Here is a 55,434-nt window from a genome sequence, read left to right as displayed (position 1 = left end):
CATTCCGCCACAAACCCGCTGCTTGAAGGCCGCGTCCACGTCGACGCGCCACATCACGTACTTCACGCTGCTGACCACAGGCGCCAGCCCCTGCAGCGGCGGATAGACCGGGTTGTCGGCCGCAGTGCCCCACACCCAGAAACGCGCCCCTTGCGCCGCCTGGCACAGACGCGCGGTGAATTCCGCCGGACTGAGCAATACCTCCTCGCCCGTCTCGGGATCGAACTGCGCGGCGTCGTACAGCTCCTTGCGCCAGTTGTCGCGCACGGGAACCTCCGGATTGCGCCAGTCGTCCACCACCCACGCAGGACGCGCCGCCCTTGCGTAAAGCGCCAGATCGAAGGGATAGGTGTGCAGCGAGACGAACGTGTCGTCCGGCCGCGCCTGTTCCCGCACTACCTTGGCCAGCGGCCCCGCGCTGCCGCGCACGTTGTTCGCCGCGATGCCCACCGCGATGACGCAGATGCCCGCCGCCAGGACCGCACTCAGGCGCACCAGGCGCGTGGCGCCTTCGGCATCGGCGCGCCGGGCGCCCTGGATCACTTCAGCCAGCAGAAAAGCCAGCGGCGCCAACGCAGGCAGGACATAGCCCACGAGCTTGGAATCCGGCAGTGAAAAAAACACGAGCACGACGGCAAACCACGCCAAGCCCAGGCGCCGCAGGCTGCGCGAAGGACCTTCCCAGAACGCCTTGCGCAATATGCCGCCGCCCCACAGCGACCAGGGCAGGCTGAGCCCGGCGATCACCGGCAGATAGAACCAGAACGGCTGGGCATTGTTGAAGCCGCTGGCCGCGAATCGCTGGAAATGCTGATAAACGAAGAAGTAGTCGTAAAAACCGGGATAGCGCAGCTGCATCAGCACGAACCACGGCGCCGCCACGGCGATGAACGCCAGCAGCGCGGGCGGCCAGCACAGCGCGGCCAGGCCGCGCCAGCGCCGTTCCCACAGCAGCCAGATCAGCAGGATGGCGCCCGGCAGCGCCAGGCCGATCAGGCCCTTGGCCAATACCGCCAACGCCGCCAGCACAGCGGCGGCCACCGACATCGCGCGCCAGGCCTGCCCGCGCTCGACGCGCAGCGCCGTGTCCACGGCGGCCAGCACGCACAGCGTGATCAAGCCGGCAACCAGCATGTCCAGATTCGCGAACTGCGCACCGCCATAGAAGAACGGCATGGTGGCAAGGACCAGCACCGTGAGCGCGGCGGTCGCGGTATCGCGGTAGCGCCGCACGAAGCAGTACAGGGCCGCCACGGCGCCCCACGCGGCCAGCCAGGAAGGCACCCGCGCCGCCCAGGGATGCAGGCCGAACACCGAGAAGGACAGCTCGGTCAGCCAGTAATACAGCGGCGGCTTGTGGAAGTACGGCATGCCGTCCAGCAAGGGCACCGCGTGCGAGCCGCTGCGCAGCATGTCCCAGGCCACGCCGGCATAGCGCCCTTCATCGGGCAGGGTCAGGGGCCTGATCCAGGCCAGGAAGGCAAGCCACGCACCTATCGCAAGCAGGAAGCGTCCTGCGGGCGGGGTCCAGTCTGAACGCCGCCAGAAAGTCGTGGCGGACATGTCAGCCCAGGCCTTTGTCCGGCCGGGAAGCCCGACCCTGGCGGCGGCGCACGACGAACAGCGGCCGCCCCTTCACTTCATCGAAGATCCGGGACACGTACTCCCCCACCACGCCCAGCGAAACCAGGTTCACGCCGGCAAAGAACAGCACTGCCGTCACGATCGTCGTCCAGCCGGAGACCTCGTTGCCGAAGAACAGGTATTCGCCGACCAGATAGGCCGCATAGCCCAGCGCCAGCATGGCGAACGCCACGCCGACCAGGCTGACCAGGCGCAGCGGCCAGGTGGTGAACGCGGTCAGGCCGTCCAGCGCCAGCCGGAACAGGCGCATGCTGCCAAAGCGGCTATTGCCGTGCATGCGCTCCTCGGGGGTATAGGCCAGGGCCTCGCCCTTGAAGCCGACCCAGGCATACAGGCCCTTCATGAAGCGGGTACGTTCGGGCAGCGCGATCAGCGCGTCCACCACGCTGCGGTCCATCAGGCGGAAATCGCCGGCGTGCGCCGGCACGTCCACGCCGCGCGCCCCGCTCAGCAGCTTATAGAACCAGCGCGCACCCGCGCGCTTGGCCCAGGACTCATCGCTACGGGTTTCGCGCACGGCGTAGACCATTTCGGCACCGGCAGCCCAACGCGCGAGCATCTGCTCGATCAGCGCGGGGGGGTGTTGCAGATCGGCGTCCAGGCAGATCACGGCGTTGCCGGTGGCGGCTTCCAGGCCGGCGCTGATCGCGGCTTCCTTGCCGAAATTGCGCGACAGCTGCACGTAGCGAAAGCCGTCATGTTCGGCCCATTCGGCCATCAGCGCTTCCGTGCCGTCCGTACTGCCGTCATCGGCCACGATGATTTCCCAACTGGTGCACAAGGCTTGCAGACGATTGCGCAGCAAGGGCAGCAACACCCGCAGGTTCTCGCATTCGTTCAGGCAAGGGATGACGCAAGTCACGCAAGTGTCATACGGTACGGGCGCTTGGGCAGCCGGCCACACCGCTTCCAGGGGAAACGATTTGGTCAATACTTGCGGGGCGACGGGTTCGGACCGGAACTGGATGTGCATGGCTCTAGACTCGGAATGCAGGACTATGGCGAGCAGTATGCGCAGCGGGTCGTTGAATTTTCATCAAATGCCGCGCGGCCTGACAAGCCGGTAGTCCAGGGCGAATTCTAGGGAGCCTCCCCCTGAAAACAATAAAGTCCCGTGAACCTGTGTCCCCAATTTGTGAAGGCCTGTAAAGCCGGGAACCACGCGCGGATCGGTAAAATGCGCTCGAGTTTTTGTTTTCGCAGGTAGTCATGCAATATCAAGTCCGGTCCATGCGGGCCAGCGACGTGGACGCCATCCTGGCTCTCCAGACCCTGGCCTACCCCGGTTTCCTGCTGGAAAGCGCCGGTTTCTTCCAGAACCGCCTGGCGCTCGCCCCCTCGCACTGCTGGGTCGCGCAGGCCAGCCGCGACGGGCTGCTGGGTTACCTGATTTCCTATCCCTGGGATGCGGGGCTGCCGCCCGCGCTCGATGTCGCGCTGCCGGCGCTGCCGGCCGGCGCCGACCACTGGTTCCTGCATGACTGCGCGGTAGCGCCGTCGGCGCAGGGACTGGGCGTGGGCCAGGCGCTGTTGCGCGCCGCGGCGGCCAAGGCGCACGCAGGCGGGTTGCGCCGCGCGAGCCTGGTGTCCCTGGAATCCGCCGTGGGCTATTGGCAGCGCCACGGCTATCTGCCGGTCAGCGCAGACAGCGCCGACCTGGCCGAAAAACTGGCCGGCTACGGGCCGCGCGCGCAATACATGTCGCGCGCATTTCCGCTCTAGCCGCCCCGGCCGCAACTGCCGCGGCCTACCGCCCGCCCGGCCCCGCGCCGCGCGCCGCCTCCCCCTGCCCCCATGTACACCGCCCGCGCGGCGGACGTAACATAAGCCTCAGTCCGTGTGAGGCGGCAGGGTTCAAACAGCCAGAAAGTTCACCGTGCCCTGACAGGGTGCAAAGGTACCTATGATCTCGCTTACGCCCGTTCAATCACTGCTGGCATGCTGCCTCGTCCTGGTCATCGGACGCGTGCTCACCACCCGGATCGGCGTCCTCGCCCGCTACAGCATTCCCGACCCCATCGTGGGCGGCCTGCTGTTCGCCGTGCTGGCCTACTTGCTGTCCACCTGGGGCGGCGTGTCCGTCTCGCTGGAAACCAGCATCAAGCCGACCTTGTTGCTGCTGTTCTTCGGCAGCATCGGCCTGACCGCCAACCTGAAGCTGCTAGCCAAGGGCGGCCCCAGGCTGATCGCCTTCCTGCTGGCCCTGATCCCGTTCCTGGTGCTGCAAAACGCCGTGGGGCTGGGCATGGCCTGGCTGCTGGACATGCATCCGCTGATGGGCCTCCTGGGCGGCACCATCACGCTGGTGGGCGGGCATGGCACGGGCGCGGCCTACGCCACGCGCTTCGCCGACTTCAACAACATCCAGGACGTGATGGCGCTGGCAATGACCGCCGCCACCCTGGGGCTGGTGCTGGGCGGCGTGGTGGGCGGGCCGGTGGCCGAATGGCTGATGCGGCGGCACAAGCTGGCCGGCAGCCTGGACCACGTGCCCGGCGATGGCCATGAGCCTGCGGACCTGATGGAAAACGCGCCCGCGTCCTCCGCCGGCTCCTACATCGTGTCCCTGACCGCCGCGCTGGTCTGCCTGGTGGTCGGCGGCTACCTGGCCGCGCTGGTCGAGGACGCCCCGGTCAGCCTGCCCAACTTCCTGTGGTGCCTGGCAACGGGCGTGCTCATTCGCAACGGCGGCGAAAAGCTGGGCCTGAAGCTGGACGATCGCGCCACCGAGATCATCGGCACCATCTCCCTGTCGCTCTTCCTGGGCATGACCATGATGACGCTGGACCTGTCCAGCGTGGCGCGCCTGGCGGGCCCGCTGGCGCTGATGCTGGCGGTGCAGACCCTGGTGTGCGCGCTGTATGCCGCGTGGGTGGTGTTCCGCATGCTCAAGCGCGACTACGAGGCGGCCATCATGTCGGCCGCGTTCTGCGGCTTCGCGCTGGGCGCGACGGCCACCGCCATCGCCAACATGCAGGCGCTGACGCGGCGACACGGCCCGGCGCCGGAAGCGTTCATCGTCGTGCCGGTCACCGGCGCCTTCCTGGTCGACATCCTGAACGTGATCGTGCTGACCTCGCTGATCTCCTTGCCATTCGTGGGAGGGATGTGACCATGTTCAAACGTCTCATCATTCTGAGCCTCTGCCTGGTGCTGGCGGCCTGCGGCCGCGCGCCGGATACCGACGTGCTGCGCGCCGACGTCGAACGCAGCCTGGCGACCGCGTACGGCGCGGACCTGTTCCGCATCGCCGAGCTCAAGCGCATGGGCTCGGCCTCGGACAGCAGCGCCCCGGCGGGTGAAACCCGCCGCGTGGTCTATTACGACGTCGAACTGGATCTGGCGCGCAACATCACCCTGGGCGCCTGGGACCAGCCCGGCGCCGCCGCGCTGGTCACGCTGCTGGGCGCAGGCCCGCGCAGCATCAGCGGCGTGAAATCCGGCGGCAACCAGGCCGGCGACCGCATCGTCGCGCATGCCAGCGCCATCTACCGCCAGGAGGGCGACGACTGGAAGCTCGTCACGCCCGCCGGTTTCAAAGCGGCAGAGGCGCCCAACCTGGACACTGGCGCGCCGCCGCCCGTCACGCGCCAACTGCTGGACACGCTGGACCAGATTACCCATTCGGTCTCCTACAGCGCCTCCAGCACCGCGCAGCACGTGGTGCAGCAGGAACTGGAGCGCTCGGTGGCGCGCATCAACGGCCGCCTGGCCCGCATGCAACAGGGCTACCCGCTGGCCGGCGGCCCGGACCGCGGCGAATACGTGGCGTTCGCGCGCGCCCTGAGCGACGTGGCGCGCAAGCAGCAGATCCGGGTCTCGCCGCTGATCACGGGCGGCGGCGCCGAGAACATCGCGCTGCTGCGCAGCGGCGACGCGGTGGTGGGGCTGGCCCAGGCCGACACGGCGCGGCTCGCCTACGACGGCAAGGGGCCGTTCGCGGGCCAGGGTCCGTTCACCGGCCTGCGCGCCTTGGGCAGCCTGTATCCGGAACTGGTCCACATCGTGGTGCGCGACGATGCCTCCCTGCGCGGCGTGCGCGACCTCAAGGGCAAGACCATCGCCCTCGGGCCGGAAGGCTCGGCGGTGCGCGCCACGCTGGAAACGGTGCTGGCCGCCCACGGCCTGCAGGCCGGCCGCGACTACACCGTGGCCGACACGCCGTTCACCGAATCGCTGCCGGCCTTGAACTCCGGCGCGGTCGACGCCGCCGCCCAGGTCATAGGCGTGCCGGCCACGCCCCTGCGCGACGCCTTGACCCAGGCGCGCCTGAAGCTGCTGCCGCTGGACCCCGCCGCCATCAAGACGCTGACGGCGGCGGAAGACAACGCGCTGATGCCGCTGGACATCGCTGCCGGCACCTATCCCAACCAGCTGGAGCCGATCCCCACCGTGGGCATGGCGGCGCTGCTGCTCACCACCGCCGACCTGACCCGCGACGAGGCCCTGGTGATCGTGCGCGCGGTCTACGTGACCGGGCAGGACCTGCTGGCCGCCGGATCGGCCCAGGGCGCGCAGGTGGGCCTGGCGACCGCCCGCCGCGGGCTGACCGTGCCGCTGCACGACGGCGCCCAGGAAGGGCTGGCCAAGCTCGAGCAAGGCAAACCGCACTGAAGCCGGTTGCGCTTATGATTGCGCTCCCTACCAGGAATTCCCATGAATAAATTCGATCTGCAGAAAAACCAGGCCCTGAAGCTGGCCGGCCAACTCAAGCAAGCGGCCACGCCGGACCGCTTCGGCGCCGCCTCGCAAGCGCCCGACCGCCGCGAACAGCGCAAGCTCGACCAGGCCGCCGGCCTGGTGCCGTTCCCCTTGAAGCTGTCGCAGGCCCACGCCGACAAGCTGCGCGCCCTGGCGGCCGAGCGCGGCGTGTCCACCAACGACATCGTGGCCGAAGTGCTGCAAAACGCGCTGGACAAGTAAGCGCATGCACATCTGGGTCGATGCGGACGCCTGCCCCGCGGTCATCAAGGACATCCTGTTCCGCGCCGCCCAGCGCTGGCAGGTGCCGCTGACGCTAGTGGCCAACCAGATGCTTTACACCCCGCCCTCGCCGTTGATCCGCGCGGTGCAGGTGCCGCGCGGCTTCGATGTCGCCGACGCCCACATCGCCGAACGCGCGGCCAAGGACGACCTGGTAATCACCGGCGACATCCCGCTGGCCGCTCAAGTCCTGGAAAAAGGCGCGATGGCCCTGAATCCGCGCGGCGAGCGCTACTCGCCGGAAACCATCCGGGAACGGCTGGCGTTGCGGGACATGATGGAAGAATTGCGGGCCAGCGGCGTGGATACCGGCGGCCCGGCTTCGTTCAGCCAGGCCGACCGCAAGGCTTTCGCCAATCAGCTGGACAGCCTGCTGGCGCGCGCGGCGCGCAATGCGCAGAAGAACTGAACCGCGGCAGGCGGTCAGTAGAAGGTGATGTAGGCCTTGTAGATGATCGTGCCCAGGGCCGTGATCAGGCCTATGCCCATCAGCCCCATGCCGAGATTGCGGTCGCGCAGCCCGAAGCCGATCAGCATGAGCGCCACCCCGGCGCCGATGATGATCAACATGGTAGTGGTGTGCTCGGACATGACCTTCTCCTGTTCGCCTACGCCTGGCCCCACGGGCCAAAGCCATTGTTATCAATGATAGTCAGGCTTGCATGCGACGCGGCTCAATCGACGAGAGTCCGCTTGCGTCAAATCAAGCTAAGCGTAATGAAAGGGACGGTTCAGCGCAATGGCTTGCGCGCCATATGCAAAGCGCCCGGATTCGAAGGCGTGCTCAATGTTCTGATCCCGCAAAACAAAAAAGCCAACCTCGCGGTTGGCTTTGTTTGCGTTGCGTCTTTTTTTTGACCTTGGTACGCCGACAACGATAAGCCTGGGGCTTACGTCATCTTCCAAGGGTCTTTGGTGGGTAGTACTGGGTTCGAACCAGTGACCCCTGCCGTGTGAAGGCAGTGCTCTACCACTGAGCTAACCACCCCGAAAGAGGCGAAATATTAGCACGTTTTTTTGAACGTGTGCAAGTCGCCTCGAAAAAACTTTAAGCGGCCGCCACCGGCGCGTCGATCTTGCGCCAAGTGCACTCCCCGCCCACGGACTTGTCCAGGGCGGCGAGATAGGTTTCATGCTCGGCCAGTTCCGCCTCGCTGGCCTTGATCACGGGCAGGCCCGACGCGTCGAAGCGGGCCAGCTCGACGCCATTGCCGCCAGCGCTGGCGCCGTCGTCCACGTCGATCAGCAGCGCATCCTGGCCGCGGGTCATGGCCAGCCAGACTTCCGCCAGGAGCTGCGAGTCCAGCAATGCGCCGTGCAGCGTGCGGTGGGCGTTGGAGATGCCAAAGCGGTCGCACAGCGCGTCCAGCGAATTGCGCTTGCCGGGGAACAGCGAACGCGCGTGCAGCAGCGAGTCGGTGACCGTCTCGCAGTAGTCGGTGACCGGGCCGCGCCCGGTCTTGGCGAGTTCGGCGTTGAAGAACTTGACGTCGAACGCCGCGTTGTGCGCGATCAGCTCGGCGCCCTGGATGAACTTGACGAATTCGTCCGCCACATCGGCGAAGCGCGGCTTGTCGGACAGGAATTCCGTGGTCAGGCCGTGCACCGCCAAGGCCTCGGGGTCGCTGTCGCGGTCCGGGTTCAGGTAGATGTGCAGGTTGTTGCCGGTGCTCATCCGGTTGACCATTTCCACGCAGCCGATCTCGACGATGCGATGGCCCTGGGCAGGGTCCAGTCCGGTGGTTTCAGTGTCAAAGATGATCTGGCGCATAACTTATTCCGACGCTTGGGCGGGCGAGGCGGGCTGCGCGCGCGGCGCCGGAGCGGGGTCCGGGTGATGCGCTGCGCTGCCGGCCTGGCCGGGTTTCTTGCGTGCGGTGGCGATCAAGGTATAGGCCACCGGCACGACGAACAAGGTCAGTAGTGTACCCAGCATCAGCCCGCCCACCAGAACCCAGCCGATCTGCTGGCGCGATTCCGCCCCCGCGCCGGTGGACAGCGCCAGCGGCACGGTGCCCAGCACCATGGCGCCCGTGGTCATCAGGATGGGCCGCAGGCGCAGCACGCTGGCCTCGATGACGGCATCGAACAATTCCTTGCCCTCGTCGCGCAGCTGGTTGGTGAATTCGACGATCAGGATGCCGTGCTTGGTGATCAGCCCCACCAGCGTGATCAGGCCGATCTGGCTGTAGATGGACAGTGTGCCGCCGGTCAACCACAGCGCCAGCAGCGCGCCGGTCATGGACAGCGGCACCGACAGCATGATGATGAAGGGATTGCGCCAGCTTTCGAACTGCGCGGCCAACACCAGGTAGATGAAGGCCAGCGCCATGGCGAACACCAGGTAGATGCTGCCGGAGGAATCGCGGAACTCGCGCGACTGGCCGTCCAGGTCGGTCACGATGGTGTTGGGCAGCACATCGCGCGCCACCTGGTGCATGTGCGCCAGGACCTCGCCCAGCGCGTAGCCCGGCGCCACGGCGCCGTCGATCTTCACGGCGCGCAGGCGGTTGAAGTGGTTCAGCGACTGCGGCGACACGCCTTCGTGCACGCCCAGCAGGTTGTCCAGCTGCACCATGCTGCCGTCGCGCGCCCGCACGTAGATGCCCGAGATATCGGTGGGATTGGCGCGGTCGCGCGGCGTCACCTGCACGATCACGTCGTACTGTTCGCCTTCGTCCTTGTAGCGGGTGACCTGGCGGCCACCCAGCATGGACTCCAGGGTGCGGCCCACTGTGTCCACGTTGGCGCCCACGTCGGCCATCTTGTCGCGGTCCACCCGCACCCGCAGTTCCGGCGTGTTCAGGCGCAGGTCGGTATCCAGGTTGATCAGGCCCGGGTACTTGCGCAATTCGGTCAGGAACACCTCGGTCAGGCGCGACAGCTCGGCGTAGGACGCCTGGCTCATGATGATGAATTCCACCGGCTTGGAGCGGGCCGACTGGCCCAGCGACGGCGGATTGGTCGGGAACGCCCGCACCCCGGGCAGCGAGGCGAACTGCGGCTGCAGCTGCTGGGTAATGGCCTGCTGCTTGCGGCTGCGTTCTTCCCAGGGCTTCAGGCGCAGGATGGCGGTGCCGTCCGTCACGGTGGGAAAGCCCACGGTCACCTGGCTGCCGCTGGCCTCGGGGATGTCGGAATAGAACTTCTCGATGCCCAGCATGCTTTCCAGCGTGTAGTTCAGCGTCGCCCCTTCCGGCGAGCTGACGATGCCGAACACCACGCCGCGGTCCTCGATGGGCGCCAGCTCGCTCTTGACCACCTTGAACAGCACCCCGCTCGCGGCCGCGACCGCCACGCCTATCGCCACCACCAGCCAGCGGTGGCGCAGCGACGCCCCCAGCGCGCGCCGGTAGCCGTTGCTCATGCCGTTGAGCCAGCCTTCGATCAGGTTGTACCAGCGGCTATGGCTGCTCTGGTGGCGCAGCAGCACCGAGCACATCATGGGCGTAAGCGTCAGCGCCACAAAGCCCGACACCAGCACCGCGCCAGCCAGCGCCAACGCGAATTCGATGAACAGCCGCCCGGTGCGGCCGGTGGCGAAGGCCAGCGGCGCGTACACGGTGACCAGGGTCATGGTCATGGCGACCACCGCGAAGCCGATCTCGCGCGAACCGCGCAGCGCGGCCTCCTTGCGCGGCATGCCCTCTTCGATGTGGCGGAAGATGTTCTCCAGCACCACGATCGCGTCGTCCACCACCAGGCCGATGGCCAGCACCATGGCCAGCAGCGTCAGCGTGTTGATGGAAAAGCCGAACAGGTACATCAACGCGCAGGCGCCCACCAGCGACACCGGGATGGTGACGATGGGGATGATGCTGGCGCGCAGGTTGCGCAGGAAGAAGAAAATCACCAGCACCACCAGCACGATGGCTTCGCCGATGGTGTGGAACACGGAATCGATGGAGCGTTCGATGAACACCGACGAGTCGTAGGCGATGTTCAGCTTCATGCCGGCCGGCAGGTTCTCGTTCAGGCGCGCCACTTCCTCGCGCGCGGCCTTGGACAGTTCCAGCGGGTTGGCGGTGGACTGGCGCGTCACGCCGATGTTGATGGCGGGCTTGCCGTTGAAGCGCGACAGCACGCGGTCGCTGGCGGCGGCGATCTCCACGTTGGACACGTCGCGCAGGCGGACCGGATAGCCTTTGACGTTGGCGACGATCACGTTCTCGAATTGCGCCGGCGTCTGCAGGTCGGTGGAAGACACCACCGAGAACTCGCGCGCGCGCGATTCGATGCGGCCGGCCGGGATCTCGACGTTCTGGCTGCGCAGCGCGGCCTCCACGTCCTGCACGGTCAGGCCGTAGGCGGCCAGCTTGTCGCGGTCCACGTAGATGCGCATGGACGGCAGGCGCTCGCCGAAGACGCGCACCTCGGCCGCGCCGGGCAGCACCGACAGACGGGTCTTGATGTAGCGGTTGATGTAGTCCGAGGTCTGGATCGCCGAGTACGAGCCGGACTCGACCGCGATGTAGATAATGGGCTGGGAATCGGCCTCGACCTTGCCGATGATGGGTTCGTCGATCTCGTCTGGCAGGAAGCGGCGGGCGCGCGAGACCTTGTCGCGGACTTCCGCGGCTGCGGCGTCCGGATTGCGCGACAGGTTGAACTTGATGTTGATCAGGCTGCGTTCCGAGCGGCTGCGCGAGGTCATCACGTCCACGCCCTCGATGCCGGCCAGCTGGTCTTCCAGCGGCTTGGTCACCTGCGACTCGATCACCTCGGGCGAGGCGCCCTTGTAGGTGGTGTCCACCGAGACGATGGGCTCGTCGATCTTCGGATATTCGCGCACGGTCAGGCGCGAATACGAAATCAGGCCGATCAGCACGATGATCAGCGACAGGACCGATGCGAACACCGGCCGCTTGATGCAGGTTTCCGAGATACGCATTGCGCTACCGCCAAAAATGGAAAAAGGCCGGCGTCACGCGCCGTTGCCCAGAACGGTCACCGCGGCGCCGTCCGTCACCCGCTGCAAGCCCGACACCACCAGTTGGTCGCCCGCCGCCACCCCGGTCAGGATCTCGACGCGGCCTTCGCGGCGCTCGCCGATGGTGACCTCGCGCCGCTCGGCCACGCCGTTCTTGACCCGGTAGACGTACTGCGTCGCGCCCGAGGGCGACAGCGCGGCTTCCGGCGCGACCAGCGCCTTGTCCTGGCTGAACTGCAACTGCACGCGGGCGAACATGCCCGGGCGCAGCACCGCATCCTTGTTGGCGACCGTGGCGCGCAGCAGGATGGAGCGTCCGCCCGCGTCGACCAGCGGGCTGACCGCGTAGACCACACCCTGGCGCTCCTGGCCGGGCAGCGCGTCCATGCGCAGCGTCAGCGGCTGGCCCACGCCCACCTTGCTCAAATACATTTCGGGCACGCGGAAGTCCACCTTGAGCGGGTCGATCGCCTCCAGCGGGGCCAGGTCCTGGCCCTGGTTGACGTAGTCGCCCACCGACACGCTGCGCAAGCCCGCAATGCCGCCGAACGGCGCCGAGATCGTCATCTTGTCCAGCCGCGCCTGCGCCAGCGCCACCGCGGCTTCCTGCACCTTCAGGGTGCTGGCGGATTCGTCGCGCGCCTGTTGGCTGACGAAGCCCTTGCCCTGCAGCTCCACCGAGCGCCGGTAGTGGCTTTGCGCCAAGGTCAGGTTGGCGCGCGCCTGGGCCAGTTCGGCGCGCGGCACGGAATCGTCCAGGCGGATCAGCACGTCGCCGCGCTTGACCGGCTGGCCTTCCTTGAAATCGATGGACTGGATGCGGCCCGCGACCTCCGGCCGCAGCACCACGGACTCGTCGGAGCGCAGGCTGCCCACGGCCGAAATGCCGCGCGCGAAAGGAATCTCTTCGACGGCGGCCACCTCGACCCGGACCGGCGCGGCGCGCGTGACCAGGGGCGCTTGAACGGCGCCGGGCTGCGGACTGACGGTTCCATAGGCAAGCCAGCGCGGCACAAAAATGCCGAGCGCGGCCCCCGCGGCCAACCCTGCCGCTACGGCGGCGAGCAGTACTGCTTTTTTCATGCGCGAATGTGGCGGTATTGCGGCGCGGGCCTGGCATGCCCCCACGCGGACTGCGCCGCAGGAACTGGAATGAGGGTTGGCACTTTAGCACCCGGATTTACATACTGGAACAATCCTGAAGCCGGATGAAAGAACTAAATCCGCCCCTGAGGGCGGATTTGAGGGTATATCCCGATGCCCTCAGCCCCGCTTGGCCGATTCCACGCCCATATTGGCCAATTGGTCGGCCCGTTCGTTGCCGGGATCGCCGGCGTGTCCACGGACCCAGCGCCAGGACACCGCATGCCGCTGCACCTGCTCGTCCAGCAATTGCCACAGCTCGACGTTCTTGACGGGCTTCTTGTCGGCCGTCATCCAGCCGCGCCGCTTCCAGTTGGCCAGCCATTCGGTCATGCCCTTCATCACGTACTGGGAGTCCGTGTGGATCGTGACCGCGCATGGGCGCTTGAGCGCGCGCAGGCCCTGGATGACCGCCAGCAGCTCCATCCGGTTGTTGGTGGTCTGGAGTTCCCCGCCGTGCAGCGTCTTTTCGTGGCTGCCGGCGCGCATCAGCACGCCCCAGCCGCCCGGACCGGGATTGCCCTTGCAGGCGCCGTCGGTCCACATTTCCACTTTCTGCTCGTTCGCTTTGTCGTCCTGCATGGTGCTGCCTGGTATTCCTTGCTAAAAAATTGGCCCCGCGGCGCGGGGCCTTGCCTTCAAGAGCCGTCGTCCGCGTGACGGTTGACCACCACCGACGCGGCGCGGGCGCGCTTGGGCTTGGCCTTCTTCCAGGCCGGGCCAATGATACGCATGCCGGCCACCCGCTTGACCGCCGACACCAGATAGACCGCGCCGCCCACGCTCCACCAGCGCGCGCCCGCGGATTCCAGGAAGGACCAGCGCTGCAGCCATTTTTCGCTGCGGCAGGCCGGCGCGTAGCAGCCGAACTGGCTGGCCTCGACCTCCAGCGACAGCAGCTTGAACCAGTCCTTCAGGCGCGGCAAGGACACCTGGGACGAGGGTGGCTGCGGCAGCCAGGGTTCCATGCCGGGCATGCGGGTGCGCGCGCCCCACATGCTCCAGGGATTGAAGCCCGAGATCACCACCCGCCCTTCCGGCACCAGCACGCGTTCGACCTCGCGCAGCACGTTGTGCGGCTCTTGCGCGCATTCGAAGGCATGCGGCAGGATCAGCAGGTCCACGCTCTGGGATTCGAACGGCAGGGCCTCGGGCTCGGCCAGCACCACCCGCGACTGCCAGGCGGCCGCGCTCTCGGCGGACGGGGTCTCGGTGCCCACATAGCCTTTGAACGGCATGCGGTTGGCGCGCAGCAGATTCATGTCCGCCAGGCCCACTTGCCAGGCGTAATATCCGAACACGTCCGCGACAGCCGCGTCGAACTGCGCCCGCTCCCAGGCCAGGACGTATTGCCCCGGCGGCGTCTGGAACCATTCGGCCAGTTCTACAATCGGCGGAGTATCTTCTGCCACGTTCTATTCCTTCGAATCCCATGCAAGCCTTGACCGCCCCCACAGGCGGCCGCGATCGCAACGCCGCGGTCTTGCCTCTACCCGCCTTCAACGACAACTACATCTGGGCCATCGTCCGCGGCGGCGACGCCGCCGTGGTCGATCCCGGCGACGCCGGCCCGGTGCTGCAATGGCTGGCCCAGAACGGCTTGAGACTGCGCGCCATTCTACTCACGCACCATCACGGCGACCACGTGGGCGGCGTACCGGAATTGTCCCGCATCGAGGGCATCACCGTATACGGCCCCGCGCATGAACAGCTGCCGCGCTGCGACGTGCGCCTGGCGGAGGGCGACCGCGTGGCGATCCCGGAACTGGACCTGGACCTGGCCGTGCTGGACGTGCCCGGACACACCGCCGGCCACATCGCCTACTACGGCCGCGCGGCCGGCCGGGAGCCGGTTCTGTTCTGTGGCGACACCCTGTTTGCCGGCGGCTGCGGCCGTCTTTTCGAAGGCACTCCGGCGCAAATGCATGATTCTTTAGGGAAATTTGCTGTTTTACCGCCAGATACACAGGTTTTTTGCGCACACGAGTACACTCTAGCGAACTTGCGCTGGGCCTTGGCAGTCGATCCGGCCAACCGCAGCCTGCAACAGTGGCACCAGCAGGCCCAGCAATTACGAGCAGTAGGTCTTCCCACGCTTCCGTCCACCATTGGGCAGGAACGCGCGGCCAATCCGTTTTTGCGCACGCAAGAAGTTGAGGTCGTCCACGCCGCAGAGCGCTGGGCCGGCCGCAGCCACGCTACGCCGGTAGAGGTCTTTGCCTCCCTTCGTGAATGGAAGAACGATTTCAAGTGACAACCTGATGAATCTATCCCGACTCCTTCTGCCGCTCATGCTGGCAGTCCTCGCCGGTTGCGCAGGAACCAAAGCCCCCGATAGCAAGAACCTCACCACCAATTCCCAAGGGCGATATATCGCCCGCGACACGTCCCGGACGGTGGATCTGACCAACCCGCCCGCCGACGCCTGGGACCGCATCCGCCGCGGTTTCGCCATTCCCAACCTGAACACCGAGCTCTCGCAGCAGTGGACCGACTATTACGCGTCCCACCCCGAGTCGGTGCAGCGCATGGCGGAACGGGCCGGCAAGTACCTGTATTTCATCGTCGACGAGATCAACCGCCGCGGCCTGCCGACCGAGCTGGCGCTGCTGCCCTTCGTCGAAAGCGCCTACAACCCGACCGCGCTGTCGCGCGCCCAGGCTTCGGGCCTGTGGCAGTTCGTGCCGGCCACCGGCCAGCACTTCAACCTGAAGCAGGACTGGTGGCGCGACGAGCGCCGCGCCCCCATCGCCTCGACCAACGCGGCGCTGGACTACCTGGAAAAGCTGTTTGAAATGCAGGGCGACTGGTACCTGGCGCTGGCCTCGTACAACTGGGGCGAAGGCTCGGTGCAGCGCGCCATGGCCAAGAACGAAGCGGCCGGCCAGGGCACGGACTACCTGTCCCTGAACATGCCCGACGAGACCCGCAACTACGTGCCCAAGCTGCAGGCCATCAAGAACATCATCGCCGATCCGCAGCGCTATGCGGTGGCCCTGCCCCCGGTGGGCAACACGCCCTACTTCGTGACGGTGCAGAAGAACAGCGACATCGACCTGGAAATCGCCGCCAAGCTGGCCGAAATGCCGCTAGACGAATTCAAGGCGCTGAATCCCTCGTTCAACCGCCCCGTGATCCGCGGCGACCACGGCCCCACCCTGCTGCTGCCGGCCGACCGCGTCGAGATCTTCAACGCCAATCTGACCAACTACAAGGGCGACCTCAGCGCCTGGAAGATCTACCATTCGCGCCGCGGCGAATCCTACGCCTCGATCGCCAAGCGTTTCGGCGTGAGCGAAGCCACGCTGCGCCAGACCAACGACATCGGTTCGCGCCAGAAATCCGCTTCCGGCCAATCCCTGCTGGTGCCTGGCGACCCCGGCACGGGCGGCGTGCAACTGGCCTCGCTGGCCACGCCGGTGGGCGCCCTGGACTCAGCGCCGTCGGACAACAAGGCCGCCGCCCCGCGCGGCCGCAGCGCCCAGGCGCCGGCCGCGCGCGTGGCCAGCGCCCGTCCCAATGTGCGTACCCACAAGGTGCGCCAGGGCGACACGCTGTTCTCGCTGGCCAAGCAGTACGGCACCTCGGTGGATGCGCTGCGCGCGCTCAACAACATCAAGGGCAGCGCCCTGAAGGTCGGCTCGCAGCTGCGCGTGCCGGGCACCAACGCCCGCGGCTGATCGGCGCTTGCATAAAAAAGGCGCGTCCCGCGGGACGCGCCTTTTTTTATCCGCCCGCCGCCCGCTACCGCGGCTGCGCCACGAACTGCGTGCTCCATTGCGCCAGCTGACCCGCCGTGACGCCCACGCCGCCGCACAGGATGACCGCCACCGAGCGGGCGTTCTTCAGGAATTCCGAACCGCCGTCCAACGCCGCCACCGAGGCGCCGCAGGCGGGCTCGACCAGGATGCGGTGCTCCAGCAGCACGTCCTCGCAGGCCGCCACCGCGGCGGCATCGGACACCACCACGCTCTCGATGGAGTGCTCCTTCGCCAGGTCCAGCGCGCGGTCGCAGACCTGCCGCGCACCCAATGAGGTCGCAATGGACCGGATCTCGGGCAACAGCACCGGCGCCCCCGCATGCAGGGCCTGGGCATACGAATCCGCGCCGGCCGTTTCGGCCGCGATCACCGGGACCTCGGCCCAGCCATTGCGCCGCAAGCCCTCGACCACGCCGCACAGCAGGCCGCCGCCGCCGACCGAGCAGATGACCGCATCCGGCCTGCCGCCCTGCCGGGCCAGCTCGTCGATCATGGTCGCGTGCCCTTCCCACAGCAAGGGGTCGTCGAAGGGATGCAGGAATGCGTCCGCCTCGGTCATGAGCTCCAGCGCGCGGGCGTTGGCCTCCATCCAGGAGGCGCCGTGCACGATGACTTCCGCCCCTTCGGAACGGATCAGGCTCTTGGCGCGCTCCGAGGTCGTGGCCGGCACCACCACCGTCACCGGCGTGGCCAGCATGCGGCCGGCGTAGGCCACGGCATAGCCGGCATTGCCGCCGGACGAGGAAATGAAGCGCCGGGCGCCGCGGGATTTGTAGATCTGGCAGGCATGACCTATGCCGCGGGCCTTGAACGAGCCGCTGGGCTGCAGCGCCTCCATCTTCAGGCGCACGTCCTTGCCGCTGCGCAGGGAAAAGGCGCGGGATGCGAGCGCCGGGGTTTCGATATGGATTGCCATGTTCTGTGTTCTGAAAAAGTGAATCTGGACGCGGCCTCAGGCCGCGCTGGCCACCACGCAGCAGACATTGCCGGGCACGACGATGCCGGGATGCCGCTTGGCGAAGACGACGCCGCTGGCGCCGTAAAGCAGTTCGACCGGCGCGCGCCGCGGGTCGAAGGTCTGGTGGATGCGGCCCGCGGGCTGGCCGGCTTCGACCGCCTCGCCATAGCGATGATAGGCCTCGAACACGCCCCGTTCCGAAGCGATGACGTAGGACTTGGCGCCGGTGACCTTGAACAGGGGCGCGGGCTGCGCCGCGAGCGGCTGGGCGCTGGCTTGGTCCAGCGCGCCCCAATGCGCCAGCACGCGCAGCGCGCCGGCGCGGCATAGCGCGAGCGCGCTGTCCGTCACGGTGCCGCGCCCCGCCATCTCGGTGCTGACGCAGGTAAGCCCGGCAGCCACCGCCGTGGCGACGCTGGTGCGCGTGTCGCCCAGCGTATCCAGCAGCACGTTGAACGGCGCGCCGAAGGCCATCACGGCATCGATATTGCGCTGGGTCTGCGCCGCATCCTGCGAAGGTTGGACCAGGGCGCTGGGAATGATGTCCAGGGACGAACCGCCCGAATGCAGGCTCAGGAACGCGTCGCCGCGCGAGAACAGCTCGTCGCTGACGTAGGCGGCGATCTGTTCCGTGATGCTGCCCGCATGGTCGCCGGGAAAGCTGCGGTTCAGGTTCTTGCCATCCAGCGGCGAGGTGCGCAGGCCGGCTTCAGCCGCCGGCGCGTTGAGCGAGGGCATCACGATCAGGCGGCCCCGGACGCGTTCCAGCGGCAGGTCGCGGATGAATTCGCCCAGCACGATCTGGCCTTCGTACTCGTCGCCATGGTTGCCGCCTTCCAGGATGACGGTGGGGCCTTCGCCGTTCGCCAGCACCGCCATGGGTATGCGCACCGTGCCCCAGGCGTCGTCGTGGGGCGACTGCGGGATATGCAGGAAGCCCGCCTGGCGCCCGGGCGCATCGAGGTCGATGTCGGTGAACGCCGTCGCGCACTGCGGGTTGCGCGCCGGCAGGTGCGCGACCCGCCGGTCACGCAATAACGGCGACTCGCGGAATGTCGGTTTCGTCATAGACCTTTTGGGTATACGTTATGGGGTTCAATCGTAAAAATATAGGTATTTGATGCTGCGGCAACAAATACTTTTGGTGCGTATTACGTATGCCTGGGAGGCATGGCATGGAATTGAGGCAGTTGCGCTATTTCGAGGCGGTGTGCGCGGCCGGCAGCGTGGCGGGCGCGGCCAAGGCCTTGCATATCGCCCAGCCCGCCCTGTCGCGCCAGATGATGGCGCTGGAAGATGAGTTCGGCGCGCAGTTGCTGGTGCGGCTGCCGCGCGGCGTGGCGCTCACGCGTGCCGGCGAGGCCCTGCTCGCCCAAGCCAGGCTGATGCTGGAGGGCGCCGCGGCCCTGCGGGCACAGGTGGCGCTGGCGGCAAACGGCAAGGCGGGCTCGCTGAAGATCGGCGTCATGCCCGGCTACAGTTGGCTGCCCGGCCTGGGGCAAGCGATCGCGGCCCTGTCGCGCGCCTCGCCCGATACCGATGTGCAGCTGGAATCCGGCCTCTCGGCCTGGCAGCTGGATGCGATCAAGCGCCACGAGCTGGACGCGGGCGTGGTCGCCTGGCGCTCTCCACTCGATGGCGAAGTGCAAGGAATGAAGATCTATGAAGACCGCATGGTCCTGGCCATGCCCGCGGCGGTGGCGCGCAGCGTCGGCAGGATCCGCGCGCTCAAGGACCTGGCAGGCCAGAAATTCATCCTGTTCCCGCGCGCCGGGTCGCCCTCGCACTATGACGCGCTGGTCCGCATCCTGAAGGCCGCCGGCATTCCGCTGACGCGCCCGGCCGCCGTGGCGACCGATCTTCCCACCATCCTGGGCCTGGTGTCGGCGGGACTGGGCTGCGCCATCATTCCCGCTTCGTTCCGGCAGCATGGCCCGGCCGGCGTGGTCTTCAAGGAAATCGGCGGCATAGACCTGACATTCGATCTGGAGCTGGTCTGGCGCGCGGACCAGCGTGATCCCCTGCTCGCCAGCTTCGTGGGCCTGTTCCCGCCGCCCGGAAAGCCGGCCTGAGGCGCGATCCGGCCCGGTTGGCCCTCAGGGATTTTCATATCGCGAAATCGCGCAAACTCCTTAAAATAGGCGGATTCCAGAGGGAAAAAATCAAAGGATAGAAATATGGGCTTTCTCGCCGGCAAGCGCATCCTGGTCACCGGGGTGCTTTCCAACCGATCCATCGCCTACGGCATTGCGCGCGCCTGTCACCAGCAAGGCGCCGAACTGGCGTTCACCTACGTGGGAGACCGCTTCAAGGACCGCGTGGGCGAATTCGCCGCTGAATTCGGCAGCAAGATCGTGCTGCCTTGCGATGTGGCCGAAGACAGCCAGATCGAAGGCGCCTTCGCCGAACTCGGCCAGCACTGGGACGGCCTGGACGGCCTGGTGCACTCCATCGGTTTCGCGCCGCGCGAAGCCATCGCCGGCAACTTCCTCGACGGCCTGTCGCGTGAAGGTTTCCGCATCGCGCATGACATCTCGGCCTATAGCTTCGCCGCCATGGCCAAGGCCGCACTGCCCCTGATGGAAGGCCGCAACGGCTCCGTGCTGACGCTGACCTACCTGGGCGCCGAACGCGTGGTCCCGAACTACAACACCATGGGCCTGGCCAAGGCCTCGCTGGAAGCCAGCGTGCGCTACCTGGCGACCGCGCTGGGCCCGCGCGGCATCCGCGCCAACGGCATTTCCGCCGGCCCCATCAAGACGCTGGCCGCCAGCGGCATCAAGGACTTCTCGGCCATCCTGAAGTTCGTGGAAGCCCAGGCCCCGCTGCGCCGCAACGTCACCATCGAAGACGTGGGCAACGTCGCCGCCTTCATGCTGTCGGACCTGGCCGCCGGCGTGACGGGCGAGATCACCCACGTGGACGCCGGTTTCTCGACCATCGTCCCGGGCATGGAAGACTAAGTCCGCGCACGGCCGGGACCCAAGGGTCCCGGCCATGGCGGCCTGCTTGTTCAGGCCGCCTGCACCACCACGGTGGACACTTGCACGTCCACCGCCGTCATCAGCTTGTGCACCGGGCACTTCTCGGCCACTGCCAGCAGCTCGTCGATCTGCGCATCCGACAACGGGCCATTCAGCGTCAGCTTGGCCGTCAGGCGGTAGATTCCCTTGCGTTCCTCGCCGGCATCGCGCACCACTTCCACCCCCACCGATTCCAGCGGCAAGCCCTTGCGCTGCGCGTAGACCATCAAGGTCATGGCCTTGCAGCCGCCCAGCGCGGTATCGAAGTAGTCGTGCGGATCGGGGCCGGCGCCCTGCGGCTGGGGCATGTCCAGCGGCAGATCGTGGCCTTCGGCCGTGGCGGTGAATTGCAGCGTGTTGGGCGCATTCTGGCGCACGCGGATGCTCATGGGTCCTGTCTCCTGGTAACGGGTCCTGGCGGGCGACCGCCGCGGCCGCCCCAGACCACGTTGTATCACCTGGCGGGCGCTCCAAGGACGTGGCCGGCGCAAGCAACTGACTGTAAGCTGAACTTCTGGCCCCGGGGCCGGTCGGATATCTCTATCCGCAATACCTGAGCAAACTTTAAGGGGGCCGCATGAGCGCCAGACAACTACTCGATCAACTGCTGCAGTCCGGGCAAGGGCTGCTGTCGGACACCACCAACCGCGTGCAGAACGCCACCGGCGGCAAGGGTTCGTCCTTCCTGACCGGCCTGGGCGGCGGCGCGCTGGGCGCGGGCGCCCTCGGACTGCTGCTGGGCAGCAAGAAGGCCCGCAAGATCGGCGGCAAGGTCGCCATGTACGGTGGCATGGCGGCGCTAGGCGCCCTGGCCTACCGCGCCTACGGCGACTGGCAGCGCAACCAGGCCGGCGCGCCCACGGCTCCCCCGCAGACGCTGGACCGCCTGCCCGCGCCCCAGGCCGAGCAGCACAGCACGGCGGTGCTGACCGCCATGATTGGCGCGGCCAAGGCCGACGGCCACATCGGCCCGGAAGAACGCGCCCTGCTCGAGACCGAACTGTCCAAGCTGTCGTCCGACGCCCAGGACCGCCGCTGGCTCGAGGCCGAGCTGTCGCGCCCGCTGGATCCGTCCGTGATCGCGCAAGCCGCGCAGACGCCGGAAATGGCGGCCGAGATGTACCTGGCCAGCCTGCTGGTGGTGGACGAGGAAAGCTATATGGAACGCGCCTATCTGGACGAACTGGCGCGCCAGCTCAAGCTGCACCCGGGCCTGAAGGAACAGCTGGAACAGCACGCCCGGGCCGCCGCGGCCTGAGGCCAGGCCTGCGCCCGGCTCAGTCCGCGCGCAGGCCGATCGCCTGCGTCAAGGCGGTATAGCGGTCGATATCCGCATCGATCATGGCCTGGAACTCACGCGGCGTGCTGGTCGCGGGCGTAAAGCCCTGTTCGCGCAGCGCCACCTGCACATCGGGGCGCTGGACGATCTTGGCCACCGCCGCATTCAGCTTGGCCACTACCGCGGGCGGCGTGGCCGCCGGCGCCAGCAAGCCGTGCCATTGGTCCAGCGCGTAGCCGGGCACGCCCTGCTCGGCCACCGTCGGCACCGACGGCAACAGCGGCGAACGCGCGGGTGACGTCACCGCCAGGGCCCGCAGCTTGCCGGCTGCAATCAGGGGCGCGGCGCTGGATGCCGTGACCACGCCCATACTTACCTGGCCCGCAGTCACATCGGTCAGCGCCGGCCCGCAGCCCTTGTAGGGCACATGCTGCAAGGGCGCTCCCGTGGCGCGCGCCAGCATCTCGCCGGCCAGGTGCTGCGGCGTGCCGTTGCCGCAGGACGCGAAGGACAGCGGCCAGTCCCGCGTGGCGGCGGCCAGCGCATGGTCCAGGTTCTGCCAGGGCGAAGCCGCCGGCACCACGTACACCGAAGGCACGAAGGCCACGTTGATGACCGCCGCGAAGTCCTTCTTGGGCGCGAAGCCCAGGTTGCTGTAGACCCCTGGATTGATCGCGAATGAACTGTTGACCATCAGCAGCGTATGGCCGTCGGCCGGCGCTTCGGCCACCGCGCGGGCGCCGATGTTGCCGCTGGCGCCAGGCCGGTTTTCCACCACCACCGCCATGCCGAACTGCTCCTGCAGGCTGGCGCCGATGCGGCGCGCCAGCAGGTCGGTACCGCCGCCCGGCGGGAACGTCACCACGATGGTGATGGGGTGCGAGGGATAGGCGGCGTCCTTAGGCGCTTCGCCCGAGGGCGAATTGCCGCAGGCGGCCAGGGGCAAAACCAGGAATGCAAGAACAGAGCTGAGCAGGCGATTCATGATGCGGGCTTGCAAGCGTCCCTGCGCGGCATGCGCGCGGGGGCATGGGCAATGCCGGCCGGTGGCCGGCGGAAAGGTCAAGCGTCCAGGCCGATGTCGAGCACCTTGGCGCTGTGGGTGATCCAGCCCACCGCGATCTGGTCCACCCCGGTGGCCGCCACCGCGGCGGCGGTTTCAGGGGTGATGCGGCCCGAGGCCTCGGTGATGGCGCGGCCGCGCGCCATGGCCACCGCGCGGCGCAGATCGTCCAGGCTCATGTTGTCCAGCAACACCACGTCCACCCCCAGCGACAGCGCCGTTTCCAGCTGTTCCAGCGTGTCCACTTCCAGTTCGATCTTGACCATGTGGCCGATGCCGGCGCGCGCCCGCTCGATCGCCGTGGCAACCCCGCCCGCCAGCGCGATGTGGTTGTCCTTGATCAGCACCGCGTCGTCCAGGCCATGGCGGTGATTGCTGCCGCCCCCCACGCGCACCGCGTACTTCTGCACGGCGCGCAGGCCCGGCATGGTCTTGCGGGTGCAGGTGACGCGGGCGCCGTAGCCTTCGATGGCGCGGGCGATGGACGCGGTGGCGCTGGCCACGCCGCTCAGATGGCACAGAAAGTTCAGCGCCACGCGCTCGGCCGTCAGCATGGCGCGCGCATTGCCGCTGATGCGGGCGATTTCCGCACCCGGCTGCAGTTCGCTGCCGTCGCGCAGCGCAACGTCGAACTTGATGCCCGGGTCCATGGCGCGAAACGCCAGGCGCGCCAGGTCCAGCCCGGCCAGCACGCCGTCCTGGCGCGCGACCAGCCGGGTCTGCGCCGTGGCGTCGGCGGGCACGATGGCATCAGTGGTCAGGTCCCCGGCGCGCCCCAGGTCCTCGAGCAAGGCCGCGCGCACCAGCGGCTCCAGCATGACTTCCGGCAGAGGGGGAACGGGCAGTCGGGCAATGGTCAGAGGCGCTTCGGCTTTAATGCTCATTTTGAGTATTTACCAGTTAAAAAAAGGCGCGCAGAGATTGCGCACCACTTATGCTAGAGACGAGCATAAAGCTTGTCAAGCATCACATCGCCCGAGACAACGGCAATTTGCTCCCCGCAATAGCGCGCTCCAGCAGCACGTCGCGGCGAAAACGGAATAGCTTGGCCGGCCTGCCGGCCGTGCCCGTGGCCATTTCGCCGGTTTCTTCGACCAGCGCCTGCTGCTCGATGAGGCGGCGGAAGTTCTGCTTGTGCAGGCCGCGCCCGGCCAGCGCTTCCACGGCCAACTGCAATTGCAGCAGGGTGAACTGCGCGGGCATCAATTCGAACACCACGGGGCGGTATTTGATCTTGGCGCGCAGCCGGGCGATGCCGGTGGCCAGGATGCGGCGGTGGTCGTGGCGCATCGGTTCGCCCGGCACCACCGCGCCCTTGCCCCCGCGCCGCGCCGCCTCGGGCACCAGCCCGGCTTCGAACAGCAGTTCATAGCGCTGCAACACCATGTCTTCATTCCACGGCGAGCCGTCCAGCCCGAAGGTGATGGCGGCGCGCTGGCGACGGCGCGTGCGCACCGCCGCATCGGAACTGTCTTCGCACCAGGCGGCCAGGCGCGGCACGATCAGTTCTTCCACCAGCGCGGGCGTGCCCGTGCGCTGGTCTTCCCAGGGGAAATAGCGGTACCAGTCCTGCCAGCCGACTTGCGCCACGCCGGTTTCGCCGGCCTCGCGCGTCAGGCCCAGGTAGCTGACCGACATCACGCGCGCGCCCGATTCATCGGAGCGGTCGCCATCGGCGAAGGTGTAGAGCTGCTCCACATAGCCCAGCGGATGATGGGTCTGCTCCTCCACCCAGGCGCGCAGGCCGGCCTGCAGCGAACGGTGCGACAGCTTGAAGGGACCGGCCGGCAAGGCGCGCGCATCGTCGGTCGTCAGCACCCGCGGCTCGCCGTTGGTGACAGCGACCAGCACGGCAACGAGTTCAGCATGGACGGAGCGTTCGACGGATTCAGTCAAGGTAGGCGTATGGAAAGTGAGGAAGCGGGCGCCTTGCCGCAAACCGCGAGGCGCTGGAAATTATAAGGTTCGGGCTGCTGCAACAGCCCCTTGCAAACGTGACAGGCATTCCTGCTCCAGGACCCGCGCGCCGTCCTAAGATGGAACTGGCAACCAGGCGCGTCGCCATCCTGGGACGCCCGCAAGCGGAGCAGACATCATGTTGAAAACCGCCCCCGATCCGCAGGCGGCCAAGACCGCCGAAACGGAACAAACCGTCGCCGTCGACCCGCGCAAAGGCACCGAAATCCTGCCGATGGCGGACCACAGCAAGGAGGTCGCCGGCATGCCGCGGCGCGGACGCGCCATCGCGGAACCCGGCGAGCCCGGCATCATCACCCCCGAAGACGACGTGCTGGACACTTCCTACGAAAACCGCAAGAGCTGAGTCCGCGCCCCACGCGATGGCGAGATGATACGCGAGCCCCGGGCGCGGTCCGCGCGGCGCTCAGGCCGCGCCCGGCTGCGCCTGGAATCCGCGCGCCAGGATCTCCACGAAGGCCTCCGTCACCGACGACGGCGCAGTCTGCGCGGGATAGGCCATGCTGACCCGGACCGGCAGGCGCGGCGTGAACGGCCGTATCGCCAAGCGGTCGGCGAACACGGCCGCGATATAGGGATTGACCACGCCCAGGCCGCTGCCGGCGGCGGCCAGCGCGCAGATGGTGGACGAATAGGTGGTCTCGATTTCCGAGGCGGGCTGCGCCCGATGTTCCTGCATGGCGCCGCGCAGCTGCAGATAGACGTCGTCATCGGCGTTCAACACCAATAGGCGGCGCCCGTCCAGGTCCATGATGTCGACGGACGACTGCGCGGCCAGCGGATGGTCCGGCCGCATCACGCAGACCGCCGCGCTTTCATGCAAGCCCTGCATTTCCAGCTGCGCGCCATCCATGGGCGCCGTGGTCACCACCAGGTCGTAGGTACCGTGCAGCAGCCCTTCCCGCAAATACTGGCTGCCCACGGTCTGCATGTTGATGTGGACCTCGGGATAGCGCTGCGCGAAGGTCTCGATCGCGCCGGGCAGCACGCCCAGGCCCAGCGCCGGCGTGCAGGCCAGCCGCAGCACGCCGCTGCCGCTGCGCCGCATGGCCGCGACGCGGTCCTCGATGCGTTCCAGGCCCACGAAATGCCGCTGCACGGTGTCGAACAAATCCTTGGCCTCGCGCGTGGGCCGCAAGCGTCCGCGCTCCATGTCGAACAGCTTCAGGCCGCTGGCCTGCTGCACCTGCGCCAGCAGCCGGCTGACCGAGGGCTGGGTGGTGCGCAGCATCTGCGCCGCGCCGGTGGTGGTGCCGGCCAGCATGACCGCGTGGAAGGCTTCGATCTGGCGGAAATTCAGGGGTCGGCTCATGGCGGGGCAATGTATAGCAAACTTGCATAGCCTATGTTGAAAAAAGAATTTTTTCAAATACCTGCCGGCTCCTACACTGGTTTTCCCAAGGGCGCCGTCAGATGCGCCCCCGCGCTACCCAACCTTCCAGGGGAAACCATATGAACCTCCGCCGCTCCTGGCGCCAACTCCTGCAAACGCTGTGCCTGGGCCTGACGGCCGCCACGCTGCCGCTGGCCGCGCACGCGCAAGCCAACTATCCCGACCGGCCGGTGCGCATCATCGTGCCCTTCACTGCGGGCGGCAGCTCCGACATCCAGGGCCGGCTGCTGGCCGAGCACCTGGGCAAGCTCTACGGCCAGTCGGTCGTGGTGGAAAACCGTCCCGGCGCCGGCGGCCATATCGGCGGCAAGTTCGTCGCCGACTCCGGGCCCGACGGCTACACCCTGCTGCTCGGCTCCATCGGTCTGCACGCCACCTACGGGGTCTACAAGAACCTCAACTACCAGCCGGCCCGCGATCTGAAGCTGATCACCATCGTGGCCGAGATGCCGCATGTGGTGGTGGCCAACCCCGGGCTGGAAGCCAACACCCTGGCCGAACTCACCGCCCTGGCCAAGGCCAAGCCGGAAACCCTGCACTTCGGCTCGGCCGGCGTGGGTTCCTCCGTGCACATGGTGGGCGAGCTCTACAAGATGGCCGCGCAGGCGCCCATCGTGCACATCCCCTATCGCGGCAGCTCCGCCGCCACCAACGACCTGCTGGGCGGCCAGATCCAGCTGCTGTTCGAGAACGTGCCCACCACCATCGGCTACATCCAGGCCAAGAAACTGAAAGCGCTGGCCATCACCGGCGCCACCCGTTCGCCCGCCCTGCCCGACGTGCCCACCGCCGCCGAGGCCGGCCTGCCTGGCCTGACGGTGACCTCGTGGACCACGCTGGCGGCCAGCAAGGACGTGCCGGACGCGCTGATCGAGAAGATCAGCGCCGACCTGCGCCGCATCTACGCCGACCCGGCGTTCCGCGAAGGCCTGGAGCGCCTGGGCATGACCCCGGTGGGCAACAGCCCCGCCGAGGCGCGCGCCTTCGTCGAACGCGAGCGCGCCCGCTGGAACAAGGTCATCGAGACCGAACACATCACCGCGGGCTGAACGCCTGCCCGGGGCGGCGCCTGCGCCGCCCTTTTTTTTCCGACCTTATCCCTGCTCCGCCATCCATGAACCGCATGCTCGCCACGCCCATCCCCTGCCGCCGCCTGGGCGCCACCCCGCAGCACCATTTCTTCGGCTACTACAACAAGACCGTCTGGCACCGCGACGGCCGCTATCTGCTGGCCAACCGCACGCCGTTCAAGGACGCGCGCCTCACGCCCGAGCTGAGCGCCGAGGTCGGTTACTTCGACCTGCAGGACGGCGACCGCTACCACGCCGTGGGCAGCACCACGGCCTGGAACTGGCAGATGGGCTGCCAACTGCAGTGGCTGGACGGCGAAGCCGAGCCGCAGATGATCTACAACTGCCGCCGCGACGACGGCAGCGGCTTCTATCCGGGCTTCCATTCCGCGGTCCATAACGTCGCCACCGGCCAGACGCGCCACCTGCCGCTGCCCATCTACGTCGCCGCGCCCAACAGCCGCTATGCGCTCTGCGTGGATTACCGCCGCCTCTACATCACGCACGAGACCATCGGCTACAGCGAACACGCGCCCGGCCCCGTGGACTACGCCCCGGCCGACGACGGCATCCACAGCATGGATCTGGCCAGCGGCGCGCACCGCCTGCTGGTCAGCTACGCCGACCTGCGCAACTTCCATCCGCGCGACTCGATGGAACGCGCCATCCACTGGGTCAGCCACATCGAGATCAATCCTTCGTCCTCCCGCATCCTGTTCCTGCACCGCTGGACCGAACGCGTCAAGGACGAGACCTGCTTCCTGCACCGGCTGATCACCATGAACGCCGACGGCAGCGACATGCGCCTGCTGGAATGTTCCGACCATCCGCTGCCGCAACTGGCCGACGACTTCGATCCCAGCGCGGTCGGCACCTTCGACTACGAGAAATCCGAATACCAGATCTCGCATCCGCTGTGGCGCGACGACCAGACCATCATCGTGTGGGGCCCGCATGACGGCAGCATCCACTACCACCTCTACCGCGACGCGCCCGGCGGCGCGGTCCAGGTCGTGGGCGACGGCGTGCTGACCGAGAACGGCCACATGACCTACTCGCCGGTGAACACGCGCTGGCTGCTGAGCGACACCTATCCGGACTCGACCACGCACGAGCGCATCCTGTTCCTCTACGACATGCAGACCGGCCTGCGCCACTCGCTGGGCAGCTTCTACGCCGATCCCCATCTGTCCAAGGAAAACCGCTGCGACCTGCATCCGCGCTGGAGCCGCGACGGCACGCAGGTCTGCATCGACTCCGTGCATGAAGGCGAACGGCAGATGTATGTGCTGGACGTCACGCCCATCGTCGGACCGCGCGGGTAAGCCGCACTCAGCCGCCGCCTCGGCCTTGCGTCCAACCGCAACTCAGCCAGGCGGCGGACTACTCCTCCCACCGCAAGGACTTCACACTATCGTCACCCCTTTGTAACGACCGACCTTTAATCTCGCTTGCGTTTTGCTTACAGATAACTGAGCGACCCGTTCGCGACACTATGAGGTTGGAATGTCCTACTTGACTGATAAATTGCGCGCCCCCTATCGCGAAGCCCAGGGCGAAGTCACCGTGCCCGGGCAGATGTTCGACGAGATCGTCGCCGCGAATCCCCAGCGCCGCACTTTGCTGAAGAACAGCTTCGGCCTGTCAATGTTGTCCGTGTTCGGCGCATCGACCCTGCTGACCGCCTGTGGCGGCAGCGACGATGACGACGACGATACCTCCGGCAACGAACCGGGCGAAGGCGGCACCAAGCCGCCCCCCGGCCCGGACTACTCCGTCACGTTCACCCCGTTGGCCGACAAGATCGTCGCCGACACCGTCACCGTACCCGCGGGCTACGTGGCCGAAGTGCTCTACTCCGCCGGCGACAAGTGCATGATCGGCTCGGTGGGCTACGCCGGCGTGCCGCAATCCTATCCCGCCACCGAAACCCAATCCGGCGGCCAGCACGACGGCATGCATTTCTATGCCCTGCCCGGCGTGGACCCCAACCAGGGCGGCCTGCTGGTGCTGAACCACGAAGCGCTGGACGACGAGACCCTGGACCAGAGCGTCGAAGGCGTGAAGACCCGCCTGTCCAACGTCGGCGTGTCCGTCGTCGAAATCGCCCGCGGCGCCAACGGCGCCTGGACCGTCAAGACCGACTCCCGCTACAACAAGCGCTACACCGGCAACACCGTCTACAACGTCAGCGGCCCGGCCAAGGCCGTGGTCGGCGACACCGTCGTCGGCACGCTGAACAACTGTTCCAGCGGCGACACGCCCTGGGGCACCTACCTGACCTGCGAAGAAACGCTCAACAACTACCACTACAAGACTGGCGACGCCGGCAAGCCGGCCGATGAGGGCTACGGCTGGGTGGTGGAGATCGATCCGCAGAATCCGGACTCGACCGCCGTCAAGCGCACCGCGATGGGCCGCTTCAGCCACGAGAACACGGCCTTCATGCTGGACGCCAACAACCGCGTCGCCTTCTACATGGGCGACGACACCACGCCGGGTTGCATCTACAAGTTCGTGCCCACCAAGCCCTATGACCCGGCCAACCGCGCCGCCAACATGGGCCTGCTGGACGAAGGCACGCTGTACGCCGCGCGCTTCAACGACGACGGCAGCGGCAACTGGATCGAACTGACGGTGGGCAAGAACAACCTGACCGCCGGCGCCACCGATCCGGGCAACTTCACCCAGGTCGCCAGCGGCACCGTGATCACCGGCAAGCTCGTCAACTTCAACACGCAGGCCGACGTGCTGGTCAACACCGGAGCCGCCGCCCGCGTCGCCGGCGCCACGCTGATGGACCGCCCCGAGTGGATCACGGTGGGCGTGGACAAGACCCTGTACTGCACGCTGACCAACAACGGCAGCCGCAAGCGCACCAGCGCCGCCAATCCGCGCGTCAGCAACTCGCACGGCCACATCATCCGCTGGCACGAGCGCGGCGACTCGCCCCTGGCCACCACCTTCGAGTGGGACCTGCTGCTGCTGGCCGGCCGCGACAAGGCCGACGGCGTGGCCGCCAACCTGACCGGCAACGTCAACGGCGACACCTTCTCCAGCCCCGATGGCATCCGCGTCGACCCCAAGGGCCGCCTGTGGGTCCAGACCGACGCCGGCACCAGCGCCTCGACCACCGACTTCTTCGGCAACAACTCGATGTACTACATCGACCAGAAGACCGGCGAATCCAAGCGCTTCCTGGTCGGCCCGCTGGGCTGCGAAATCACCGGCATCGCCTACACGCCGGACCTGACCACGTTCTTCATCAACATCCAGCATCCGGACAAAGCCTGGAACGCCCTGCGCGCAGGCGGCGGCGACGCCCGCTCCGCGACGGTGGTGGTGCGGCGTGTTGATGGGAAGCCGGTGGGCGCGTAAGCGTTGCGGCGTCGGACGCCGCCCGGCGGGACACGCCGGGCGGCGCTGCAAGATGATGGCCTGGCCTCGCGGCCATGCACCGTCAGAACCGGTGGCTGAAGCCCATCGTCACCAGCGTTTGCCTGCTGGATCCCGAATCGGCGCCAGCGCCAGGGATTTCCGCGATCGCGGACCGTCCGACGACCGCGCCGCCCGCGCCCAGCACGGGCGCGATGCCATCCCCGCCCGCCTTTTGCAGAATGACCGCGCTGTATAGCTCGGTCCTCTTCGACAGGGTATAGCTGGCGCCCAGATTGACCTGATGGAACTTCGGCTTCAGTTTTTGGTAGTCCGCGCGGCCGGCGTTGTAGATGTACGCCACGCCAAAGGAAAGCGCCGGGGTGAACCGGTAGCTTGTCATCACTTCATAGCTGTCCATCGTGAAGTCGCCGCCATTGCCGGCGCCGGGAAACCCGTTCACGACGAAGTACTGGCTGTTCCTGAGCAGCGTGCGCGCATAGGTGAAACCGACAGTCGCCGCGCCGAACTGGTAGGACGCCCCCACGCCGAGCACCTTCATCGCATCGGCATCCTGCAAACCCACATACTGACCCAGCGCGCCGACGTAGTTGCCGTTGGATTCGTACACGCCCCCGGTGCCATTGGCGCGGGTGGCGGGCGGATGAATGTCCAGATAGCCCACCGCCATCGCGAGAGGCCCGTTCGCATACGAGCCGGCCAATGCCCATGAGCGGTTCGCGGCAAAGTCGCCCGTCTTACCGCCGAAGCTGTACATGCTGTGCAAACGCAGGCCGTTGGCGTTCGGGCTCACGTACTTCACGGCATTGTTGATCCGGATCGACTGATTCAGGTTGTTCAGGTCGCCGAAGTGCGAACCATAGCCCGTCGCGAAGTTGTTGCTGGACGGGAACATGCCGACCGTATCCGACACGGGATCGTATTGTCGTCCGAGCGTCAGGGCGCCATAGCGTTCGCTGGAGAAGCCGACATAGGCCTGGCGGCCGAACAGCAAGCCCCCCTGGCCGAGCTTGCCGTTCTGCAGATTGAAGCCGTTCTCCAGGACAAACACGGTGGACACGCCGTCGCCCAGATCCTCGCGGCCGCGCAAGCCGAAACGGTTGCAGCCCTGCGGACCGCAGATGTCGGTGTGGATGGAGCTGCCTTTGCCGCCGCCGCTGACATAGGTAAGGCCGGAGTCAAGCATGCCGTACAGCTCGACGCTGCTCTGGGCCGCAAAGGCCTGCGGGGCGGCAACCAGCAGGGACAGGAACAAGCCGATCTTCTTCATGAATAGCTCTCAAACGGGATGGACAGGGGCGCACAAGGCCGCACCCGGCCGCATGGCGGCCGGATGGACAGGCATCGATTACTTGAAGGGAAGCAGCCTCCAACCTCAGGAGGCTGCTTTCGGTGCTAGGGCCGCTGGTCGCGCAGGGAGACCGAGGGCGACAGCGGGCCGGGATACACGCCGACCGCGATCGCGGCGGGCCTGGGAGCCGGGGTCAAAAGGCTGACCACGACCACCGCCGCGGCATTGATCGCCATCGCAATGAGGCCAGGCTCCCACTCAGGCGCAACGGCTTCCCAGTACTGCGATGCGAACGGCGCAAGCAGCGCCACGAACCCCGCAGCCAACCCGGCCAGCACGCCTGCCGCAGTGGTGCGTTTCCAGAGGAAGCCGAGGAACACCGGCGGCGCCAGCATGCCTATCGCGGCGTAGGCATTCAGCAGGATCCGCACCAGCGAGCTGCCCTGATGGATGGACAGGAACGCCGCAATCAAGGCAAAGCAGATCAGCGACACACGCGACAGGCGCAATGACATGGCCTCCGGCATTCCTTTCCAGAACGGCTGCACGATGTTGCGCGTGAAGATGGTGCCCGCCGACAGCAGGAGCAGCGAACCGGGCACCAGCGCCAGCAAGAAGCCCGTGCCCGCCACCAGCCCGACCACCCACGAGGGATAGGACGTCGCGACGAATTGCAGCAGCGCGGCATTCAGGTTGTTGCCTGGCGGCTGCGTCCCGGCGAGCAAGGCCGCGAATCCCAACAGAATGATGAAAAAGTAGGCCAGCGAGTACAGCGGCTGCCAGATGGCGTTGCGCCGGATCACGGTGGCGCTGTGCGCCGAATAGCACATCTGGAAAAGATGCGGAAAGACCCAGTTGCCCAGCGCGATGTTCAGCGCGGAAGTCATGAGCCAGACCGAAGTCGTCGGCGAAGCCGGATCGATGCCAGGAAACTTGCCGATTCCCGGATAGGCGGCTTCTGCCATGTCGAAAATATCCAGCAGCGAGGCGGCGCCGACCGTGCCCGCCACGGTGGCGCTGAGCACCACCACGACCACGATCATCAACACGTCCTTGACGCCCGCGGCAAACGCCGCCGAGCGCATGCCGGCCGCGAACACGAACGCGATCATCAGCGCGGCTGCAGCCAGGGTCGCCGTCACGGTCGAAACACCGCCGCCCAGCGTCAACTGCACCACCAGCCCGAGGCTGATGAGCTGGATCTGCACATAGATGACCAGCGAGGCGATGCCTATCACCCCTGTCAAGACGCCCAACCACGGCGCGCCATAGCGCGCGGCGAAGTAGTCGGCTTGCGTGACAAAGCCGCCGGCCCGGCCGGCGCGCCAAATCTTGGGCATCAGCCAGTAGCCCAGCGCGTAGCTCAACGACACCGAACAAAAGGCCAGATACGCGGGCGCGCCCAGCGCCCATGCGTAGCCCGAGATGCCCAGCACCGCGAAGGTGGTGTAGACCTCTCCCGCGTTCATGAACCAGAAGATCAGCGTTCCCAGGCTACGGCCGCCGACCGCCCACTCCGCAAGCGTCTTGCCGCGCTTGGCCCGCCGGCCATAGCCCAGCGCACCGGCGAGCGTCGCGAGCAGGATGACGAATACGATCCCCAGCGTCATGGGTGGCTCCCGTTCTGCGCGGCGGTCGCCGCCAGGAAAGCCGCTTCCTCGTCCTCGACGCCGGCCAGCCGGTCCAGCCGGAACACCACGCCGATCACGATGCTGGCCAGCACGATTCCGGCCATCTGCCAGGCCATCGGGAACGGCAAGGCCAGCGGCCGGTATGCCACCTCGTTCACCAGCGGAGCGAGCGCCGCCTGCCAGATGAAAGGAAGGATGAGCAGCCATCGATGCAGCTGCCGCCCAGGCCGGCGAGCCGGTTGAACCAGATTTTCCATTATGGACTCACGTAAAGTTTAACTGCACGATCTGAGGCTTTTTTGTAAAGCCACACTGCACAGAAATTCTACGCAAATCCACCCAGCAAGGCGCACTAGTGTTTACCACTACTCTACAATTTTCTATTTTCGAGGAAACACGTCTATCTTTGCTGTAAACTAAATCCATACAAGCAAACAAGAAATGTGCACTACCATTGCACACCAAGATTCAGCAGATACGGAATAGGCAACATGATTGGTGAACGCTTGAAAGAGCTGAGGACGGCACGCAACCTGTCGCTGCGCGATCTGGCAGCCCAGGCTGGGGTATCCGCAACCCTGCTGAGCCAGGTGGAGCGCTCGATCACCGACCCCAGCCTCGAAACCATCCGCCGCCTGGCCGCGGTGTTTGGCGAATCCATCACTTCGCTCTTTGCGGAACCCAGCGCGCCTTCGGTCTGGATAAGCCGTCCTGGCAACCGCACGAAATTGACAGCCCCGGCGGGACAGGTCGGCTATGAACGGCTGACCGCCGGCCAAGGCGATCTGGAAGTGCTGCGGGCGGTGCTCGAACCCGGGCAGGTGTCCGCGGACGAACCCCGCGGGCACCCCTCGACCGAATGCGTCTACGTCATCCACGGCGAACTGATCGCACAGATCGCTGGCGTGGACTACCTGGTCGCCAGCGGCGAGAGCATCTCGTTCGATGCCAGGCTTGCGCACCGCTACCGCAACGACTCCACCGCAACGACCGAAATCCTGCTTTCCATCACCCCTCCCAGCCCCTAGCCGGGTTCCGACTACGCAGGTTCCATACGCCGTCACGCCCCGGCGCGACGGCGCTCGCCCCGCCATTCATGGAGCAACGCCGTGCAGAACAATCCCTTGGGAATTTCTCGTATCGACCACGTGTCCTGGACCGTCGAAAAACTCGATCCGGTGGTCACGTTCTATGAGCGCGTTTTCGGCGCGCGGGTGCTGTACCGGCTCGGTCCGGTCCATGCCACGCAACTACCGGGCGCCGCGGATGGACGCGACTGGACCGAGGCGCATCTGGGTGTCAAGGGCGCCGGGCTCGAACTTGCCATGCTGGTACTGCCCGGCGGCGCCAGGATAGAGATATTCGAGTACGAAAAGACTCCCGGCCAAACCGGCGGCCCCGCCTCCTGCGACCGGGTGGGCAGCTACCACCTCAGCATCGAGGTACAGGATCTGGACGCCGCGGCGCAAGTGCTGCGCGACAACGGATGCACGGTCTTCGAACGCATCGCCTTCTCAGACGGGCCCACGTCGGGTTCGCAATTCCAGCGCTTTCTGGACCCCTGGCGGAACATCTTCGAACTTGCAGCCCATGCCCGTCCGGCCTGAACAGGCCGCAGTCTCTCTTGCACACCCTTGGAGCATCGCATCATGACACGCATCGCCATCAATCCGGACTCCCTGTACGCGAGCCTGCCGTTCGGCTTCTCGCATGCCACTGAACAGCGTAGCGCGCGCAGCCTGCACCTGGCTGGCCAGGTCGCGTGGGACAAGGATCGCAACCTGATCGGCGCGGGCGACGTAGTCGCGCAAGCACGCCAGGCGCTGGACAACCTCAAGCAGGTGCTGGCCGCCGCCGGCGCCACGCCGGCCGACGTGCTGCGCCTGCGCACCTACGTGGTCAACCACAAGCCCGAAAACCTGGGACCGATATGCGCGGAAATCAGCGCCTTCTATGGCGACGCGATACCCGGGGCCAACACCTTCATCGGCGTTCAGGCCTTGGCCCTGCCTGAATTCCTCATCGAAATCGAAGCCGACGCGGCACTGGATCAAGGAACTTCTGCATGAACCGCAACGACATCAACTGGACCGGGTACATCCCCGCCATCACCACGCCCTTCAAGCGCGATGGCGAGCTGGACTGGACAGCCCTGCCCCAACAACTCGAGTGGCATGTGCAGGAACGCATGCACGGCGTGATTCTTGCCGGGACCTCGGGAGAATGGTTCAGCATGAACGAAGCGGAACGCGCGCTGCTGTTTCAGGAATCAAGCCGCGCGATCAATGGCCGCATCACTGTCCTGGGCGGCTGCAATGCCTACACCGCCGCGGAAGCCATCCAGCATGCGCGCGCCGCGCAACGCGCGGGGCTGGACGGCATCATCCTGACGCCGCCCCCCTATATCGTGCCCAGCCGCAGGGAACTCGTGCAGTTCTACCAGGACGTCTCCGACGCCACCGACATCCCCATCTGCATCTACAACTGGCCGCGCGGCTGCGTCGTCGACATGGACGTGGATCTTCTGGACGAGCTGGCCGATATCGACCATGTGGTCGCCATCAAGAACTCCACGCCCGACTTCGGCATGTTCCTGAAGGGCGCGTATCAATTGGGCCACAAGGTCCGCTACTTCAACATGCCTACCTCGGCGTTGGGCGCCGACCTGTCCGCGCTGGGCGTGGCCGACGGCCTGATGGGCGCAGGCGGCGTGCTGGGCTCGGATCACCCTGACTTCTGGCGCTGCATAGCGGCCGGCGACAAGCATCGTGCGGTCGAGTTGGGCGAGCGCGACCGGGTCATCATGGGGGCCTGGTTCAACAAGGATTTCGCCGGCAATTTCGGCAGCGCCCAGGCCATACTCAAGACGGCGCTGCGGCTGCGCGGCGTGCCTGCGGGGTATGTCCGCCGCCCCTTGCTGGAACTGACCGAGGCCGAAGTCTGCCAGGTCCGCGCCACGCTGGAAGGCCTGGGCATCGCAACGGTGCCGCTGGAACAACCGTGACATCTGCCGCTCAACCGGATGCGGATGCCGATCTGCGTGTCTCCACGCTCGTCATAGGCGGCGGACTGCTCGGCTGCGCGATCGCCTATTACCTGGCCCGGGCGGGCGTCGACGTGCTGCTGGCGGAAAAAAGCCAGGTCAACAGCCAGGCGTCGGGCCGCAATGCCGGCAGCCTTCATTTCCAGCTTGAGTACCGCATGATCGAGCATGGCCTGGAGAGCGCGCGCAAGGCCGCCGAAGCCCTTCCCCTGCACCTGCACGCCCAGCGCGCCTGGAGCAGCCTCGCCGCCGAACTGCAGGACGATCTCGGCGTGGTCCAGCATGGCGGCCTGATGGTGGCCGAAACCGGCGAACAAGTGGAACGGCTGGAGCAGAAGGTCACCCTCGAGCAAGCCGCCGGCTTGCAGATCGAGCTGCTCGATCGCGACGCAGTGCGGAGCCGCGCTCCCTATCTGAGTCCATCCATCCTGGCGGCGGCTTTCTGCCCTGGCGAAGGCAAGGCCGACCCGAGGCGCAGCGCCTTGGCCTACGCCAGGGCCGCCGCGCGCCTGGGCGCGCGCATCCGCAGCGCAACCGGCGTGCGCTCGCTGCAACGCGACGGACGGACCTGGCGCATCGCGCTGGACGGCGGCATATCCTGCCAGGCCGACAACGTGGTGCTTGCCGCAGGCGTATGGTCGGGCCGGATCGCGCAAATGGCGGGCGTGACGCTGCCAGTGAGCGCCGTCGGCCTGACCATGGCCGCCACCGCGCGAGCCCAGCCGTTCATCAAGCACCTGATCCAGCATGCGGGGCGGCGCCTCTCCATGAAGCAGACGCCCGAAGGCAATGTGCTCATCGGCGGCGGCTGGCCCGCCGCGCTGCCCCAGAGGGCAGGCATTCTCGACCTCGAGCGCCAGCCGGAACTGTTGCTGCCCTCGCTGGCCGGCAACCTGGCCGCCGCCACGGCCGTGGTACCCGCCGTCGGAGAACTGCCGGTGCTGCGCGTCTGGACCGGCGCCACCGCACTGGTCAGCGACCAGTTGCCTCTCATCGGCGCGGTGCCCAAGGCCGCCGGCCTGTTCATCGCCACGGGCGGATCGGCCTTCACCTTGGGCCCTACCTATGCGCAAATCCTGGCCGACGACATACTCGGCCGGCCCAGGACGTTCGACGCATCTCCCTACGACCCCAACCGCTTCGGGAGCCTGACCTTTGCCTGACGCCACACGACTGCAGGACCGGGTTGCCAGACCCGCCCGGATCCGCATCTACATCAACGACCGCGAGAGCTCGGCCTATCCCGGGGAGACCGTCGCCACCGCCCTGTTGGCGGCCGGCGTCTCGGTCTTCCGCCGCAGCCACGGCCACGCGGCGCACGCCCCCGTCTGCAACATGGGTGTCTGCTTCGAATGCCTGGTCACCATCGACGGCTGCCGGTCGGTACGCAGCTGCATGACCTTGATAACGGAAGATATGCGCATCGAGGTTTCTTCGAATGTTGAATAGTGCCAACCAGAACACCGCCGAGCAGGCAGATACGCGGTTTGATCTCATCATTGTGGGAGCCGGACCCGCAGGCCTGTCAGCGGCATTGACCGCGGCTGACCACGGACTACGCGTCGTCGTGATCGACGAACAACACGACATCGGCGGCCAGATTTTCAGACAGGCGCCCAGCACCTTCCAAAGCGAGCCCAGCAGCGCCTTCAAAAGCTATCCCTTCGGCCGGCAGCTGCTTGAACAGGCACGGCAATCGACGCAGATCCAATGGCGCTTCGGCAGCACCGCCTGGGGCGTCTTCCGCACGCCGGGCCACCCCGGCGTAAGGATCGGCATCAACCGCGGCAAGCACGCCGCAATGATCGACGGCGCCGCGCTGTTGATCGCCACCGGCGCCTACGACCTGCCCGTGGCCTTCCCCGGCTGGACCCTGCCGGGCGTCATGTCCGCCGGCGGCGTGCAGACCTTGATGAAGAGCCAGTTTCTTCGGCCTGGAAAGCGTTTTGTTCTGGCAGGCTCCCATCCCTTGCTGCTGCTGGTCGCGGATCTTCTGGTCGAGTCCGGAGCGGAAGTCGCAGAGGTCGCGATTGCGCGGCCGAAACCCGCGTTGGCCGAAATGCTGTCGTCCTGGCGGGCAGTGCCTGGACACCTCAACCTGTTCCGGCAGGCTGCCGGCGCACTGCGCAACCTGCGACGGCATCGGGTCCCGATACGCTTTGGCACGCTGCTGACGCGGGCCACGGGAAAGGAGGCGGTGGAACACGTTGTGCTGAACGACGCCACACCGCAATGGGAGCCCATTGCAGGCACCGAACGCACGTTGCCAGCCGACATCCTGGTCACGGGCTATGGGCTGCTCGCCTCCACCGAACTGGCTCGGCAGGCCGGTTGCGCAAGCGTCTGGCGGCCAGCGCACGGCGGCTGGATCGTATCGCACGATGAACGCATGCGAACCAGCCAGCCGCGGATTTTCGTGGCGGGAGAACCTGCTGGCGTCGGTGGTGCCGAAATGGCTGCCATCGAAGGGCGCATCGCCGCCTTGCAGGCCGTGCTCGATCTGCGCGGCGACGCGCCCGACCAAGTCATCCAGGCATCACTGCGCCTGGAAGACGACGCGCGCCGCAAGGCAAGCCGCTTCAGCGAAACCGTGCTTCGGTTCTTCGAACCAAGGCTGGATGCCCTGGCAAAACTCGCCACGCCGGAAACCACCATCTGCCGCTGCGAGGAAGTCACAGCCGGCGCCGTACAGTCATTCCTGGACGACAACCCGCACGTCAGCGACGTCAACAGCGTCAAGCTCGCCTGCCGCACGGGGATGGGTTTCTGCCAGGGACGCTACTGCCAACATACCGTTTCCCATCTGCTGGCTGCGACGCGCCGGGTCGACATCAGCGTGCTAGGCTCCTTTACCGCGCGCGCCCCGGTCAAGCCGGTGCCAGCGGCCGCGCTCGCCAGCCTGCATGAGCGCCCCCCCCTGCCGTGAGGACCGAATGCTCGTCCGACGCTATTGAATGCCCCCTCTTACCCCCAGCGGCTGGCGCACCCAGGCGGACTGCTTCGGACAAAAAAACCCGCAGAGCTTTAGCTGGTGCGGGTTTTCGGACTTCTACGCATTTCTGCGAATGTATTCTTGGCGGACAGAGGGGGATTCGAACCCCCGATACGCTTTTGACGTATACACGCTTTCCAGGCGTGCGCCTTCAACCACTCGGCCACCTGTCCTATCTGCGATTTTCGCCACGGGCAAGCCGCTGCAGAAAATGCGAATCCGCGATTCTAGCAGATTTCGCACAGCGCCGACAAGCGAGCAAAGAAAAGGGGACGCCAATGGCGCCCCCTATCCTGGCCAACCGCTAGGAGGCCGATGCCGGCGGGTCCTGTTCCCGGTAGGAGCTGATAGTGCCGTCCGGCTCGGTTTCTTCCAGCCGCACCCTGAAGCCCCACAGCCGCGCAAGATGCTTCATGACCTGCTCGGCGTCATCGCCGGCCAGCGGGCGGCCGCGGCTCTTGAGGTGGCGCAGCACCAGCGAGCGGTCCGAGTCGCGGTTGAAGCGCACCACCTGGATGTCCGGCACCATGTTGTCGCGGTTATGCTGCGCGGCCAGCAGGCGGCGAATGTCGCGGTAGCCTTCGTCGTCATGGATGGCGGCGACTTCCAGCTTGGGGTTGGCCTGGTGGTCGGAGATCGCGAAGAAGCGGAACTCGCGGATCAGGCGCGGCGACAGGTATTGCGAGATGAAGGACTCGTCCTTGAAGTTGCGCATGGCGAAGTCCAGCGTCTTCAGCCAGTCGCCGCCAGCGATGTCGGGGAACCAGCGCCGGTCCTCGGGCGTGGGCGCCTCGCAGATGCGGCGGATATCGGACATCATGGCAAAGCCCAGCGCATAGGGGTTGATGCCGCCGTAGCCGCGCTCGTCGAAGCCGCGCTGGCTGACCACGTTGGTGTGGCTTTGCAGGAACTCCATCATGAAGCCGTCGTTGACCAGGCCTTTTTCATGCAGCCGGTTCAGGATGGTGTAGTGCCAGAACGTGGCCCAGCCTTCGTTCATGACCTTGGTCTGGGTCTGCGGGTAGAAGTACTGCGCGATCTTGCGGACGATGCGCACCAGTTCCTTCTGCCAGGGCGCGAGCTTGGGCGAGTACTTCTCGATGAAGTACAGCAGATTCTCTTCGGGCTCGGGCGGGAACACCGAGGCTGCAACGTGGGTGTCCTTGTCGGCCTCCAGGCGCGGCAGGGTGCGCCACAGGTCGTTGTACTGCAGGCGGGCGTGCTCCTGGCGTTCGGCCTGGCGCGCGGCCTCTTCCTTGTAGGAAATGGGCGTCGGGCGCTTGTAGCGGTCCACGCCGTGGTGCGAGAGCGCGTGGCAGGAGTCGAGCAAGGCTTCCACCGCGTCGATGCCGTAGCGGTCTTCGCAGGACATCACGTACTTGCGCGCGAAGACCAGGTAGTCCAGCACGCCGTCCGCGTCGGTCCATTGGCGGAACAGGTAATTGCCCTTGAAGAACGAGTTGTGGCCATAGCAGGCGTGAGCGATCACCAGCGCCTGCATCGTCATGGAGTTTTCTTCCATGAGATAGGAGATGCAAGGGTTGGAGTTAATGACGATCTCGTAGGCCAGCCCCTGCATGCCGCGGCGGTAGAACTGCTCGTTGCGGATGAATTCCTTGCCGTACGACCAGTGCGGATAGCCGATAGGCAGCCCGGCCGACGCATAGGCGTCCAGCATCTGTTCCGAGGTGATCACCTCGATCTGGTTCGGGTACGTGTCCAGCCCGTATTCGGCGGCGATCTTGGAGATGGCCTCGTCATAGGACTGGATCAGTTCGAAGGTCCATTCGGAACCCTGGGAGATGGGCCGGGCGCTGCCGGCGGCCTCCGGTTCCACGAGCGCTCCCACGATGGCATTCATGCGGTTTCCTTTTTGAACAGGTCATGGAACACGGGGAAGATCTCGCCGCGTTCGCAGATGCGCCGCATGACGAAATGCGGCTCCAGTTTCTGTTCATATTCCGCCCACAGGCTGCTCTTGCGCGCCTCCTGCGAGTCGGGCACTTCGATGTAGGCGAAGTAGCGCGTGGCCGGCAGCAGGTGCTCGGCCAGGAAGCGCGCGCTCTTGCCCGCGTCGGCGCCGAACGAATCGCCGTCGCTGGCCTGCGCCGCGTACACGTTCCAGGCCGTCGGCGGATAGCGCTTTTCCAGGATCTCGCGCATCAGCTCCAGCGCCGACAGCACGATGGTGCCGCCGCTCTTGGGATCGTAGAAAAAGGTGTGCTCGTCGACTTCCTCGGCGTTGTCGGTGTGTCGGATGAAGACCAGGTCCACGTGTTCGTACTTGCGCGACAGGAACAGGTACAAGAGCGAGAAGAAGCGCTTGGCCAGGTCCTTCTTGTTCTCGTCCATGGAGCCCGACACGTCCATCAAGCAGAACATGACGGCGCGCGCCATGGGGATGGCCACGGACACCCGGTTGCGGTAGCGCAGGTCCAGGTCATCCAGGAAAGGCACGCGGGCCAGGCGCTCGCGGCAATCCTCGACGTCCTGCTCCAGCGCCTTGATTTCGTCGGCGGATGCGCCCGCTTCCAACGCCTTGGCCAGGCGTTCCTCGGCGTCCTCGAGATCGGCGCGCGCCTTCACGCCCAGCGCCACGCGGCGCGCCAGCGACGACTTGAGCGTACGGCTGATGCTCAGCATGCTGGGCGAGCCCGTGGTCGTGTAGCCGGCGCGCTGCCATTTCTTCTGGCTAACCTCGCCCAACTGCGTGCGCGCCATGTGCGGCAGTTCCAGGTCTTCAAAGAACAGATTCAGGAACTCGGCCCGCGACAGGCTGAAGGTGAACTGGTCGACCGATTCACCTTCGCCCGGCTCGGACCCGCCTTCCCCCTGCCCGCCTTGCGGCCGATCAAAGGTGTCGCCCTTGGCAAACTCGCGGTTGCCGGGGTGCACGATCTCGCGGTCGCCGCCCTGGCCGTGGTGGAAGGTCGGCTCGGAGATGTCGCGGGCGGGCAGGTTGATCTCGCCGCCCTGATCCATGTCCTGGATGGAGCGGTCGCGGATCATCCCGTGTACCGCCTTGCGGATCTGGTCCTTGTAACGCCGGAGAAAACGCTCCCGGTTGACGGCGCTTTTGTTGCGCCCGTTAAGACGGCGATCGATGAGTGAATTCATGATTCACCTCGCTCAGGAAGACTTCCTCACACGGAGATACCACTCGCACAGCAGCCTGACCTGCTTTTCCGTGTAGCCCTTTTCAACCATGCGATCCACGAAGCTCTGGTGCTTGGACTTGTCCTCGGCCGAGGCCTTGGCGTTGAACGAGATCACCGGCAGCAGGTCTTCCGTGTTCGAGAACATCTTCTTCTCGATCACTTCGCGCAGCTTTTCATAGCTGGTCCAGGTCGGGTTGCGGCCGTTGTTGTTGGCGCGCGCCCGCAGCACGAAGTTGACGATCTCGTTGCGGAAATCCTTCGGGTTGGCGATGCCGGCCGGCTTCTCGATCTTTTCCAGTTCGTCGTTGAGCGCGCTACGGTCGAAGCTTTCGCCGGTTTCCGGGTCGCGAAATTCCTCGTCCTGGATCCAGCAGTCGGCAAAGGTCACGTAGCGGTCGAAGATGTTCTGGCCGTATTCGGAGTAGGACTCGAGGTAGGCGGTCTGGATCTCCTTGCCGATGAATTCCGCATAACGCGGCGCCAGGTAGCCCTTGATGAATTCAAGATAGCGCCGGCGGATTTCCTCGGGATAGTCCTCGCGGCCGATCCGCTGCTCGAGCACGTACATCAGGTGCACCGGGTTGGCGGCGACTTCGGTCTGGTCGTAGTTGAAGACGCTGGACAGGATCTTGTACGCGAAACGCGTCGACACCCCGGTCATGCCTTCATCGGTGCCGGCATAGTCCTTGTATTCCTGCAAGGCCTTGGCCTTGGGATCCACGTCCTTCAGGCTTTCGCCGTCGTAGACGCGCAGCTTCGAATAGAGGCTGGAGTTCTCGGGTTCCTTCAGGCGCGTCAGGACCGAGAATTGCGCCATCATGTCCAGCGTTCCCGGCGCGCACGGCGCCGTGGACAGCGAGCTGTGGTGCAGCAGCTTTTCGTAGATGCGGACTTCTTCCGAAACCTGCAGGCAGTAAGGCACCTTGACGATGTAGATACGGTCGAGGAACGCCTCGTTGTGCTTGTTGTTGCGGAAGGTCTGCCATTCCGATTCGTTCGAGTGGGCCAGGATGGCGCCGTTGAACGGGATCGCGGAAAAGCCTTCGGTGCCCTTGAAGTTGCCTTCCTGGGTCGCCGTCAGCAAGGGGTGCAGCATCTTGATCGGGGCCTTGAACATCTCCACGAATTCCAGCAACCCCTGGTTGGCCAGGCACAGCCCGCCGGAGTAGCTGTAGGCATCCGGATCGTCCTGCGAGTGGCGGTCGAGCATGCGGATGTCGACCTTGCCCACCAGCGAGGAAATGTCCTGGTTGTTCTCGTCGCCCGGTTCGGTCTTGGCGATGGCGATCTGGCGCAGCACCGACGGGTTCAGGCGCACGACGCGGAACTTCGAGATGTCGCCGTCGAATTCCTTCAGGCGCTTGACCGCCCAGGGCGACATGATGCCGCTCAGGTAGCGGCGAGGGATGCCGTATTCCTTTTCAAGCGTGTCGCCGAAGCGTTCGGGATGGAACAACCCGAGCGGCGATTCGTTCACCGGCGACCCCTTCAAGGCGTAGATGGGGTAGGCCTCCATCAAGGACTTGAGCCGCTCCGCGATGGACGACTTGCCGCCGCCCACCGGGCCCAGCAGATAAAGGATTTGCTTGCGCTCTTCCAGTCCCTGGGCAGCGTGCTTGAAGAACGCGACGATCTGGCCGATCACGTCCTCCATGCCGTAGAACTCCTGGAACGCCGGATAGCGCCGGATGGTCCGGTTGGAAAACAAACGGGAAAGACGTGGGTCGTTGCGCGTGTCCACGACTTCGGGTTCGCCTATCGCCGCCAGCATGCGTTCTGCGGGGCTGGCGTACGCCATGGGATCGCTTTTGGCGAGGTTGAGGTACTCCTCGAGAGAGAGTTCCGATTCCTGCTCTTTTGCATACTGCGACTTGAAGCCTTCGACGATGTTTTGCACGGAAACCTCCTACAACACGCGAAAAATCCAATACGTCCCTACCTGCCCCCATTGTGCCTCAGCGCTCGCGCTTTACTAGACAATCTCGCGATAAGCACTGTCGGCCGGATGGTATGTTGCTTTCGCCACACATCAACCAAAGGCATGATCAGGCCCTTTCCAATTAGGCTGCACTCTTCGGATACAAGTTCCGTCAGGGAATGCAACTTAAGTGAATAAGTTCACTCGTCCGACTTCAGCATATCGCTGTATGCGCACGTGCAAGATGCACCCGCACATGAAATGCTCAGCAATGATTTGAAGGGAAGAGCGATGTCCCAGGGATTTTTATGATGCGGGTCATAAACCCGATGCGCCCGCTGTGCGATGGCAGCGGACGGTCTGAACGGCGCGTTGCGTCTTCGTTCAGAGCGTGCCGGTTCGGCTGTGAAAAAGCACCGATGACGCAGCACGAAGATCCGTGGTGACGAGGGCGCGTGGCATTGCACGGTGTAGTCCATCAGTGCGTGGCGCCAAGTCATGTGCCTATGCTAAAGCCAATTGACGTTTTTGTGGCAATTCATTTAGCGCAATGCCAAAAATAGTCACGCAGCGCGCTGTCGAATTCGTGCAGCAGACGCGCGCGGCAAACTCGCAGACATGCGCAAACTTGATGGCATATCGATGGCGCTTGCGCATCGCGATTGCCTGCGGGCCGCGGATTACGGACCTATGCGCGATTGGCAGCCGCAAGCGCAGAGTGCTAGTACCCCTTGCGGCGGCGATAGAATCACGCATTCGAAACACGCCGCGCCTGCGTCGCGTTTCCTTCCATCCGCCCATCGCCGTCGCCGCGTCATGTCTTTCCGATCCTGGCCAGCCGCATGAACATCCTTGCTAAACGCTGTTCCGCGGCGCTTTGCAGCGTCTTTCTGCTGATGCTGGCTGCTTGCGGCAAGCAGGCCGATCTGCCCGGCGACGCTTATGTGTGGCAGCGGGTCTGGACGCCGTCGCTCAATCAGGCGCTGGCCGACAGCGCCGACGCGGTGCGGGCATGGCGCGTGCTGATGGCGGAAATGAGCCCGGATGGCAGATGGTTCACTGCTGCGCCCGATCTGGCCGCCCTGGCGGCGGCCGGGCGTCCCGTCATCATGGTTTTTCGCCTGGACGGCCGCGCCGACGCGCTGCCGGCCCCGGAGGTACTGGCGCGGATCAAGACCGCGCGCGGCGCATGGAAAAGCGCGGGCATCGCCTTGGCCGGCATCGAAATCGATTACGACTGCCCCACCTCCAAATTGCCCGCCTACGCGGCCTTTCTGCAGGAGGTAAAGCGCGGCTTGGGACCGGATCTGCCTTTGTCGATAACCGCGCTGCCCACATGGCTGAACGGATCCGGGCTCGACGCGCTGCTGCGGATTCCCGATGAAGCCGTGTTGCAGGTCCATGCCGTGCTGAGCCCCGAACAAGGGCTGTTCAACGCCAAGCGCGCAAGCGCCTGGCTCGCGGCTTTCGCGGACCGCACCCAGCGGCCGTGGCGCGTGGCGTTGGCGACCTACGGCAGCCGCGTGAGCTGGAACGACGACGGTAGCATCGCCGCGGTCGAAAGCGAACGCACCGCCCTGCTGCCGGGCGGCCGCGCCAGCGAACTGGTGGCCACGCCCGCAGCCATGGCGGCTTTCGTCGACGAGATCCACCGTTCCCGCCCGCGCGGCTTGGCCGGCATCGTCTGGTTCCGCTTGCCCACCGCGCGCGACGAACGCGCCTGGAGCCTGGCCACCTGGCGCGCGGTGCTGACGCGCCAGCCCCTGCTGCCGGCGCTGTCGGTCACGGCGCGCGCGGCGGGCAGCAGCGGCGCGCAGGACCTGATACTGTCCAACGGCGGCAATGCCGACGCGGCCCTGCCCTTCGCGATCCGCTGGAACGGCGCCTGCCGCGCGGCCGACGGCATCAATGGCTATACCCTCGAACATGACTCCGCCGGCGCCTTCCTGCGCCGCTCCCAGGACGGGCTGCTGCGCGCCGGCGGCCAACGCAACATAGGCTGGATACGCTGTGAAAACGGGCCCTCGAGCTTCCAAGTACAACCGTAAACCGCTGGCGGCGCTGCTGTTGCTGACCGGCGCCGGCATCGTCATCGCCTGCGGGCCGGAGTTCCCCGCCCAACTGCTCGATGATCGCGCGGCCACGCTGCACGCCACGCCGGCCAACTCTTTCGGCTATGAGGCGGCCCGCCTCGTGCCAGCCAGCGATGAACTGCAAGCGCGCGAAGCCTACGAACTGCCGGACGGCAGCTATCAGCAGAACGCCCTGCCGGAAGACCGCGATCCCGCGCTGACGCCGGCGCAGCGGGCCACGACCCGCGCCATGCGCGCGCAACCCGACGGCGACCTGGCCTATGCGCTGGGCGCCGGTTTGCCCGACGCCGTACGGCTTTACGCCGCCGCCGCGGTCGACACGCAGGCCGCCCGCGGGCCGGATGCCGACCGCCTGCTGGAGCGGGCGCGCGCGCGCTACCGCGCCATCCTCCAGTTGCCGCCGCAGCAGGCTGCTGCGCGCAGCGTCTGGGCCGCCTACATGCTGGCGGAAATCGGGGACGCGGCAGAACTGACCGCGGGCGATGCGGAGGCGCAGCGGCAGGCCGCGGCGCAAGCCTATGCCCGCGTGCGGCAACTGGCGCGTGACGGCGCGCCGGATCCGTTGGGCCTGGCGGTGGCCAGCTACGGCCAGGAAGCGCGCTTGTTCCTGGCCGGGCCGCAAGGGCAATGCAGCTATATGGAGCTGGTCAACGCCGACCCCTGCATGGACGCCATCCCCGCGGCCTCGCTGAAGCACGCGCTGCGCCTCTATGCCGAACAGGCCGCGCGCGAATCCGGCAGCGGCAATGCATCGCTGCGCATGCTGGCGCAATGGGCCTTGGAGGATCCGGCGCGTACGCGCCGGCTGATCGACGATCCGGTCGCGCAACGCCTGCTGGTGGCCTACGCGCTGGCCAGGCTCGGCGACATCGTGGACGGCAGGCCGGACAGCGCCACCGATCCTTATGCCGCCTATGACACTACCGGCCAGGTCGGGCTTGCCGATGCCGCGCAAGGGCATGAGGTCACGCCGAACCCGGCGCTGCAATCGCTGGTTGCCGCGCTGGGAACCCTGGATCTGAAGCAAGTGCCGGACGCCGACCGCGTGGCTGCCCTGGCCTACCGCATTGGCCGCTACGACCTGGCGCAAACGCTGGCCGCGCGGCTGGATACGGCGCTGGCGTGGTGGGTGCGCGCCAAGCTGGCGCTGCGGCAGGGCGACACGCTGGCGGCGGGCCAGGCCTATGCGCAGGCTGCCCGCGCGTTTCCGCGCGCCGACGGCAGCGTGGAGGCCACCGGCGCGGCGCGCCTGCTGGGCGAGCAAGGGGTGCTGACGCTGTCGCGCGGCCAGTACGTCGAAGCGCTGGATCAACTGCTGAACGCCACCGCGACGGACGACCCGGCCGAAGGTTTCTGGCTCTCGGCCCCGTACTGGAACGACGCTGCCTACGTCGCCGAACGCGTGCTGACGACCGCCGAACTCAAGGCCTATGTGGACCGGCATGCGCCCGCCGCGCCGGCGCCGGCGGGATCCGTGCCGCGCGACCCGCAGAATTTCTACGACTGGGCAAGACAGCATCCCATCACCGCATCCGACCGCCTGCGCCTGCTGCTGGCTCGCCGCCTGGTGCGCGACGGCTCGATCGAACAGGCGCAGCCCTATTTCCCGGCCGATTCGGACGCCCGCTATGCCACGCTGGAAAGCGTCGACGGCAAACCGGAAGTGCGGCTGCCGCAAACCCGCCGGCTCGCCGCGGAATACGGCACGGCCTTGCGCCGCGCCGGCCACGCCTGGGGCCGCACGGCGCGGGCCGAAGCCTGGTACGAGGCCTCGCGGCTGGCGCGGCGCGACGGGATGGAGATCATGGGCTACGAACAGGAGCCGGATTTCGCGGTCTATGGCGGCAACACGAGTTATGGCGCGGGGCGCAGCGCGGTCCCAGCCTGGAAGGCGTATGACGGCGATGCCGGCGCGCCCGAAACGCCCGACACGCCGGCCTTGCGCGCCGCGGCTGCGCTGCCGGGTCCGTTCGTCACCGAAGAGGAACGCCGCCGCTACGCCGCCAGCGAAGCGCGGCCCTATGTCCGCTTCCACTACCGCGAGATCGCGGCCAATCATGCGCTGCGCGCGGCCGACGAGCTGCCGCACCGCTCGCAAGCCTATGCCGCCGTGCTGTGCCAGGGCGCCCGCTACATCATCGACGACGCCCCCGAACTGGCTTCGGCGATCTACCGCCGCTATATAGAACAGGGTGCGCAGGTGCCGTTCAGCGGCTCATTCGGCCGCGAATGCGCCGCGCCCGACTTCCAGGCCGCAGCCTGGTTCCATTACGCGCAGGCCGAGAAGTCGTGGGAGCGCCTGCGCCGCAACCATCCCGGCCTGTTGCTGGCGGCCGCGTTGCTGGCCCTGGCTGGCGGCGCCGCCGCAATCCTGGTCTGGCGCTACACCGCGGTGCGCACGGATCGGCGCCGGACCTAGGACAGCTCCGGCAGCGCCACCCGCTGCGTCAGCTGGTTCCAGGTGTCGGCCACCCTGGCGCGCACGCGTAGATCCGCGCCCACCGGCGCGGTCTCGATGAATTCGTAGCGCCGGGCGCCGTCCAGGTGCTCGAGCATGGGCAGGCGGACCATGCCGGCCGCATCGCCCAGCAGCACCGGCGCCAGGTACAGCAGCAGTTCGTCCACGCAGCCCGCGGCGACCAGCGCGCCGCTCAGCCCCGCCCCGGCTTCCACGTGGACCTCGTTGAACTGTTCCTGCGCCAGCCAGCGCATCATCGCCGGCAGGTCGACCCGGCCGGGCGCCTCGCCCGGCAGCAGCACCACGCGGGCATTCCTGGCCTGCAGGCGCGCGGCCTTGGCATCATCGGCACGGGCCGTAAAGATGATGACCTCGGCGCCATCGAACAGCCGCGCATCCTCGGGGATTTCGAAACGGCCGTCCACCACCGCCTTGCGCGGCTGGCGGGGCGTATCCACGTTCCTGACGTTGAGCTGCGGATCATCCTTCAGCACGGTGCCCATGCCGGTCAGGACAAGGCAGGCACGGGCGCGCCAGCGGTGCCCGTCGGCGCGGGCCTCGGACCCGGTGATCCATTGCGAGACGCCGTTATGCAGCGCGCTGCGCCCGTCCAGCGACGCCGCCATCTTCATCCACACCCACGGCAGGCCGCGGCTCATGCGCGAGATGAATCCCGCGTTGATGGCCAGCGCTTCCGCGCGGCAGACGCCGGCGGTCACCGCGATGCCGGCATCTCGCAGGCGTGCCAGCCCCTGGCCGTTGACCAGCGGATTGGGATCGCCTATGGCCACCACCACCCGCGCGGGCCGGGCCGCGAGCACGGCGTCCACGCAGGGCGGCGTGCGGCCGAAATGGCTGCAAGGCTCCAGGGTGACGTAGAGCGTGGCGCCGGCCACGGACTCGCCGCGCGCCTGGGCGTCGCGCAGGGCGCAGACTTCCGCGTGCGGACCGCCGGGAGGCTGCGTCGCCCCTTCGCCCAACACCTGCCCGTCGCGCACGATCACGCAGCCGACCCGGGGATTGGGCGCGGTGGTGTACATGACGGTCTGCGCCAGCGCCAGGGCGCGCCGCATCCAGAAAATGTCGTCGTTGTCGCTGGGAATCATCATGTCCAGGATTGTATGTCCGCCGCAGGGCGGGCAGGCGGCCGCGCTGGGGGGCCCGGCCGCGCCGGCCGCTGATGTCCGTTTTGGGCCGACAGCCGTCTTTCGGCGCGCTCGCCGCAACGCTGGATTGCAGTAAAAATAACATCACACCCCTACAATTGTCGCTCCAGGAGCGTGGTCCATGAAACAAGCACTGATCGTCATCGATGTACAAGACTCTTTCCGGCAACGTCCGTTTTGGGATGAAACCGAGTACCCCGCCTTCGTGGAACGGATCCAGTCCCTGATCGACGAGGCCCAGGCCCGCGACATTCCGGTGCTGCAGGTGTTCCACACCAGCGTGTCGGACGACCCCGCCAACCCCTTTTCGCTGGCCTCCGGGCACGTCAAGACGCTCAAGGAATTGCGCATCGCCCCCACCGCCGTGTTCCACAAGACCGTGCATTCCTCGCTCTACGCCAAGGACGCGGACGGCGCCAGCCTGCAGGACTGGCTGGCGAAGCACGGCATCGAAGGCATCATCGTCAGCGGCATCCGCACCGAACAGTGCTGCGAAACCACCTCGCGCCATGCCAGCGACGCCGGCTACAAGGTGGTGTTTCCCACCGACGCCACGCTGACCTTCGCCATGCAGAGCCCGTCCGGCCAGCACTACACGCCGGCCGAAATCCGCGACCGGACCGAGCTGGTGCTGCAAGGGCGTTTTGCCCGCATCGCGCGCGCGGCCGACGCGCTGGCGGCCTGACGCTGACAGAGGGCCGCATGGTTCCGGTGTATTTCGTGCTGACGCGGGGCATCGTGCTGCTGGACGTCGCAGGTCCGGCGGAGGCCTTCCGCGTGGCCAACAAGCTGGTTCCCGGCGCCTTCGAACAGCACTTTTGCGGCCCCTCCCGGGAGGTCGAAAGCGGCCTGCCCGGCCTGCATCTAGCGCATATCCAGGCCCTGCCGGCCAGTCTGCCGCCCGAGGCCCTGGTGATCATTTCGGGCGTGGTGGGCAAGCCCACGCGCCTGGACGACCCCGACTCGCGCGCCATCATCGACTGGCTGGCCGTCCGCCATCCCGCGGACGGCTTCACGCTGATGACGGTATGCGCCGGCGCCCTGTTCGCCGCCGCTGCCGGGCTGACGCGGCAGCGCGACTGCACCACCCACCACACCTGCCTGGAACAGTTGGCCAGCATCGACCCAAGCGCGCGGCTGCATGACAACCGCATCTTCGTCGAGGACGGCAAGCTGGTCAGCAGCGCCGGCATCACGGCCGGCATCGACCTGGCGCTGCACATGGTGTCGCGCCATTGCGGACCGCGCGTGGCCAGCGAAACCGCGCGCGACATGGTGGTCTACCAGCGGCGCGCCGGCACGGATTCCACGCTGTCGCCCTGGCTGGACCACCGCAGCCACCTGCATCCGGGCGTGCACCGGGTGCAGGACGCGGTCGTCCGCGATCCGGCGGCGCCCTGGTCGGCGCAATCGCTGGCGGACCAGGCGCACACCAGCGCGCGCCATCTGACCCGGCTATTCCGCGAACACGCGGGCTGCACGCCGATGGACTACCTCTATCAGATACGCGTGGCGCTGGCGCGTGACCTGCTGCGCGATACCCGGCTGGACCTGGAGCGGGTGGCCGAGAAGTCGGGTTTTGGATCGGCGCAGCACATGCGCCGCGTCTGGCGCAAATTCCAGCCGCTGACGCCCAGCCTCGCGCGTTCGGCACCCGCCATGCAATGACGGCGCCGCAGCGCCGTCATTTTCCTGCTTCCGTGGCGCCAGCCGGCCGCGGACCTTGAGCCGAACAGCTAGTCCTTGCGCAGCTTGCCCGGCAGCAGCGGACCCTGCATCTCGCGGATGGCCTCGACGAATTCGCCGATGTCCTCGAAGCTCTTGTAGACCGAAGCGAAGCGCACATACGCCACCTTGTCGAGCTTGCGCAGTTCGGTCATGACGAGCTCGCCTATGTGTTCGCTGGGCACTTCGCGCAGTCCGCTGGCCAGCAGTTGCTCTTCGATGCGTGCGACCGCGGCGTCCACGTCTTCCGTGCTGACGGGGCGCTTGCGCAGCGCTAGGCTCAGGCTGGCACGCAGCTTGCCGGGATCGTAATCGCTGCGGCTGCCGTTGCGCTTCACGATGGAAGGCATGGCGAGTTCCACCCGTTCATAGGTGGTGAAACGCTTGTCACAGGACAGGCAGCGACGGCGACGGCGTATGGCGTCGCCTTCTTCGGAGACCCGGCTGTCTACGACCTGCGTTTCGGCATTGCCGCAAAATGGACACCGCATGTGTGATCCCTAAAGGCACTGAAAGGGCAATATTTGAGCATATTGTAACGAGGCGCCCGGCCGCCAGCGTCAATACAGGCTAATCCGCCCCCGTATTTTTTACCAGGGCGGCGTCGGTCGCCCCGAAAGCAAAGGGACGGCGCCTTGCGGGGCCGTCCCTTGTGGACCGCTGCGGCCGGGTCGCAGCCCGCCGCAGGGATGCTCGATTACTTCTTGCCGTAGACCGGCAGGCGCGAGGTCAGTTCATTGACGCGGGCACGCACGGCGGCGATGTTGGCTTCGTCGCGCGGGTTGTCCAGCACGTCGGCGATCAGGTTGGCGGTCAGCTCGGCTTCGGCTTCGGTAAAGCCACGCGTGGTCATGGCCGGGGTGCCCAGGCGGATGCCGCTGGTCACGAAGGGCTTTTCCGGGTCGTTCGGGATGGCGTTCTTGTTGACCGTGATGTGGGCCTGGCCCAGCACGGCTTCCGCTTCCTTGCCCGTGATGCCCTTGGAACGCAGGTCCACCAGCATGACGTGGCTTTCGGTGCGGCCGGAGACGATGCGCAGGCCGCGCTTGACCAGCGTGTCGGCCAGCACCTTGGCGTTCTTGACCACTTGCTGCGCGTAGTCCTTGAAGGCGGGTTCCAGCGCTTCCTTGAAGGCCACGGCCTTGCCGGCGATGACGTGCATCAGCGGACCGCCCTGGATGCCGGGGAAGATCGCCGAGTTGATGATCTTCTCGTGCTCGGCCTTCATCATGATGACGCCGCCGCGCGGGCCGCGCAGCGACTTGTGCGTGGTCGAGGTGACGAAGTCGGCGTGCGGCACCGGGTTGGGGTAGGCGCCGCCTGCGACCAGGCCCGCGTAGTGGGCGATGTCGACCATGAACAGCGCGCCGTTTTCACGGGCGATGCGGGCCATGCGCTCGAAGTCGATGTGCAGGGCGTAGGCAGAGGCGCCGGCCACGATCAGCTTGGGCTTGTGCTCCTTGGCCAGTTGTTCGACCTGGTCGTAGTTCAGGACTTCGTTTGCGTCCAGGCCGTAGGAGATGAAGTTGTACAGCTTGCCCGAGGCGTTGACCGACGCGCCGTGCGTCAGGTGGCCGCCTTCGGCCAGGCTCATGCCCAGCACGGTGTCGCCCGGCTTCAGGACGGCCATGTACACGCCCTGGTTGGCCTGCGAACCCGAGTTGGGCTGCACGTTGGCGGCTTCGGCGCCGAAGATCTGCTTCAGGCGGTCGATGGCCAGCTGCTCGACCACGTCCACGTATTCGCAACCGCCGTAGTAGCGCTTGCCCGGATAGCCTTCGGCGTACTTGTTGGTGAGCTGCGTACCCTGGGCTTCCATGACGGCCGGGCTGGCGTAGTTCTCCGAAGCGATCAGCTCGATGTGCTGTTCCTGGCGGACGTCTTCCTTCTGGATGGCGGCCCAAACGTCCGGGTCAGCCTTGGACAAGGTGAGGTTGCGGTCAAACATGACGGGGGGTTCCTGAGGCGGTAAGAGAGGAGGAAACTGCGCCCGGGTGGGTAAACCCGGAGAATGACGGATAGTTTACCGCGTCAGGCAGAATCGATTGCTCCCAAAATGCCTGGAACCCGGGCAAAATTCCCTGGACGGGCGCGAAAACCACGCCATCCTCCGCGGGCCGAAAACCCGTCTCAACCCGACTTGAGAAACTTTCATGCAAAGCGCCACGCTCATAACCTACTCATTAGTAGCTGCGGTCAGCGTCATCAGCCCCGGTCCTGCCACCATGCTGGCCATCCGCAACGGCGCGGCGGGTGGATGGCGGGCCGTGCTGCCCTCCACCCTGGGTAATGTCACTGGGCTGTTCCTGCTGTCGGCCGCCGCCATGCTGGGGCTGGGCATGGTGCTGCAATCGTCCGCCCTGCTGTTCACGATCCTGAAGCTGGCCGGGGCTGCCTATTTGCTCTACATCGGCCTGCGTCATCTTCTGGGGCGCTCGAACATCGCGCCGCCTGCGCCCGACGCTGCCGGCCAAGCGCCGCGCGGCGCCAGCCGGCTCTATCTGGAAGCCGCCCTGGTGGCGACGTTGAATCCCAAGCCCATCCTGTTCTTCACCGCCCTGTTTCCACAGTTCCTCAACGCCGCCGAACCGCTGCTGCCGCAATTCTTCATTCTGACGGGCATCTTCATGGCCATGTCGCTGGGGTCCTTGCTGGCCTACGGCACGCTGGCCCATCGCGCCCGGCGCCTGCTGCGCCAGCCCCGCATCGTGACCTGGATCAACCGGCTGGTCGGAACCATCTTCATCAGCTTTGGCGTGGCGCTGCTGCGGCTCAAGCGCGCCGTGGGCTGAACCTCCCGGACGAAAAAAAGGCCGCAGATTCTGCGGCCTTTTTTGTGGCGGGCGGGATCAGGCCGAGGTCGCGCCGATCTGCTTGGGAGCCAGCTTCGGATTGAGCGTATAGGTACCCGTCAGCGACGCCTGCGCCAGCACATGCTTCTGGATGGCGCGCAGCGCGTCCTCGCCGGTGAAGGAACCCTGCAGGTTCAACGTGGGCACGTCCAGCGCGTACAGGGTGAAGACGTAGCGGTGCGGGATCGCGTCGTTCCAGGGCGGGCACGGGCCGTCATAGCCGAAGTAGTCGCCGCTCATGTCGTGGTCGTTGGCGAACCATGACGAGTACGAGTTGATGCCCTGGCGCGCGTCCATCGGCGCCAGCGGACCGCCCTTGCCGCGCGGCGTGATGCCGCTGGAAAAGGTGCCTTCCTCGATGTCGCGCAGGTCGGCCGGCAGGTCGACCAGCACCCAGTGGAAAAAGTCCACGCGGGGCAGGCTGGCCGACACCTCGCGGCCTTCCTGGTTGACGTCGTCGGGCTCGGAGGGCACATCGGGGTCGTGG

General features: G+C 66.5%; 53 protein-coding genes and 2 tRNA genes (3 of these 55 cut by a window edge). 28 read left to right on the top strand and 27 right to left on the bottom strand.

What is annotated here, in order from left to right:
- Positions 1-26 carry the end of a GtrA family protein gene (locus BRO63_RS02135; protein ID WP_088138331.1) on the top strand. 370 nt of this gene lie to the left of the window's left edge, so only the last 26 of its 396 coding nucleotides appear in the window; the start codon falls outside the window, past its left edge; its stop codon occupies positions 24-26.
- Here BRO63_RS02135 and BRO63_RS02130 read toward each other — a convergent pair.
- Positions 1-1,563 carry the 5' portion of an ArnT family glycosyltransferase gene (locus BRO63_RS02130; RefSeq protein ID WP_088138330.1) on the bottom strand. It extends 15 nt beyond the left edge of the window, so 1,563 of the gene's 1,578 nt are visible here — the first part of the coding sequence; it begins with the start codon at positions 1,561-1,563; the stop codon falls past the left edge of the window. The genes BRO63_RS02135 and BRO63_RS02130 overlap by 41 nt on opposite strands.
- Before the next feature lies 1 nt (position 1,564).
- Positions 1,565-2,617 carry a glycosyltransferase family 2 protein gene (locus BRO63_RS02125; protein ID WP_088138329.1) on the bottom strand — a complete coding sequence of 351 codons (1,053 nt, stop codon included), beginning with the start codon at positions 2,615-2,617 and terminating at the stop codon, positions 1,565-1,567.
- 257 nt (positions 2,618-2,874) lie between these two features.
- On the opposite strand from BRO63_RS02125, the gene BRO63_RS02120 reads away from it, so the two are divergent.
- The 5 genes from BRO63_RS02120 to BRO63_RS02100 all read left to right on the top strand — a co-directional run bounded on the left by BRO63_RS02120 (position 2,875) and on the right by BRO63_RS02100 (position 7,036).
- Positions 2,875-3,366, top strand: coding sequence for a GNAT family N-acetyltransferase (locus BRO63_RS02120; protein WP_088138328.1), 492 nt, complete (start codon positions 2,875-2,877; stop codon positions 3,364-3,366).
- A 181-nt stretch (positions 3,367-3,547) separates the two neighbouring features.
- Positions 3,548-4,756, top strand: coding sequence for a sodium/glutamate symporter (gltS, locus tag BRO63_RS02115; RefSeq protein WP_088138327.1), 1,209 nt, complete (start codon positions 3,548-3,550; stop codon positions 4,754-4,756).
- Positions 4,753-6,258, top strand: coding sequence for a TAXI family TRAP transporter solute-binding subunit (locus BRO63_RS02110; protein WP_179215020.1), 1,506 nt, complete (start codon positions 4,753-4,755; stop codon positions 6,256-6,258). Before gltS ends, BRO63_RS02110 begins: the two co-directional genes overlap by 4 nt.
- Before the next feature lie 42 nt (positions 6,259-6,300).
- On the top strand, positions 6,301-6,567 hold the full coding sequence (locus BRO63_RS02105; protein ID WP_088138325.1) for a hypothetical protein: 267 nt from the start codon (positions 6,301-6,303) through the stop codon (positions 6,565-6,567).
- 4 nt (positions 6,568-6,571) lie between these two features.
- Positions 6,572-7,036 (top strand): YaiI/YqxD family protein, encoded by a 465-nt coding sequence (locus tag BRO63_RS02100; RefSeq protein ID WP_088138324.1) that lies wholly within the window; start codon positions 6,572-6,574, stop codon positions 7,034-7,036.
- A gap of 14 nt (positions 7,037-7,050) precedes the next feature.
- On the opposite strand, the gene BRO63_RS02095 is transcribed toward BRO63_RS02100, so the two are convergent.
- Positions 7,051-7,218: a hypothetical protein gene (locus tag BRO63_RS02095; protein ID WP_042796365.1), complete on the bottom strand. Its 168-nt coding sequence runs from the start codon at positions 7,216-7,218 to the stop codon at positions 7,051-7,053.
- 102 nt (positions 7,219-7,320) lie between these two features.
- Here BRO63_RS02095 and BRO63_RS34130 point away from each other — a divergent pair, with 102 nt between their 5' ends.
- Positions 7,321-7,485, top strand: a complete 165-nt coding sequence (locus tag BRO63_RS34130; protein WP_179215019.1) for a hypothetical protein — start codon at positions 7,321-7,323, stop codon at positions 7,483-7,485.
- A 55-nt stretch (positions 7,486-7,540) separates the two neighbouring features.
- Here the strand turns inward: BRO63_RS34130 and BRO63_RS02090 are convergent.
- From BRO63_RS02090 to BRO63_RS02065, 6 genes are all read right to left on the bottom strand, one after another.
- A tRNA-Val gene (locus BRO63_RS02090) sits at positions 7,541-7,615 on the bottom strand.
- A gap of 60 nt (positions 7,616-7,675) precedes the next feature.
- On the bottom strand, positions 7,676-8,398 hold the full coding sequence (dnaQ, locus tag BRO63_RS02085) for a DNA polymerase III subunit epsilon (protein WP_088138323.1): 723 nt from the start codon (positions 8,396-8,398) through the stop codon (positions 7,676-7,678).
- Between the two features lie 3 nt (positions 8,399-8,401).
- On the bottom strand, positions 8,402-11,518 hold the full coding sequence (locus BRO63_RS02080) for an efflux RND transporter permease subunit (RefSeq protein WP_088138322.1): 3,117 nt from the start codon (positions 11,516-11,518) through the stop codon (positions 8,402-8,404).
- A 33-nt stretch (positions 11,519-11,551) separates the two neighbouring features.
- Positions 11,552-12,640 carry an efflux RND transporter periplasmic adaptor subunit gene (locus tag BRO63_RS02075; protein ID WP_088138321.1) on the bottom strand — a complete coding sequence of 363 codons (1,089 nt, stop codon included), beginning with the start codon at positions 12,638-12,640 and terminating at the stop codon, positions 11,552-11,554.
- A 180-nt stretch (positions 12,641-12,820) separates the two neighbouring features.
- The gene (gene rnhA, locus BRO63_RS02070; RefSeq protein WP_088138320.1) at positions 12,821-13,282 is read right to left on the bottom strand and encodes a ribonuclease HI; all 462 of its coding nucleotides are present in this window, start codon (positions 13,280-13,282) and stop codon (positions 12,821-12,823) included.
- A 56-nt stretch (positions 13,283-13,338) separates the two neighbouring features.
- On the bottom strand, positions 13,339-14,112 hold the full coding sequence (locus BRO63_RS02065) for a class I SAM-dependent methyltransferase (protein WP_088138319.1): 774 nt from the start codon (positions 14,110-14,112) through the stop codon (positions 13,339-13,341).
- 20 nt (positions 14,113-14,132) lie between these two features.
- Between BRO63_RS02065 and gloB the strand changes: the two genes are divergently transcribed.
- Both gloB and BRO63_RS02055 read left to right on the top strand, forming a co-directional pair.
- A complete protein-coding gene (gloB, locus tag BRO63_RS02060) occupies positions 14,133-14,954 on the top strand; it encodes a hydroxyacylglutathione hydrolase (protein WP_088138318.1) in 822 nt (273 codons plus the stop codon).
- Positions 14,955-14,961: 7 nt separating this feature from the next.
- Positions 14,962-16,380, top strand: coding sequence for a transglycosylase SLT domain-containing protein (locus BRO63_RS02055; protein ID WP_088138317.1), 1,419 nt, complete (start codon positions 14,962-14,964; stop codon positions 16,378-16,380).
- A gap of 64 nt (positions 16,381-16,444) precedes the next feature.
- Here BRO63_RS02055 and BRO63_RS02050 read toward each other — a convergent pair whose 3' ends face one another.
- Together BRO63_RS02050 and BRO63_RS02045 are read right to left on the bottom strand one after the other, a co-directional pair.
- A complete protein-coding gene (locus BRO63_RS02050; RefSeq protein WP_088138316.1) occupies positions 16,445-17,377 on the bottom strand; it encodes a pyridoxal-phosphate dependent enzyme in 933 nt (310 codons plus the stop codon).
- 36 nt (positions 17,378-17,413) lie between these two features.
- Positions 17,414-18,487 (bottom strand): succinylglutamate desuccinylase/aspartoacylase family protein, encoded by a 1,074-nt coding sequence (locus BRO63_RS02045; RefSeq protein WP_088138315.1) that lies wholly within the window; start codon positions 18,485-18,487, stop codon positions 17,414-17,416.
- Positions 18,488-18,594: 107 nt separating this feature from the next.
- Between BRO63_RS02045 and BRO63_RS02040 the strand changes: the two genes are divergently transcribed.
- On the top strand, positions 18,595-19,491 hold the full coding sequence (locus BRO63_RS02040) for a LysR family transcriptional regulator (protein WP_179215018.1): 897 nt from the start codon (positions 18,595-18,597) through the stop codon (positions 19,489-19,491).
- A gap of 105 nt (positions 19,492-19,596) precedes the next feature.
- Entirely contained in the window at positions 19,597-20,382 is a 786-nt protein-coding gene (fabI, locus tag BRO63_RS02035; protein ID WP_013391441.1) for an enoyl-ACP reductase FabI, read from the top strand.
- Between the two features lie 50 nt (positions 20,383-20,432).
- Here fabI and BRO63_RS02030 read toward each other — a convergent pair whose 3' ends face one another.
- Positions 20,433-20,831, bottom strand: coding sequence for an OsmC family protein (locus BRO63_RS02030; protein ID WP_088138313.1), 399 nt, complete (start codon positions 20,829-20,831; stop codon positions 20,433-20,435).
- Positions 20,832-21,019: 188 nt separating this feature from the next.
- Here BRO63_RS02030 and BRO63_RS02025 point away from each other — a divergent pair, with 188 nt between their 5' ends.
- A complete protein-coding gene (locus tag BRO63_RS02025; RefSeq protein WP_088138312.1) occupies positions 21,020-21,700 on the top strand; it encodes a tellurite resistance TerB family protein in 681 nt (226 codons plus the stop codon).
- A gap of 19 nt (positions 21,701-21,719) precedes the next feature.
- On the opposite strand, the gene BRO63_RS02020 is transcribed toward BRO63_RS02025, so the two are convergent.
- The 3 genes from BRO63_RS02020 to BRO63_RS02010 all read right to left on the bottom strand — a co-directional run bounded on the left by BRO63_RS02020 (position 21,720) and on the right by BRO63_RS02010 (position 24,680).
- Positions 21,720-22,706 (bottom strand): tripartite tricarboxylate transporter substrate binding protein, encoded by a 987-nt coding sequence (locus BRO63_RS02020; protein WP_088138311.1) that lies wholly within the window; start codon positions 22,704-22,706, stop codon positions 21,720-21,722.
- Between the two features lie 77 nt (positions 22,707-22,783).
- Positions 22,784-23,668, bottom strand: coding sequence for a carboxylating nicotinate-nucleotide diphosphorylase (gene nadC / locus BRO63_RS02015; RefSeq protein WP_088138310.1), 885 nt, complete (start codon positions 23,666-23,668; stop codon positions 22,784-22,786).
- Positions 23,669-23,750: 82 nt separating this feature from the next.
- Positions 23,751-24,680, bottom strand: coding sequence for an NUDIX hydrolase (locus BRO63_RS02010; protein ID WP_088138309.1), 930 nt, complete (start codon positions 24,678-24,680; stop codon positions 23,751-23,753).
- A 199-nt stretch (positions 24,681-24,879) separates the two neighbouring features.
- Between BRO63_RS02010 and BRO63_RS02005 the strand changes: the two genes are divergently transcribed.
- Entirely contained in the window at positions 24,880-25,107 is a 228-nt protein-coding gene (locus tag BRO63_RS02005) for a hypothetical protein (protein WP_088138308.1), read from the top strand.
- A gap of 60 nt (positions 25,108-25,167) precedes the next feature.
- Here BRO63_RS02005 and BRO63_RS02000 read toward each other — a convergent pair whose 3' ends face one another.
- Positions 25,168-26,073, bottom strand: a complete 906-nt coding sequence (locus BRO63_RS02000) for a LysR substrate-binding domain-containing protein (RefSeq protein ID WP_088138307.1) — start codon at positions 26,071-26,073, stop codon at positions 25,168-25,170.
- Between the two features lie 140 nt (positions 26,074-26,213).
- Between BRO63_RS02000 and BRO63_RS01995 the strand changes: the two genes are divergently transcribed.
- From BRO63_RS01995 to BRO63_RS01985, 3 genes are all read left to right on the top strand, one after another.
- Positions 26,214-27,203 (top strand): Bug family tripartite tricarboxylate transporter substrate binding protein, encoded by a 990-nt coding sequence (locus BRO63_RS01995; RefSeq protein ID WP_088138306.1) that lies wholly within the window; start codon positions 26,214-26,216, stop codon positions 27,201-27,203.
- A gap of 65 nt (positions 27,204-27,268) precedes the next feature.
- A complete protein-coding gene (locus tag BRO63_RS01990) occupies positions 27,269-28,549 on the top strand; it encodes a hypothetical protein (protein ID WP_088138305.1) in 1,281 nt (426 codons plus the stop codon).
- Positions 28,550-28,730: 181 nt separating this feature from the next.
- Positions 28,731-30,602 carry a PhoX family protein gene (locus BRO63_RS01985; RefSeq protein WP_088138304.1) on the top strand — a complete coding sequence of 624 codons (1,872 nt, stop codon included), beginning with the start codon at positions 28,731-28,733 and terminating at the stop codon, positions 30,600-30,602.
- Positions 30,603-30,684: 82 nt separating this feature from the next.
- Here BRO63_RS01985 and BRO63_RS01980 read toward each other — a convergent pair whose 3' ends face one another.
- The 3 genes from BRO63_RS01980 to BRO63_RS01970 all read right to left on the bottom strand — a co-directional run bounded on the left by BRO63_RS01980 (position 30,685) and on the right by BRO63_RS01970 (position 33,799).
- Entirely contained in the window at positions 30,685-31,890 is a 1,206-nt protein-coding gene (locus BRO63_RS01980) for a porin (RefSeq protein WP_088138303.1), read from the bottom strand.
- Positions 31,891-32,015: 125 nt separating this feature from the next.
- Positions 32,016-33,521, bottom strand: coding sequence for a sodium:solute symporter family protein (locus BRO63_RS01975; protein WP_088138302.1), 1,506 nt, complete (start codon positions 33,519-33,521; stop codon positions 32,016-32,018).
- Positions 33,518-33,799, bottom strand: coding sequence for a DUF3311 domain-containing protein (locus tag BRO63_RS01970; RefSeq protein WP_088138301.1), 282 nt, complete (start codon positions 33,797-33,799; stop codon positions 33,518-33,520). Before BRO63_RS01970 ends, BRO63_RS01975 begins: the two co-directional genes overlap by 4 nt.
- 234 nt (positions 33,800-34,033) lie before the next feature.
- On the opposite strand from BRO63_RS01970, the gene BRO63_RS01965 reads away from it, so the two are divergent.
- The 7 genes from BRO63_RS01965 to BRO63_RS01935 all read left to right on the top strand — a co-directional run bounded on the left by BRO63_RS01965 (position 34,034) and on the right by BRO63_RS01935 (position 39,511).
- Entirely contained in the window at positions 34,034-34,570 is a 537-nt protein-coding gene (locus BRO63_RS01965; protein WP_088138300.1) for a helix-turn-helix domain-containing protein, read from the top strand.
- An 81-nt stretch (positions 34,571-34,651) separates the two neighbouring features.
- On the top strand, positions 34,652-35,149 hold the full coding sequence (locus BRO63_RS01960; RefSeq protein ID WP_088138299.1) for a VOC family protein: 498 nt from the start codon (positions 34,652-34,654) through the stop codon (positions 35,147-35,149).
- A gap of 42 nt (positions 35,150-35,191) precedes the next feature.
- The gene (locus BRO63_RS01955) at positions 35,192-35,611 is read left to right on the top strand and encodes a RidA family protein (protein WP_088138298.1); all 420 of its coding nucleotides are present in this window, start codon (positions 35,192-35,194) and stop codon (positions 35,609-35,611) included.
- Positions 35,608-36,546, top strand: coding sequence for a dihydrodipicolinate synthase family protein (locus tag BRO63_RS01950; protein ID WP_088138297.1), 939 nt, complete (start codon positions 35,608-35,610; stop codon positions 36,544-36,546). Before BRO63_RS01955 ends, BRO63_RS01950 begins: the two co-directional genes overlap by 4 nt.
- Positions 36,543-37,748 (top strand): NAD(P)/FAD-dependent oxidoreductase, encoded by a 1,206-nt coding sequence (locus tag BRO63_RS01945; RefSeq protein ID WP_218824080.1) that lies wholly within the window; start codon positions 36,543-36,545, stop codon positions 37,746-37,748. Before BRO63_RS01950 ends, BRO63_RS01945 begins: the two co-directional genes overlap by 4 nt.
- A complete protein-coding gene (locus tag BRO63_RS01940) occupies positions 37,741-38,034 on the top strand; it encodes a (2Fe-2S)-binding protein (protein WP_088138296.1) in 294 nt (97 codons plus the stop codon). Before BRO63_RS01945 ends, BRO63_RS01940 begins: the two co-directional genes overlap by 8 nt.
- Positions 38,024-39,511 carry an FAD-dependent oxidoreductase gene (locus BRO63_RS01935; RefSeq protein WP_088138295.1) on the top strand — a complete coding sequence of 496 codons (1,488 nt, stop codon included), beginning with the start codon at positions 38,024-38,026 and terminating at the stop codon, positions 39,509-39,511. The genes BRO63_RS01940 and BRO63_RS01935 overlap by 11 nt, the downstream gene beginning before the upstream one ends.
- A gap of 148 nt (positions 39,512-39,659) precedes the next feature.
- Here the strand turns inward: BRO63_RS01935 and BRO63_RS01930 are convergent.
- The 4 genes from BRO63_RS01930 to BRO63_RS01915 form a co-directional block, all read right to left on the bottom strand.
- Positions 39,660-39,750 (bottom strand) — tRNA-Ser (locus tag BRO63_RS01930).
- 131 nt (positions 39,751-39,881) lie between these two features.
- Positions 39,882-41,438 (bottom strand): SpoVR family protein, encoded by a 1,557-nt coding sequence (locus BRO63_RS01925; RefSeq protein WP_088138294.1) that lies wholly within the window; start codon positions 41,436-41,438, stop codon positions 39,882-39,884.
- The gene (locus BRO63_RS01920; RefSeq protein ID WP_088138293.1) at positions 41,435-42,694 is read right to left on the bottom strand and encodes a YeaH/YhbH family protein; all 1,260 of its coding nucleotides are present in this window, start codon (positions 42,692-42,694) and stop codon (positions 41,435-41,437) included. Before BRO63_RS01920 ends, BRO63_RS01925 begins: the two co-directional genes overlap by 4 nt.
- 12 nt (positions 42,695-42,706) lie before the next feature.
- Positions 42,707-44,623 carry a PrkA family serine protein kinase gene (locus BRO63_RS01915; protein ID WP_373557759.1) on the bottom strand — a complete coding sequence of 639 codons (1,917 nt, stop codon included), beginning with the start codon at positions 44,621-44,623 and terminating at the stop codon, positions 42,707-42,709.
- A gap of 872 nt (positions 44,624-45,495) precedes the next feature.
- Here BRO63_RS01915 and BRO63_RS01910 point away from each other — a divergent pair.
- Positions 45,496-46,701 (top strand): DUF3142 domain-containing protein, encoded by a 1,206-nt coding sequence (locus BRO63_RS01910; RefSeq protein WP_179215017.1) that lies wholly within the window; start codon positions 45,496-45,498, stop codon positions 46,699-46,701.
- Positions 46,664-49,165: a hypothetical protein gene (locus BRO63_RS01905; protein WP_088138290.1), complete on the top strand. Its 2,502-nt coding sequence runs from the start codon at positions 46,664-46,666 to the stop codon at positions 49,163-49,165. Before BRO63_RS01910 ends, BRO63_RS01905 begins: the two co-directional genes overlap by 38 nt.
- Here BRO63_RS01905 and ribD read toward each other — a convergent pair.
- Complete coding sequence (ribD, locus tag BRO63_RS01900; RefSeq protein WP_373557758.1) at positions 49,162-50,313, bottom strand: bifunctional diaminohydroxyphosphoribosylaminopyrimidine deaminase/5-amino-6-(5-phosphoribosylamino)uracil reductase RibD; 1,152 nt, start codon at positions 50,311-50,313, stop codon at positions 49,162-49,164. The two genes, BRO63_RS01905 and ribD, sit on opposite strands and share 4 nt — an antisense overlap.
- Positions 50,314-50,491: 178 nt before the next feature.
- On the opposite strand from ribD, the gene BRO63_RS01895 reads away from it, so the two are divergent.
- A complete protein-coding gene (locus BRO63_RS01895) occupies positions 50,492-51,055 on the top strand; it encodes a cysteine hydrolase family protein (protein ID WP_088138289.1) in 564 nt (187 codons plus the stop codon).
- A 17-nt stretch (positions 51,056-51,072) separates the two neighbouring features.
- Positions 51,073-52,038 (top strand): GlxA family transcriptional regulator, encoded by a 966-nt coding sequence (locus BRO63_RS01890; protein WP_088138288.1) that lies wholly within the window; start codon positions 51,073-51,075, stop codon positions 52,036-52,038.
- A gap of 68 nt (positions 52,039-52,106) precedes the next feature.
- Here BRO63_RS01890 and nrdR read toward each other — a convergent pair whose 3' ends face one another.
- Positions 52,107-52,586 carry a transcriptional regulator NrdR gene (nrdR, locus tag BRO63_RS01885; RefSeq protein ID WP_088138287.1) on the bottom strand — a complete coding sequence of 160 codons (480 nt, stop codon included), beginning with the start codon at positions 52,584-52,586 and terminating at the stop codon, positions 52,107-52,109.
- Between the two features lie 206 nt (positions 52,587-52,792).
- Entirely contained in the window at positions 52,793-54,043 is a 1,251-nt protein-coding gene (gene glyA, locus BRO63_RS01880; protein ID WP_088138286.1) for a serine hydroxymethyltransferase, read from the bottom strand.
- Between the two features lie 205 nt (positions 54,044-54,248).
- Between glyA and BRO63_RS01875 the strand changes: the two genes are divergently transcribed.
- Positions 54,249-54,887 (top strand): LysE family translocator, encoded by a 639-nt coding sequence (locus BRO63_RS01875; protein ID WP_088138285.1) that lies wholly within the window; start codon positions 54,249-54,251, stop codon positions 54,885-54,887.
- Between the two features lie 57 nt (positions 54,888-54,944).
- On the opposite strand, the gene BRO63_RS01870 is transcribed toward BRO63_RS01875, so the two are convergent.
- On the bottom strand, positions 54,945-55,434 hold the 3' portion of the coding sequence (locus tag BRO63_RS01870; protein WP_088138284.1) for a YbhB/YbcL family Raf kinase inhibitor-like protein. The gene runs 164 nt beyond the window's last position; 490 of the gene's 654 nt are visible here — the last part of the coding sequence; the start codon falls outside the window, past its right edge; the stop codon is at positions 54,945-54,947.

The sequence above is a fragment of the Achromobacter xylosoxidans genome (assembly GCF_002192695.1).
GTDB lineage: Bacteria > Pseudomonadota > Gammaproteobacteria > Burkholderiales > Burkholderiaceae_B > Achromobacter > Achromobacter xylosoxidans_C.
The sequence above is the reverse complement of the archived record's forward strand: the minus strand, read 5'-3'. Positions and strand labels throughout refer to the sequence as shown.

Excerpts from the sequence above, each read along its gene's own strand:
- BRO63_RS02125 (WP_088138329.1), bottom strand. The coding sequence starts at position 2,617 with ATGCACATCCAGTTCCGGTCCGAACCCGTCGCCCCGCAAGTATTGACC.
- BRO63_RS02120 (WP_088138328.1), top strand. The coding sequence starts at position 2,875 with ATGCGGGCCAGCGACGTGGACGCCATCCTGGCTCTCCAGACCCTGGCC.
- gltS (WP_088138327.1), top strand. The coding sequence starts at position 3,548 with ATGATCTCGCTTACGCCCGTTCAATCACTGCTGGCATGCTGCCTCGTC.
- BRO63_RS02105 (WP_088138325.1), top strand. The coding sequence starts at position 6,301 with ATGAATAAATTCGATCTGCAGAAAAACCAGGCCCTGAAGCTGGCCGGC.
- BRO63_RS02100 (WP_088138324.1), top strand. The coding sequence starts at position 6,572 with ATGCACATCTGGGTCGATGCGGACGCCTGCCCCGCGGTCATCAAGGAC.
- BRO63_RS02095 (WP_042796365.1), bottom strand. The coding sequence starts at position 7,218 with ATGTCCGAGCACACCACTACCATGTTGATCATCATCGGCGCCGGGGTG.
- dnaQ (WP_088138323.1), bottom strand. The coding sequence starts at position 8,398 with ATGCGCCAGATCATCTTTGACACTGAAACCACCGGACTGGACCCTGCC.
- BRO63_RS02080 (WP_088138322.1), bottom strand. The coding sequence starts at position 11,518 with ATGCGTATCTCGGAAACCTGCATCAAGCGGCCGGTGTTCGCATCGGTC.
- BRO63_RS02075 (WP_088138321.1), bottom strand. The coding sequence starts at position 12,640 with ATGAAAAAAGCAGTACTGCTCGCCGCCGTAGCGGCAGGGTTGGCCGCG.
- rnhA (WP_088138320.1), bottom strand. The coding sequence starts at position 13,282 with ATGCAGGACGACAAAGCGAACGAGCAGAAAGTGGAAATGTGGACCGAC.
- gloB (WP_088138318.1), top strand. The coding sequence starts at position 14,133 with ATGCAAGCCTTGACCGCCCCCACAGGCGGCCGCGATCGCAACGCCGCG.
- BRO63_RS02055 (WP_088138317.1), top strand. The coding sequence starts at position 14,962 with ATGAATCTATCCCGACTCCTTCTGCCGCTCATGCTGGCAGTCCTCGCC.
- BRO63_RS02050 (WP_088138316.1), bottom strand. The coding sequence starts at position 17,377 with ATGGCAATCCATATCGAAACCCCGGCGCTCGCATCCCGCGCCTTTTCC.
- BRO63_RS02045 (WP_088138315.1), bottom strand. The coding sequence starts at position 18,487 with ATGACGAAACCGACATTCCGCGAGTCGCCGTTATTGCGTGACCGGCGG.
- BRO63_RS02040 (WP_179215018.1), top strand. The coding sequence starts at position 18,595 with ATGGAATTGAGGCAGTTGCGCTATTTCGAGGCGGTGTGCGCGGCCGGC.
- fabI (WP_013391441.1), top strand. The coding sequence starts at position 19,597 with ATGGGCTTTCTCGCCGGCAAGCGCATCCTGGTCACCGGGGTGCTTTCC.
- BRO63_RS02030 (WP_088138313.1), bottom strand. The coding sequence starts at position 20,831 with ATGAGCATCCGCGTGCGCCAGAATGCGCCCAACACGCTGCAATTCACC.
- BRO63_RS02025 (WP_088138312.1), top strand. The coding sequence starts at position 21,020 with ATGAGCGCCAGACAACTACTCGATCAACTGCTGCAGTCCGGGCAAGGG.
- BRO63_RS02020 (WP_088138311.1), bottom strand. The coding sequence starts at position 22,706 with ATGAATCGCCTGCTCAGCTCTGTTCTTGCATTCCTGGTTTTGCCCCTG.
- nadC (WP_088138310.1), bottom strand. The coding sequence starts at position 23,668 with ATGAGCATTAAAGCCGAAGCGCCTCTGACCATTGCCCGACTGCCCGTT.
- BRO63_RS02005 (WP_088138308.1), top strand. The coding sequence starts at position 24,880 with ATGTTGAAAACCGCCCCCGATCCGCAGGCGGCCAAGACCGCCGAAACG.
- BRO63_RS02000 (WP_088138307.1), bottom strand. The coding sequence starts at position 26,073 with ATGAGCCGACCCCTGAATTTCCGCCAGATCGAAGCCTTCCACGCGGTC.
- BRO63_RS01995 (WP_088138306.1), top strand. The coding sequence starts at position 26,214 with ATGAACCTCCGCCGCTCCTGGCGCCAACTCCTGCAAACGCTGTGCCTG.
- BRO63_RS01990 (WP_088138305.1), top strand. The coding sequence starts at position 27,269 with ATGAACCGCATGCTCGCCACGCCCATCCCCTGCCGCCGCCTGGGCGCC.
- BRO63_RS01985 (WP_088138304.1), top strand. The coding sequence starts at position 28,731 with ATGTCCTACTTGACTGATAAATTGCGCGCCCCCTATCGCGAAGCCCAG.
- BRO63_RS01980 (WP_088138303.1), bottom strand. The coding sequence starts at position 31,890 with ATGAAGAAGATCGGCTTGTTCCTGTCCCTGCTGGTTGCCGCCCCGCAG.
- BRO63_RS01975 (WP_088138302.1), bottom strand. The coding sequence starts at position 33,521 with ATGACGCTGGGGATCGTATTCGTCATCCTGCTCGCGACGCTCGCCGGT.
- BRO63_RS01970 (WP_088138301.1), bottom strand. The coding sequence starts at position 33,799 with ATGGAAAATCTGGTTCAACCGGCTCGCCGGCCTGGGCGGCAGCTGCAT.
- BRO63_RS01965 (WP_088138300.1), top strand. The coding sequence starts at position 34,034 with ATGATTGGTGAACGCTTGAAAGAGCTGAGGACGGCACGCAACCTGTCG.
- BRO63_RS01955 (WP_088138298.1), top strand. The coding sequence starts at position 35,192 with ATGACACGCATCGCCATCAATCCGGACTCCCTGTACGCGAGCCTGCCG.
- BRO63_RS01950 (WP_088138297.1), top strand. The coding sequence starts at position 35,608 with ATGAACCGCAACGACATCAACTGGACCGGGTACATCCCCGCCATCACC.
- BRO63_RS01935 (WP_088138295.1), top strand. The coding sequence starts at position 38,024 with ATGTTGAATAGTGCCAACCAGAACACCGCCGAGCAGGCAGATACGCGG.
- BRO63_RS01925 (WP_088138294.1), bottom strand. The coding sequence starts at position 41,438 with ATGAATGCCATCGTGGGAGCGCTCGTGGAACCGGAGGCCGCCGGCAGC.
- BRO63_RS01920 (WP_088138293.1), bottom strand. The coding sequence starts at position 42,694 with ATGAATTCACTCATCGATCGCCGTCTTAACGGGCGCAACAAAAGCGCC.
- BRO63_RS01910 (WP_179215017.1), top strand. The coding sequence starts at position 45,496 with ATGAACATCCTTGCTAAACGCTGTTCCGCGGCGCTTTGCAGCGTCTTT.
- ribD (WP_373557758.1), bottom strand. The coding sequence starts at position 50,313 with ATGATGATTCCCAGCGACAACGACGACATTTTCTGGATGCGGCGCGCC.
- BRO63_RS01895 (WP_088138289.1), top strand. The coding sequence starts at position 50,492 with ATGAAACAAGCACTGATCGTCATCGATGTACAAGACTCTTTCCGGCAA.
- BRO63_RS01890 (WP_088138288.1), top strand. The coding sequence starts at position 51,073 with ATGGTTCCGGTGTATTTCGTGCTGACGCGGGGCATCGTGCTGCTGGAC.
- nrdR (WP_088138287.1), bottom strand. The coding sequence starts at position 52,586 with ATGCGGTGTCCATTTTGCGGCAATGCCGAAACGCAGGTCGTAGACAGC.
- glyA (WP_088138286.1), bottom strand. The coding sequence starts at position 54,043 with ATGTTTGACCGCAACCTCACCTTGTCCAAGGCTGACCCGGACGTTTGG.
- BRO63_RS01875 (WP_088138285.1), top strand. The coding sequence starts at position 54,249 with ATGCAAAGCGCCACGCTCATAACCTACTCATTAGTAGCTGCGGTCAGC.